Genomic DNA, 57,671 nt, shown 5'->3' on the forward strand with positions numbered 1-57,671 from the left:
AATTGTTCTATTAAAAAACTTCTTTCAGCATTTTCTTTTCTATTTAAATGCGGTTTTTTTATCAACATAAAAATTAAAACCCCATTTAATAAAATAAGTACAACTAATAAAATTGGAAGTAATTTTGATTTCATTTGTTTTAATTTAATATCAAACTTGATTCAGATTGCAATGCATATTCTTGTGCAAAACTCTCTAAAGTTACATTATTACTTTTTTCTTGTGATGTATATACATAAAATAATGCACTAACATTCATTAATAAAACAAAGCCTAAAACTGCGGCTTGCAATTGAGGTGTAAACCAACCTAAAACTTTTGGCTTTACTTCTTTTTCATTTTCTATCTGCTGTAAAACTTTGTGTTTAAAAAAGTGATTTACTTTTACTTCTTCTATATGATCTAATACTTTAAAAGTATCATCTATTTTATTTTCTATTTCTTTTTTAGATTTCATCTTTCTTTTCTGATAAACTATTTTACAATGGTTTAGATGTTATAAATTATAAAAACTTGTGCTCTTTAAAAAATATTTTTAAAATACTTAATATCTAAACTTTAAACATCTATATTTTTATAAAAATCATTTAATTTTTCTTTTAAAGATTTCTTTGCTCTAAACATAATCGATTCTACTGATGACAAACTTTTACCCGTAATTTCTACAATTTCTTGATAACTTTTACCATCTATTTTTGCCAAGGTAAAAACTACTTTTTGCGATTCTGGCAACGTGTTAATGGCTTTAAAAATAATTTTTGATTTTTCTTTATTTTCTAATAAAATACCTGGATGATTAAACTCTGTAAAATAACTTGTTTTATCTATTGGTATTTCGTTTCCTAAAATAGATTTCATAAAAGCGAATCTTTTTTTGGTGTTTTTTTTTCGGATAAACTCTAAACATTTATTGGTAGCAATTCTATAAATCCAAGTAGAGAGTTTAGAATCGCCTTTAAATTTATGAATCGATTTAAATACTTCTAAAAAAACTTCTTGAGCCACATCTTCTGCATCTTCTTTATTAGGCACAAAAGAAATACAAGTGCTAAAAACTTTCTGCTGGTATTGGTCTAAAAGTAGACTAAATGCAGATTGTTTTCCTTGTTTTAGTTGCTCTATAAAATCTTGTTCTTTCAAATTTAATTACAAAAAAAGTAAACATACAAAAAAAGACTGCTCTATAGAACAGTCTTTTTAAATATCTTTTATTTTGATTTATTTTGTCATGGTAACAACCCTTTGTGGTAAAGTAGCCTCGAAACCTGCATTGCCTAAAGCTTCTACAATTTTTTGTCTGGTATCCCAAAAAACATCCCAATAATTATTACAATCTACATAAGGTAAAGCTAAAAGTTCTACACTGTTTTCGCCTAAATTGTTCACTGCTACTCTAGGTGCTATTTTTGCGTCTTTTAACACGTTGCATCTTTTAAAAGAATATCCATTACAATGCTCTTTGCTTTAGAAATATCTGTTCCATAACGAATTGCAAATGGCATATCTATTCTTAAATTTCCGATTTTAGTTAAGTTGGTAATTTTATTTGCGGTTATTGCTGAGTTCGGAATTATTTCTGTTTCGTTCTGAAAAGTTTCTATAACAGTTACAAAAACCGATATTTCTTTTACAAAACCAAAAGCACCATTGGTTTTTATTAAATCGCCCACTTTAAATGGTCTAAAAATTAAAAGCATAACTCCAGAAGCAATATGCCCTAAAGAACCATTAAATGCGGCACCAATTGCCAAACCTACACCCGCTAACAAAGCAGCAAAAGACGCCATTGGTAAACCTACAATACCTGCAATAGAAATAATTAGGAGTAATTAGGAGTAATTAGGAGTAATTTTAAGATAAAACCTAAAGTAGTTAATAAAAAAGGTTGTAGAGTTTCTTCTATTGTTCTTTTTTCAAAGATTTTAGAAATTCCGTTCATTATCATTCTAATAACCCAAAGTCCGATAATTAATAGGTGCAATTGCACCTATTAATTGTAAACCCCAATTACCCAAACCTGCTGAGATTGTATTGTAAAAGTTTTTAAGTGATTCTTTAAATGTTTCCATTTTTGTTTTGATTTTTAATTAGTTACACTTTTTTCGACACTAGAAAGTTTAAAAAATCACGAACACAAAATATTTACAACAGAATTTTTAGCATAAAACTTAGAATATGTATCTTTGCACTACAATTATTATTTATGAAATTATTATTGCTTACTTTAGGATTATTGGCACTTGGTGTTGCAGGAATTGCTATTAAAATTTGGGCAAAAAAAGATGGTGAATTTGCAGGTACTTGTGCTAGCCAAAACCCAATGTTAAATGAAAGTGGAGAAGCTTGTGGATTTTGTGGTAAAACACCAGATCAATTCGATTCTTGTTCAGAGCCTCAGCATAATTAATATTTAAATTACCTATCAATGATTTTATCTGTAGTTTTCTACATTTTTGTAGCATTTACAGTTATACAAATCATTTACTACATTGCTTTTTCAAATTTTCTTTTTACTAAAAAAAGAACTAAAAGCGTTGCTGACCAAGTTCCTGTTTCTGTACTTATTTTTGCAAAAAATAGTGCGAAAGCATTACAAGAAAACTTACCATTTGTCCTTGCTCAAAAATATCCAACATTTGAAATAGTGCTTATCAATAATGCTTCTACAGATAATACTGAAGAAGTTCTAGAAGCGTTTAAACTAGAAAACGAGGCTATTAAAATTTTAGATATTGAAAATAACGAAGCTTTTTGGGCCAATAAAAAATACGCATTAACATTAGGAATTAAAGCGGCTAAATACGAACATTTATTGTTTACAAATGCCAAATCTAAACCTTTGTCCGATTATTGGCTTGCAGCAATGAGCAAACAATTTACCACTAAAAAAAGCATTGTTCTAGGCTACAACAAGTACAAAAGCAAAGGTTCTTTGTTTAACTTCTTTGTTCGTTTCGAAAACTTATTAAGTGCTATTCAGTGTTTTTCTTTTGCAAAATTAGGCTCACCTTATAAGGCTTTTGGTAATAATTTGGCCTACAAAAAAAGTGAGTTTTTTAAAGTAAAAGGGTTTATAAATCATATTAAAATAAAAAATGATCATGGCGATTTATTTATAAAAGATGCAGCCACTAAAAAGAATACTACTATTGCAATAACCAAAGACAGTTTTATAGAATCTGAGGTTCGCTTTTCTTTTGGGCAATGGTTTCATCAACTAAGAATTAAAAACAGCATTAAAAAACATTACAAATTTAAAAACAGGTTTTTATTAAACTTTTTTAATTTTTCTAAGCTCATCTTTTATGTTTTAGCTATTACCTTATTTTTCTTGTATCCTTGGCAAATTATGCTACCCATTGTGCTTACCTACTTTCTTTTTCTGTATTTGGTAATGGGTTTTTCTGCCAAAAAATTAAAAGAACCTTATCTTATTTTTTTACTACCTTTTTTAGAAATCGGTTTATTATTGATTCAAATTAGTATATTTAGTGCTAATTTGATTTCAAAACCAAATCATTGGAAATAAACGATACTAATAAAATTGAAATAAATATTATAAAAGCAAAAAAAGGCAATCAGGCTGCATTTCGTTTTTTGCTAAATACTTTTTGGGGCGATGTTTACAATTATCAACTTAAAAGGACAAAAAGCGAAAATGATGCAGAAGATATTACCATACAAACTTTTTCTAAAGCTTTTGATAAAATAAATACTTTTGATGAGCAATACGCTTTTAAAACTTGGCTAATTACCATCTCTAAAAACGTTCATATTGATTTACTTCGAAAAAAAAAATCTTCTATTTCTACAGAAACCACTTTAGAACAAGAAGAAAAAGCGTATTTAGTTATTGATGAAAATCCTACTCCAGAAGATAAAATAATTAGAGAACAAAATTTAGCAAAACTGTTAAGAGATATTAAACAATTAAAACCTAAATACCAAGAAGTAATACAGTTACGTTATTTTCAAGAATTGAGTTATAAAGAAATTTCTTCTCAAATTAACGAGCCAATGAACAACGTAAAAGTAAAATTATTACGAGCAAAAAAATTATTGGCAGAAATTATTGAAAAGAAATAAAATGAAAAAATCATTCTTACAATCTTTAGGACCAGGTTTATTATTTGCAGGGGCTGCCATTGGTGTATCTCATTTGGTACAATCTACAAAAGCGGGTGCAGAATTTGGTTTTGGTTTGCTTTGGGCTTTGTTGTTAATTCATATTATAAAATATCCATTTTTTCAATTTGGACCACGTTATGCAGCAGCAACTGGCGAAACTTTATTAGATGGTTATCGAAAATTAGGTAAAGGTGTTTTGGCAATTTATTATGTATTAAATTTTGCTACTATGTTTACCATACAAGCAGCAGTATCTATTGTTACAGCAGGTTTGGCTTCTAAAATTTTTGGTGTAACAGACAACCTAGTTATTTGGTCTGCAATTTTAATGGCAATTAGCGTGATTATTTTGCTAATTGGTAAGTATAAATTGCTAGATAATTTAATGAAATACATAATCATTACACTTACTATAAGTACTGTTGCAGCTGTTGCTGTGGCTTTATTTAGTTCTGAAGAGGCTTTTGATGTAATTCAGATTTTACCATCCGGTTCTGTAGAAGTTACCTTTTTAATTGCTTTTTTAGGATGGATGCCAACTTCTTTAGATATTTCTATCTGGCACTCCATTTGGTCTGTAGAAAAAAGTAAAAACACCTTAACAAAAATAAAACCAAAAGATGCCATTTTCGATTTTAATGTAGGTTATCTTGGTACATTAATTTTAGGTGTTTGCTTTGTGCTATTAGGTACTTTGGTTATGTACAATTCTGGTGAAACTTTTTCTGATAAAGGCGTCATATTTGCATCGCAATTAATTAATTTATACACAAAAAATCTTGGTGAATTCTCTTATGTTTTTATTGCTCTTGCAGCTTTTACAACCATGTTTAGTACTACCTTAACTACTTTAGATGCATCACCTAGAGCCATGAATAGAAGCTCTAAATTATTGTTTGATAAAAGTTTTAAATTTGGATATTGGTTTTGGATTTTCTTCTTGTTTATAGGCACCATTATTATTTTAAAATTCTTTTTGGCAAACATGGGTAGTTTAATAAAAATTGCTACAATTTTATCGTTTTTAACAGCTCCTTTTTATGCGATAATGAACTACATGCTAATAACAGGAAAACACACGCCCAAAGAACATCAACCAAAAATATTTATTAGAATTTTAAGTATTGCTGGTATTGTTTTTTTAATAGGTTTTAGTATTTGGTTTTTAAGTAGTATTTCATTTTTCTAAGCTTTTATGAATAGTAAAATCTTATTTTTATTGTTGATGATGATTTTTAATCTAAAATCATATACTCAAAAAGATAATTGGTCTAATTATGATTTAGATGAAATAGTTAGTTTAGAAATGCCTTTTACAGTTTATGAAACAGATACAATTATTGAACAACATAAAAATTATCAAATCTTCTCAAGTGAAGATTCCTCTATATTTATAGCTCAAATATTTTATTTAGACAAACAATATTCTAATACAGATTTGCCAACTTTACCTTATAATTATGAAAGTTTAAAAAGTTTTTACTTAGATATCATTTGGGCTACAGAAGAAGTTTCTAAACATAAATTGCATGATTTTAATATATTTAAACTAAAAAATCTCACTGGCTATACGTTTAATTTTAAGGATAAAAATGATATTTCTGTACACGAAACTTCATTAATTTATGTAAATAAAAAATTATACATGTTTACTTACATCAACGAATTGGGTTTAAATGAAATAGATAATAATACCTTTTTTAATAATATAAATTTTAATGATAAAGTTGAATTAAAACAGTATCCAACAAAATCTTATTTTATCAACAAAAAAATAATCTTAGCTTTATTTTTAATCCTTTTTATTTCTTTTATTTTAAGCATCCTATCTAAAAGAAAAAATCAACAGAATTAATTCTTAAACTTGTATTACCTTCTTAATCTTTTCTTCGTAAATTTGTACTTTAAATTAGATTGATAATGGCGATAGAATCTGTAGTACTTCCTGAAAGACCAAAAAAACCAAAATGGTTACGTGTAAAATTACCTGTAGGTAAAAAATATACTGAGTTAAGAGGTTTAGTTGATAAGTATAAATTAAATACAATTTGTACAAGTGGTAGCTGCCCAAATATGGGTGAATGTTGGGGAGAAGGTACAGCTACTTTTATGATTTTAGGAAATATCTGTACTCGTTCTTGTGGATTTTGTGGAGTAAAAACAGGAAGACCAGAAACTGTTGAATGGGATGAACCTGAAAAAGTGGCACGTTCTATTAAAATTATGAGCATTAAACACGCTGTAATTACTTCTGTAGATAGAGACGATTTAAAAGATGGTGGTTCTATTATTTGGGCAGAAACTGTAGAAGCAATTCGTAGAGCAAATCCGAATACAACTTTAGAGACTTTAATTCCTGATTTTCAAGGAAACAACAAACAAATAGATCGAATTATTGAGGTGCATCCAGAAGTGGTTTCTCATAACATGGAAACTGTTAGAAGATTAACTCGTGAAGTTAGAATACAAGCAAAATACGATAGAAGTTTAGGTGTTTTAAAATACTTAAAAGAAAACGGAATGCGTACCAAAACTGGTTTAATGCTAGGTTTAGGTGAAAAAGAGGACGAAGTTATACAAACCATGAAAGATTTAAGAGCTGTAAATTGTGATATTATTACAATTGGTCAGTACTTACAGCCTACAAAAAAACATTTACCTGTTAAAGAATTTATAACTCCAGAACAATTTAAAAAATACGAAACCATTGGTTTAGAAATGGGCTTTATGTATGTAGAAAGTGGAGCTTTGGTAAGATCATCTTACAAAGCACACAAACATGCTATTTAACTTCGAACGTAGTTTTTATTGAAATTGGTTTTCCTTGTTTGGTAAAACCTTCTAAATTAATTTCATAAAAACCCGTATTATCTGAAGTGTAAAAGTTAAATTGATTCGTTTTTTGAGTTAGATTACAATTTTGTTTCCAAAATAACTGAGTTCTAAAATCTGGAATTCTTTCTTGTTTATCATCATCATAATTTTGAACAAAGTACTTTTTAGGTACTAAAGGCTTAAATAAATCTACATTTTTTTGATAATCTTTACTTACTAAATTTGTGTAATCACCTTTAAAAGTTTCAAGAATAATTACTCCATTATAAAGTTTTGTTCCGTAAACATAGTTGTCTTTTAATACAATTATTTTTTCTACTTGCTTGGTTTTTAAATCAATAATATCATTATGATTTAAAATCTGTAAACCATCAATTAGCAATAATGGTTTGTTATCTCTATAGAAAAAATCTACACCCAACACTTTTATAGCATATTGTCCTCCTTTTTTAGAATAATATAAATGTTCTGTAATTTCTGTTAAGGTTTCTTTTAATGTCGGAAATCTGTTATAATCGTCTAAATAATAGGTATATACATTTGTACCAAAGAACGTCTCTTTATTGCTATATTTTTTTACAGAATCTTGTTTTTTAACATTGTACGCATTTTCTATTTGATTGTAAATACTTCTTTGTTCTATAAAATTCTTTACTTCTTCTGATAAGCTAAAATCTTTAAATTGTAGGTTTTTAAAGTTTACAGTAGCTTCATTATTTACTAGTATTTGATAATTTTCTCGGTTTTCATCATCAATTTCTATGGTGGCTTTAGAGGAATTGTACGTTTTATCAATAATAAAATAAAACTTACCTGTATTGTCTGTTTTAGACACTTTAAAAATATATTCACTTCCCGGAATCGCAATTGAAACGTTTACAGAAGGAATTGCTTTTTGAGAATTTTTATCAATTACTTTACCAGAAATTAACTCTCCTCTAAATTCTGGTATTTCAATTAATTTAGTAGTATTTTTTAATGATGTATTATTTTGATACAAAGACAAATACGTATTACTTTTCTGTTTTTCAGGAACATAAAATTGATCTACTTTACGCACAGAAATTGAATAATTACCAGCAATTTCGTTTGCATTATCTGCATTTACATTTAAAGTAACTTTTTCTCTATTTTTAAATACAGCTTTATTTAAAGCGAGTTTTATAGCATTTGTATTGTTCTTAATTTTAGTTTTAGGTTGATGAATTTCTTTTTCTTTATTCAAAAATTTAGAATTGTCTGCAAACGGATTTAAAATAGCAAGATCTCCTTGAAAAAAGTTATCTTCTCCACCATTTATCATCCATTTTGTATACGCCACTATTTTATAATTACCAGAATTTATGGAAGCTGGAATAAAAAAGTCTCCTTGACCTAAGCCTGAGTTTAATAAAATTTTATGCTTAAAATGAACCTTATAATTCTCATCAACCAAAGCAACATAAGCCACTTTACTTAGGTTTGTAAGTTGATTGGTTTTTGCATTTAAACAATAAACTTTATACAATAATTGTTCTCCAGAAAGTAAAAAACTTGTGTTGTAATGCACAAAAATATTTTCTTGAGGTATATTCTTAAATAACTCAGAATTTTGCTGATTATTTTGAGAATAGCTCTCAGAAAAAAAGCAAACAAAGAATACTAAAAGTGCTAATTTTTTCATTTTATAAATTTAATCTACCCAAAAATCTGGTTTAATATTAGATCCTGACATGGTACAATCTCCACAAACACGTGTAACTACATCATAAGGACCACCATCTTCTCCTATTGGTTTTTCGTATACTAATGTTACTCTATCTAATCTTACCAAGGTTCTTAATTCATTTGCTGGAGGATCGAAAACTGTGCATATCCAAGGATAACCGGATTCTAAAACTTCTGATCTATCAAAAAATATTCTTTTTTCTGAAACAGAAGATACTTCGAAAAAACCTAAAACTTTTTCGTTTTCATTATTTACTGCATAAATATTACTCGATAAAAACCCTGGTTGAATTTGCGATAACACACTTTGTGAACTCGAAAATTCTTCTAAAACTCTTAAGTAATTGTAAGATTCGCTAGATTGTACATATTGTTTTACAGCGATACTATATCTGGTATTTAGCCGAATATCATCACTAGGAATAAAAGTTAATAAGAATTTAGAAACTCTATCTTCTTGTAAAAGATTGGTATCTGTTAGCATTCTACCTTTAGAAGCTATGGTTTGGTAACAGATTTGTTCTTCTTGTGCTCTTGGAACTACAGAAAAACTGCCAGATGAATTTAAAATTAAATCATCTGGTGTCCAAAAAGGGGCTACAATTTTATAGGTTTCTTCAAATTCGTAGCCATAATATTTAGTGCTATTTGTGGCATCAAAACTATCTACGTACAAACCTATTCCTTCTTCTCCATCATCATTAACCGCCAATTCTGCATATACATTATCTATAGCAGTTACATTGGTTAACTGTGTGTTTTGCGATTTATATGCTTTACCATCTTGCGTTTCTATATTCAAAGTATAATCTATATTAGGCTCTGCTTTAAACATTACATTAGAAGTATAAACTCCATAACCAGTCTCTGTAAAATTATAAGTATTGTTATTGGTTGCTTCTATTTTAATAACAGCTCCAGACTCGTAAGTTGGTTCATAATCTTCGAATGTGTATGTTCTAGATAATGTAATTTGATGGTATTTTAATTCGTTTGTAAGTGTAGCTTCTATAACTAATGCGTCTTCAAACTCTTCGGTTGCCGCATCAAATTCTTCTATGCAACTGTTTGTAATTGCTAAAAGAATACCAATGGAAATGAAATAAACTATTTTCTTCATAATTAATACTAGTTTAGAAACTTATGTTATAGGTTATTGTTGGTATTGGAAATGCAAATATTGAGCTTTTGTAAGCTTTAATTTCGCCAGCATCTGTTACAAAAAACACAGAATATGGATTGTTTCTTCCTAATACGTTGTAAACAGAAATATTCCAGAAACCATGACCTGGTTTTTTAATTTTATGATTTCCTTCTACATTAAAACCAATATCTAACCTAAAATAATCTGGAATTCTGAATTTATTTCGATCGCTATATAAAACTCTTTCTTCTCCATTTAATAAAAAACTTCCTATTGGATAGGTGACAGGTCTACCTGTTTGATAAGCAAAATTTGCTGAGAAACTATACCTTTTTGTTATTTTATAATTGGCAATAACATTCAAGTCATGAGGTTTATCGAAGTTTGCAGGAAAGTAATTTCCATAATTGACTCTTTCTTCTCTGAACTGACTATCTAACTGAATAAAAGAACGAGAATAGCTATACCCTAACCAACCATTTAATCGTCCTTTATTTTTCTTTAGTAAAAATTCTACCCCATAAGCTTTACCTTTACCTTGTAAAATATCAGACTCTATATTTTGATTCAATAATAAATTAGCTCCTACTTTATAATCGAGAATATTTTTACTGGTTTTGTAATAACTTTCTAAACTCAACTCATATTCATTTCCATTTAGATTTTTAAAAAGTCCGAAAGAAATTTGATTTGCTTGTTGTGGTTTTATATTTAAATTTGATAACCTCCAAGTATCTGTAGGCGAAGCTGTTGTGTTGTTCGATAAAGTATGAATGTATTGATAAGTGCTATTAAAACCAGCTTTTAAAGAAAAACTTTTAGTTAACGAATATCTTAAAGATGATCTTATTTCTGGTCCTCCATAAGTTTTAATAACTTCATTATCACCAAAATTTTTAACCTCTATAATTGTGTTTTCATTTTTAGGTAAACTAGTATCGTATACATTTTGTGTTGATGGTCCTAAAGCTGTAAATAAAGAGAATCTTAGCCCCAGATTTGCTTGCAGTTTTTTATTAATTTTATAACTATCTGCAAAAAATAAAGCAGATTCTAAACCTCTTTCTTTTGGTGTATTAAAAACCTCTACAATAGATTGTGTGCCTTTTGGTTTTATATTTCCAGGTGAAACATTAAAAAGTTTATTCGATATTCCGTATTCGAATTTATGTTTTTCGTTGGCTAAATATTTCATTTTTAATTTTAGCTCGGTTTCAGTAATTCTATAATCTAACTCAAAATCATTTATAGAATTTTCATCGAACTGTAAATTAAATTTATATTCGCTATTGGCTATAATTAAATCACCACTACTTTTTTCATTAAACTTACGATTCCATTTTAGAGAGAACAATCTGTTAGAATAAGTTTGTAAAGAATCTGAAGTAATGCTAAAAGCATCGTTACTATAATATCCAGACACTTCTAACTTGTCTTTATCGCTTATTTTATGTGTATATTTTAAATTTGTATCGTAAAAAGATGCACTACTATTGCTTAGGTTTTCGTCTTCTATTAATCTTAAAACCCAATTAGAATACGTGGCTCTACCACCAACAATTAAACTTGCTTTTTCTTTTACAATTGGTATTTGTAAGGCTAAATTGCTTGTTATTGGTCCAATTGCAGCTTCTCCTTTAAATTCGTTAAAATCTGAATCTTTGGTTTTAATATTAAATACTGATGATAATCTTCCTCCAAATTCTGGTGGAATAGAACCCTTATAAATATCTACATCACCAGAAGTAAAAGGATTGATACCTGAAAAAATACCGAAAAAATGAGATGGATTATACAATACAGCGTCATCTAAAAGTATTAAGTTTTGATCTTCTTTACCTCCTCTTACACTAAATCCTGCAGAACCTTCTCCTGCTTTTTTTATTCCTGGTAAAGCTGTAGCAACTTTTAAAATATCTCTTTCTCCTAAAATTAATGGAATATTTTTTATATCCTGAATTTTTATGGTGGTAACTCCAGTAATGGCTTCGTTAATATTTTTATCTCTACCTGCTTCAATAATTAATTCATCTAACAACACAGAGCTTTCTTTTAATAAAAAGTTATATTTTCCATTGTTATAAATTACTATCGTTTTTTTGAGTGATGAAAACCCTAAAGAGGTAGCTTCTATAACATTTGCACCTACAGGCAACTGAATTGAATAAAAACCTTTATCGTCTGTAACCGCAGAAATTGAACTGTTTTGTACCAATAACACTAAATTAGGAATGACTTCTCCTGTAGTAACATTTTTTGCATAACCACTAAGTGTATATCTTTTTTCTGTGGCGTTTTTAGATTCTTTACCTATTCTTACCACTTGCGTATTTAAAGATTCGCTTGCAGCAACTTCGCTGTAAAAAATTGGTGCACTTTTTTGGGTATTATTTAATTGCGTATCAACTTCTTTTTCTTTCCAAACTAAATTAGGAAATCGATTGTGAATAACACTATTAAGAGATAATATTACCTTTTGATCTGAATGAATATAATAATTGATGAGTGTATTGTTAAAAAGATCGTTTAGAATTTCTGAGAGTGCTGCATTTACATAATTACCAGAAACTAAATTGTTCTCTTTTAACCAATCATCAACATAATAAAAGCGATACGCAGTTTTTTCTTCTATCTTTTTTAAAACTTCTTTACAAGTTAAATCTGAATAAGATAAAGTAATTTGTTGATTTTGTTGGGCATTAAGTATGTAAACGCAGAAAAATAAAATTAAGAATATATTTTTTTTCATCTTATTTAATTGCAGTTTTTTCTATTGATAATTGGAGGTCGTTGAGCAGGTTTTTATAAAATTCAGTTTCATTTACTTTAAAAAGCTTTCGGTTTCTTCTATAAAAAATTGAAATGTATTTTTTTTGATTTGGAAAAATTCTAATTAAATCTTTTTTAGAATTTATAGGATAATAAGTTTTGTCTTTTAACAAGGCATAATAACTTCTTTCAGAAAATTGTGTATAAGCTAAATTATTATCTATTAGCTCCGATGTTTCTTTGTAATTCTTTTTTAATAAAGTAGCTGTTTTTGATTTAGACAAAATTTGATAAAATCCATCAAAATCTTCATTAACAATTAAAGGTTTTGTTTTGCTGTTAACAAATGAATGTTTTTCTGTAGAACTGTCTATTTTATCGATATTCAATTCAAAAAAGTCAATTTTTTCTTTTATCAATCTTAAAAACAAAAAGTTATCTTGGTAAGGCAGTTTGGCAATTAGCTGATCTTCAAAAACATCATACTTTAAATAGATGTTATAATACGTTTGATTATCGTAAATAAGATTACCCAACTTATACCTATTATCAAGATAAAAACGATGATTATTAGGCTTTGTTTTAAATTGCTCAACAAATATGGTTCCGTTGTAAATTCCAGAATTTCCATGACCAACAACAGCATCAAACCAAACAAAATGGTCTTTAGATTCTAAATCTATTTGAGCACAGACTTTACTTGTAAATAATTGAAATACAAGTATATACGATATAAAAATCAGATCCTTTTTAAACATTTTTTAAATGTAAACGAATTAATTTTTAAAATAATAGCGTTTCTAAACTTTAACAAGCATTTTTTTAAAACTTTAACAAAAACCGACAATTCTTTTAACAATTATTAACTCTTTAAAACATCTTTGGCACAATGCTTGCCATATTAAAAGTGAGAACAAAGTAGTTAATTGTTTTCATTGTGTAAATTATTTGAATTAGTTGATTAAAAAAGCCATCTCTTAATGAGATGGCTTTTATTTTATTTCTAATAAAACTACGAATTACAATTTTTCTGATTGTATTTTTTGAGCAATTTCTGCAACTTCATCTAAAACTCTGAGTAAATTACCATTCCAAAGTTGTGCTATTTCACTTTCTGAATAGCCTCTTTTTACCAATTCTACAGTTACATTTAAAGTTTCTGAAGCGTCATTCCAGCCTTCAACTCCTCCTCCACCATCAAAATCTGAACTGATACCTACATGATCTATTCCTATTTTTTTTACGAGATAATCTATATGATCTACAAAGTCTGCTACATCAACAGGTGGATATTTTTCTACATCAACTTCTAATTTTGCTTTTTTAGACAATTCTCTATACGTTGCTATATAAACTTGTCTTTCTTTAGGTTCCATTTTTCTAACCTCTGCCCAAGATTTTACTTCAAAATTCAATTCTTTTCCTAAGCTAGTAATTACTTCTTTAATTGCAGCTGCATAGGCATCATTTTTTTCTGTGTTTACATAACTTTTAAAGGCTACAGCTTGCACTACACCTCCATTTGTTTTTAGCCACTCTAATTGTTCATCATCTAAATTTCTACTGTGGTTGCATAAAGCTCTTGCTGATGAATGCGAAGCAATAATTGGTGCTTTTGATAATTCAATCATATCTTTCATCGATTTTTTAGAAGGATGAGAAACATCAATCATAATACCCCACTTATTCATTTCTTTGATAACTTCTTTTCCAAAATCGCTAACTCCATTATGCAACCAAACATCATCTGTTTCACCTGTATTAGAATCACAAAGTTGACTGTGCCCATTATGAGATAGACTCATGTATCTTGCTCCTAAATCGTAAAATTCTTTTACTCTTTTTATATCTGTACCTAAAGGATATGCATTTTCTACACCTATCATGGCAACTTTTTTACCAGATGCATAAATCTCTTTTGCCTCTTTAGAGTTTACAGCCAATGCAATTCTGTCTGGTGCAATTTCTTTAGTTAGTTTATGAATGGCATTAAACTTGCTCATTGCATTTTTGTATGCTTTTGCATAACCTTCTTGGTTTAATTCTCCTTGACCAGTATACACAATAAAAAATGCAACATCTAAACCTCCTTTTTCCATATTTGGGAGATTTACTTGATTTTTAAGTTTTTGAGTATAATTAATAGAATCTGTAAAATTTGAGACATTAATATCTACATGCGTGTCTAAAGTCATAACACGTTTGTGAATGTCTTTGGCTTTTTTTAATAAATTTGGTTCGTTTTTTTCTTGTTTACAGGATAAAACAAGCATAAGAATTGGTAGAAATTTTAAAAGTTTCATGTTTTTTGCTTATAAATATACAAACTTCTAAGCAATTGCATTTGGCGTAAACTAAAGAAATCGCTTAGAATACATTCTAAGCGATTTCACATAGTTACATATTATAAATTCCCCAACTTATAATTAGTTTGTATTATATAAATACAATGTAAAAAAACAAAAGATTTAAGTTAATGTAAGTTCTTTTCGATAATTGCATACATATGTTCGTTAAAGTGTAGTTTTAGCAGTTTAAAATTTATAGAATCTTTAAAAAAAGTATCGAAAATTATTTTAGAAATACTATAAGAGGAAAGGAAGAAAAATAAAAAATCGTTCAATATAGAATTGAACGATTTTTTTGAGTCGCATTATCAAACCCCTTAACTTTTAATAACACTTATATAAATCCATCTCAAAGAAACGAAACTTATAAAGGCTGTAAATTCTATTTTAGATGATAAGCATAAAAATCACGATAACAAGTGCATCTACTTCGATTAATGATTTTTAAGTATTTTAAATAGCGCTAATAATATCGTATTTAGTAATGATTTGATAATCTCCATTTTCTAAATCAACCAAAACTGCTTCGTTTTTGTTTGATATCAATTTTGATATTTCATCAATTTTCGCAGATTTTTTTACAATTGGATAAGGTTTACCCATCACTTCTTTAATAGGTTTATTTGCGATATTTTTATCAGAAATAAAATGATGTAATAAATCAGTTTCATCTACAGATCCCACAAAACCAGCTGCGTCTTTAACGGGTATTTGAGATATTTTAAATTCTTTCATTCTTTCTATAGCATGAGAAATCAATTCTTCTGTTTGTGCTGTAATTAATGATTTTGACGTATGGTTTTTAATTAAATCTGCAGCAGTCGTAATTTTTTCTTCTAAAAAACCACGTTCACGCATCCAATCGTCATTAAACATTTTACCCACATATCTACTTCCATGATCGTGAAATAACACCACAACAACATCGTCTTTTGTAAAATGTTCTTTTAATTGCAATACACCTTTAATTGCTGCTCCTGCAGAATTCCCTAAAAACATCCCTTCTTCTTTGGCTAATTTTTGAGTATAAATAGCTGCATCTCTATCAGTTACTTTTGTAAAACCATCAATAATATCAAAGTTTACATTTTTAGGCAAAATATCTTCTCCTATACCTTCTGTAATGTACGGGTAGATTTCATTTTCATCGAAAATTCCAGTTTCATGATACTTTTTAAATACTGATCCATAAGTATCTACACCCCAAACTTTAACAGTTGTACCTGCTTCTTTGGCTTTCATTTTTAAATAAGAACCAACTCCAGAAATTGTACCTCCAGTTCCAACACCCACTACAAAATGAGTTACTTTACCTTTTGTTTGTTCCCAAATTTCTGGCCCTGTGCTTTGAAAATGTGCTTTTGTATTACTTGGATTGTCATATTGATTTACATACCAAGAATTTGGAGTTTCTTCTCCTAATCTTTTAGAAACTGAATAATAAGATCTTGGATCTGAAGGCTCTACATTTGTAGGACACACAACTACTTCTGCACCAACTGCTCTTAAAATATCCATTTTTTCTTTAGACTGCTTATCAGACATCACAAAAATACACTTGTACCCTTTAACAATAGCTGCTAAAGCCAAACCCATACCTGTATTTCCAGAAGTTCCTTCTATAATAGTTCCTCCTGGTTTTAAACGTCCATCTGCTTCTGCATCTAGAATCATTTGCAAAGCCATTCTATCTTTTACAGAGTTTCCTGGATTAAAAGTTTCGTATTTAGAAAGTACTAAACATGGTAATTCTTCTGTAAGTTTATTCAGTTTTACAAGTGGTGTATTTCCAATAGTTTCTAATATATTTTTTGCGTAGTTCATCTTTCTGATTTATATAACAAAGGTAAATTATTTTTTACGCCTTAACGAAATGTGTTAAAATAAAAATTGATTAATCCTTATTTTTAAGGACATATTCACAATTTAAATATGTTTTAATCAAACAATTTACGTATTAATTCCGAAATTAATAATTTGAATTGCAATAAATATTATAGATTTAAAGAACACAAACCAATTATTGAGCACCAAAAACTTATCAACCTTAAATTTTTCAGATAAGTTTGATGGTATCATCATTCTAAAATATTTTACAGAAATTATTGGAACATCACCCTAAAACAATTTAAGATTACTAAACTTTAAGCAAATTTTATAGATTTAGAAGGTTGAATTTTAGTTATAATGTAAGAAGGCACAATCAACATTAAAAAACACAACAACAACGTGCCAATATTTAAGAGAAGAATCGCTGTAAATGATATGTAAACTGGCATTGTAGTTACATAATATGTTTCTGGATTTAACGTAATTACCTTAAAATAATGCTGCACAAAAATAATTGACAAACCAATAATATTCCCCCAAAATAATCCTTTTAAAATAAGGTAAGATGCATTGTATAAAAAGACTTTTCTAATGCTTGTATTATTGCTTCCTAAGGCTTTTAAAATTCCGATCATTTGCACTCGTTCTAAAATTAAAACCAGTAAAGCTGTAATCATATTTATCCCAGCAATAACAATCATAATTGCAATGATAAACCACACATTATTATCAAATAATTTTATCCATTCAAATACATTTTGATAAGTTTCTACAATGGTTTTTGCATTTAAAGTTGCAATGGTTTCTTTATAAATTTGATTGTAAATTAGATCAATATCATCAAAATCATCAATTAAAACTTCAAAACCACCTACTTCATTTTCTGTCCATTTGTTTAGCTTTTGTACTTCTCTAATATCACCAATCATTACACTTTTATCAAACTGTGCAAAACCTGAATTGTAAATACCAGAAACAATATATTTTTTATTAGAGGGTAATTTACTGTTTACTGTTTTTAGAAAAGTTGCCAAAATGGTATCGTTCAAATTTAATTGCAAACGATTTGCAATAGTTTCTGACAATAAAACCTCTCTAGTTCTAGGTTGATTAAAATCTGGAACTTTACCTGCTACCAAATATTCTTTAAAAAAAGACCAATCGTAATCTGTAGAAACGCCTTTAAATATAATACCTTCAAAATTGGTTTTAGTTCTTAGAATTCCGCCTTTATTCGCAAAAACTTGAATGTTTTTAATGCCGGAAATATTTTTAAACTCCGGATAAAATTCTTGATCTTTTTTAACGGGTATTGTAGAAACTTCAGAATTGTTATTATCGTAATTTACAATTTGAATATGCCCTTTAAAACCCGCCATTTTATCGCGAATTTTATATTGCAACCCCAAACCAGTTGCCACAGCAATTAGCATTATAATCATACCCAATGCAATTGCAGTAATTGCAATTTTTATTATTGGAGATGAAATGCTATTTTTATACTTTTTGCCAGCAATAATGCGTTTTGCAATAAATAACTCGTAATTCAAATTGATGACTCTTTTTAATCCACGTAAAAGTACCTATTTATTTTTGTTTTTGTTGATGAATTTTCAGCTGATTTCTTGTGCGAATCAAGTTCAAAATTCAGAGTTTAAAGTTCAGAGTTCTAAAGAAGAACCAATAATTATTAAAACTGGTGCTGAACAAGTAAACTTGTATATTGATTTATTAAAAGGTAAAAATGTTGCTGTTGTTGGCAATCAAACCTCGGTAATTCAAAATTCAACATCTAAAAACCAAAGCTTTACACACTTGGTTGATAGCTTGTTAGCCTTAAACATCAACCTAAAAAAAGTATTTGCGCCTGAACATGGTTTTAGAGGAAAAGCGGATGCTGCAGAAATTGTTAAAGATGGTAAAGACGCTAAAACTGGCTTACCTATTGTTTCTTTATATGGAAAAAACAAAAAACCAAAGCCAGAACAACTAAAAAATATTGATGTTGTTGTTTTTGATATTCAAGATGTGGGCGTTCGTTTTTACACCTATATTTCTACATTACATTTTGTGATGGAAGCTTGTTCAGAAGCCGGAATTCCTGTATTAATTTTAGACAGACCCAACCCAAATGGACATTATATTGATGGTCCTGTTTTAGAAATGAAACATACTAGTTTTGTAGGTAAACATCCTGTTCCTGTGGTTTACGGAATGACCATTGGCGAATATGGACAAATGATAAATGGAGAAAAATGGCTCGAAAACGGAATTCAGTGCGATTTAAAAGTGATTCCTTTAAAAAATTATACACACACTTCTGAATATAGCTTAGCCATTAGACCTTCACCTAATTTACCAAATGATAAATCCATAAACCTTTACCCAAGTTTAGGTTTTTTTGAAGGGACAACTATTAATGCTGGTAGAGGAACCGAATTTCAGTTTCAAAGATATGGAGCTCCATTTTTCCCAAAGAGTGATTTTAGTTATACGCCAATTTCGAATTTTGGTGCAAAATATCCAAAGCATAAAGAAAAACTTTGTTATGGCGTAGATCTAAGCAATGAAAAAAAATTAAACGCTATACATTTAGAATGGTTGATTGACGCTTACAATAAAACTCCAAAAACAGAAAAATTCTTTGGAGAAACATTTACAATACACGCAGGTACAGAAAAATTACAAAAACAAATTGAACAAGGTTTGTCTGCCAAAGAAATTCAAAATACTTGGAAAAATGAATTGCAAAAGTTTCAAAAAATTAGAAGTAAATATTTAATTTATAATTAAAATCTACCTTCTCAAAACAGTTGCTACTTTTTTATCAAAAACTTTAGAATACACACTATCTACTTTATATTTCTTATAAAGTGCATCTGCACCTTTTAGTTTTAAATCGTCTTTAATATAGTTTAGCCAATTTAAATTATCAACCACTGCACTATCTAAAATTGCATTTGTAAAATTAGCTTTATTTAACTTTGTTTTTAATAAAATAGCGTTAGAAAGGTTGCTGTATTTTAAATCAGCATTATTTAAATTCGCATATCCTAAATCTGCATTTTTTAAATTGGCACTTTCAAAAATTGCTCTTCTAGCATCTATATTTACCAAAATTGCATCAGATAAATCTGCATCTTTTAAATTTATTCCTCTTAAAATAACGTTATATAAATTTGCGCCTTTTAGTTCTGCCTGAGTAAAATCGCTTTCTTGTAAAATTTGATCTTCAAAAAAAGCAGGATTTAAATCGCTTTTGCACAAAGTAATTAACAACTGACCTCTTTCTGGGCTTATTGAATGTGCTATTAAAACATCATCTACCAAATACCTGTAAGGTTTCATCGCTCTACTTAAACCCACAATTCTACTCACCAAAGTTTTTGATAGTTTCTTATTTTTTTTGGTTTCTAATTCAGTATTAATATCACTTAAAATATCACCCATAATAAACATTTGAGCCGATCTTCTAGAAGCTTCTGCCAAATGAGTTTGCTCTTGAATTTTTCTGTTTTGTTTTTTTAATAAACTATTTTGATAAATCATTAAAGTAGTAGGTAACAATGCAAATAACAACGCCACTACTCCAATTCTTGTTAACCTTCTAATAATACTAGCTATTAAATCTGACGTAGTTTGTAAAGAAATTCTTTTCTGTTCATTAAATTCTTGAATGGAATTGTAAATACTAGTTTTCAGTTTTTTACCAGCAATAAAAGTAGCTGTAAATTTTACAAAAAATAGCCATCGTTTCTTTTTTAATGGTTTCGATTTTTCTAGTTTAGCCAAACGTTCTTTTAAGATTAAATTCTCTTTTTCTAATTCTTTAATTTTATCAGACATCTTTACCTTATTAAAGCATTTTATAGGTTATTTCCTTTTCTTTTTCTCATTGTATTCGTAAGGCAAACGCTCTTTTAAAGCCTCAACAATATTATAAGTGGCAGGACAAATAAATGTATTTGCAATGGTTAAATCTGTAATTTGAATAAATTTACGTCTATCTGTATGCGGGTATTCTGCACAAGCTTTTGGCCTAACATCATAAATAAAACAAGTATTATCAGACCCATCTAAAAAAGAACAAGGTGCTGTTTTTAACACCATAAAATCATCAGAATCTCTTTCTAAATACGTGCTTATAAAATCGGCAACTTTCATTTTTAAATGTTTAGAAATTCGCTCAATATCTTTACCTGTAAAAATAGGACTTGTTGTTTTACAGCAATTTCCACAATCTAAACAATCTGTTTTTTCGAATTCTTTATCATGCAAATCTTGCATAACAACATCTAAATTTTTAGGTGTTCTTTTTCTTAAATTTCTAAAATATTTTTTGTTTTCTTGTAAGGCTTGTTCTGCCAAATTTGGTAATTGTTCTAAACGTTTTTGCATACTCGAAAAATACAATTATTTCTATAAAAGTATATGCTAAAATTATGTAAATTTGCATTTCAATTTTTTAGCCAAAATGAACATACAAAACACTATAGAAACCAAAGTAAAAGAAGGTTTTTTAGCATTATATCAAATAGAAATACCAACTGTAGAATTCCAAGCAACTCGTAAAGAGTTCGAAGGCGATATTACAGTTGTTGTTTTCCCTTTATTACGTTACAAAAAGGGTAATCCTGTTCAGATTGGCGAAGATTTAGGTAAATATATTGTAGAAAATGTAACTGAAATTACAAACTACAATGTGGTAAAAGGTTTTTTAAATTTGGTGATAGACGACAGCTATTACACAAATTTTTTCAATACAATTTACGATAATTCAACTTATGGTTTTGTATCGCCAAAGGCGGATGAAAAAGCAGTAATGGTAGAATATTCATCGCCAAACACCAACAAACCTTTACATTTAGGTCACGTTCGTAATAATTTATTAGGATATTCTGTTGCAGAAATTATTAAAGCTGCAGGTAAAAAAGTATATAAAACTCAGATTATAAACGATAGAGGAATACACATTTGTAAATCGATGTTGGCTTGGCAAAAATTCGGAGAAGGAGAAACTCCAGAATCTACAGGTTTAAAAGGCGATAAATTGGTTGGTAATTATTACGTAAAATTCGACCAAGAATACAAAAAAGAAATTGCTGATTTAATAGCAACTGGTGTATCTGAAGAAGAAGCTAAAAAACAAGCCCCACTTTTATTAGAAGCACAACAAATGCTTTTAAAATGGGAAGCTGGAGATGAAGATGTAGTAAAACTTTGGCAAACTATGAATTCTTGGGTTTACAATGGTTTTGATACTACTTACAAAAACTTAGGCGTAGATTTTGACAATCTTTACTACGAAAGCAACACTTATTTATTAGGTAAAGATGTTGTTGCAGAAGGTTTAGAAAAAGGTGTTTTTTACAGAAAAGAAGATGGTTCTGTTTGGTGCGATTTAACTGAGGATGGTTTAGATGAAAAAATCGTTTTAAGATCTGATGGAACTGCTGTTTATATGACTCAAGATATTGGTACTGCCATACAACGTGTAAAAGATTACACAGATGTAGGTGGTATGGTTTATACAGTTGGTAATGAGCAAGATTATCATTTTCAGGTTTTGTTTTTAATCCTTAAAAAACTAGGTTTTGATTGGGCTAAGCAATTGCATCATTTGAGTTATGGAATGGTCGATTTACCATCAGGAAAAATGAAATCTAGAGAAGGAACAGTTGTAGATGCAGATGATTTAATGGTAGAAATGACAACAACTGCCAAAGATATTTCAGAAGAATTAGGTAAATTAGATGGGTATTCTGATGATGAAAAAAATGAATTGTATAAAACCATTGGTTTAGGTGCATTAAAATATTTTATTTTAAAAGTAGACCCTAAAAAAAGAATTTTATTCGACCCAAAATCTTCTGTAGATTTTCAAGGAAACACAGGCCCTTTTATACAATATACTTACGCTAGAATTCAATCAATAATTAGAAAAGCAAACTTTGATTATTCAAAACCAGTTGCTAGTGATTTGCACGAAAAAGAGAAAGAACTATTAAAACAATTAGAATTATTTCCTGAAACTGTACAGCAAGCTGCTGCTAATTATTCACCAGCAGTTATTGCAAACTATACGTATGATTTGGTTAAGGAATTTAACTCTTTTTATCAAAATGTTTCTATCCTTGGAGAAGAGCATCAAGATAAAAAAATATTCAGAGTTCAGTTGGCAAAAAAAGTAGCAGACACTATAAAACAATCATTTTCATTATTAGGAATTAAAGTACCTAATAGAATGTAAATTGTTAAAAAAATACTTCAAATAAATTAAATTCATTATTTTTAAAATATATAAACTAATTATTTGAACAGATTTGGAATTATAACTAAATTTGAGCTAATTTTTTAATTTATATTAACGCTAAATTTAATTTTAAAAAATTAAAATAAATAACATTTTATGAAATACGACATCATTATTATCGGGAGTGGCCCTGGAGGTTATGTAACAGGAATTAGAGCATCTCAATTAGGCTTTAAAGTTGCAATTGTAGAAAAAGAATCTTTGGGTGGTATTTGTTTAAACTGGGGATGTATCCCTACAAAAGCATTATTAAAATCTGCTCAAGTTTATGATTATTTAAAACATGTAGATCAATATGGATTAAAAGTAGAAGCTTTTGATAAAGATTTTGATGCCGTAATTAAACGTAGTAGAGGTGTTGCAGAAGGAATGAGCAAAGGTGTTCAGTTCTTAATGAAAAAAAATAAAATTGATGTAATTAACGGTTTTGGTAAAATTAAAAACGGTAAAAAAGTAGATGTTACTGCAGAAGATGGTACGGTTACAGAATATGCTGCAGATCATATTATAATTGCAACTGGTGCTCGCTCTAGAGAATTACCAAGCTTACCACAAGATGGTAAAAAAGTTATTGGTTATAGACAAGCCATGACGTTACCAGAACAACCAAAATCTATGATTGTTGTAGGTTCTGGAGCTATTGGAGTAGAATTTGCACATTTTTATAATGCAATGGGTACAGAAGTTACTATTGTAGAATATATGCCCAACATAGTGCCTGTAGAAGATATCGATATTTCTAAACAATTCGAACGCTCTATTAAAAAAGCAGGTATTAAAGTAATGACAAATTCTTCTGTAGAATCTGTAGACACTTCTGGTGATGGAGTTGTTGCTACTGTAAAAACTAAAAAAGGAGAAGAAACTTTAGAAGCTGATATTTTATTATCTGCTGTGGGTATTAAATCGAACATCGAAAACATTGGTTTAGAAGATGTAGGTATTATTGTTGATAGAGATAAAATTTTAGTTAACGATTATTACCAAACAAACATACCTGGTTATTATGCTATTGGTGATGTTGTTCCTGGCCAAGCTTTAGCACACGTTGCTTCTGCAGAAGGAATAACTTGTGTAGAAAAAATAGCGGGTTTACATACAGAACCAATCGATTATGGTAATGTACCTGGTTGTACTTATGCTACCCCAGAAATTGCATCTGTAGGTTTAACTGAAGCCAAAGCAAAAGAAGCTGGTTACGAATTAAAAGTTGGTAAATTTCCATTCTCAGCTTCTGGTAAAGCAAAAGCAGCTGGTACACCAGATGGTTTTGTAAAAGTAATTTTTGATGCCAAATATGGCGAGTGGTTAGGTTGCCATATGATTGGTGCTGGAGTTACAGATATGATTGCTGAAGCAGTTTTAGGTCGTAAGTTAGAAACTACAGGTCATGAAGTACTAAAAACAATACATCCACACCCAACAATGAGCGAAGCAGTTATGGAAGCTGTCGCAGATGCCTACGATGAAGTTATTCACCTATAAAATTTGTTAATTCATAGAATAAATAATTAAAAGCTATATTTTTACTTATTTTTGTACCAGTTACATTTATTAAATCCCTCGCTTTAACGATTAATTAATATTACAATATAAATGGGTTTCGTTGAGTGGTTACTTTCTTTTATCTATAAGATAAAAACTTTTCCTCTGATTATACAGATTACTATTGTTTTAACAATGGTTTTTATAATAGCTACACTAGCTCTTATGATTACAATCTATACAATTAGAAGAAGACACAATAGACTGCAAAAAACACTTAAAAATAGTGTTCCAGAAATTGTAAAATTATTTGATGATATTCTATTTACAGAAAAGAGCTATTCAGAACAAGAAATCTTTACAAAATTCGAAGATATTGTAGATGAAGTTAATCGAGAATCTTTAGATATTGGTGTTGGCGTTTTAGTAGATTTTAAAAACGACAACAGAGAATCAGAAAAATATCCTCTAATTATAAGTGCTCTAGGTATTGTAGAGCACTTAGAGGCAAAATTCGATTCAAGATCTAACAGCGAAAAAATTGATGCATTTCAAGAAGCATTTGTATTAGATTTAAACAAATTTGATTCAAAAGTATTAAGATACGCCTACAGTAAAAACAAATTGATTCGTAGTGAAGCTAGAAACTCCTATTTAGCACTGAGCACCAACGACCCTTATCGTTTTTTCGACGAATTTGATCGTGACTTAAGTAAATGGGATCAAATTGAATTAATGCAATACCTCGAACTACAAAAAGAAAGAGGAAACTTAGAGGGGTTAGGGAAATGGATCAACTACTCTAAAAATGACTCACTAGTTGTTTTCTTAATTAAAATGGTAGGCTTTTTTAAACAAAAAGGTATCAACGAAATTTTAATAGAAAAATTAGAAGACGATAACGAATACGTAAGAGCAGAAGCAATTAACACGCTAGGAGAATTAAACATTTCTGAAACAGAGCAAAATTTAATTGATAGATATTATACTGAGCCAGAAATTTGTCAAGTTGCTATCGTAAAAACAATTAGAAAATTTAACACAGGTAAATCGCTTAAGTTTTTGCAAGAAATCTTTTCGGATTCTAACAATACAGATACCAAAAAGATTATTGCAGAAGCAATTTTAAATTATAGTTACGAAGGTAAAATTGCTTTTCAAAACTTAAAAAATACATTAAAAGGATTTGATTTAACGATATTAAAACACGTTGAAACACCTTTAATAAAATACAAGTAAATGTTTGAAATTTTTGTAAAAATTTATGAGTACTTTATATTTTTCTATGCAACTTCCCTAATTCTAAGTTACATAGTATTAGCTATATTCTCTTTTATAGCCATTAATAAATACAAAAGTTATAATACTGATATTGATGACGAAGAGTTATTAAGCTCACATTTAGCTCCTGGTATTTCCGTAATTGCACCAGCATATAACGAAGAGAAAACAATTATTGTAAACGTAAAATCTTTACTTACATTAAACTACCCACTTTTCGAAGTAATTATTGTAAATGATGGTAGTAAAGATGATACGCTTAAATTACTTATCGAAGAATTCGATTTAATTGAAGCTCCTTTTGCCTACGTAGAAAAAATTAAAACCAAACCTTACAAAAGAACATTTAAATCTCAAAATCCTAAATACGATATCTTAACAGTTATCGATAAAGAAAATGGGGGTACAAAGGCTGATGCCTTTAACGCAGGATTAAATGCATCCGTATTTCCATATTATTTAAATACAGACGTAGATTGTATTTTGGCAAGAAATACATTAACAAAAATGATTAAGCCAATCTTAAGTTCTAAAACAACTGTTATTGCTGTTGGTGCAACATTAAGAATGTCTAATAACTGTGAAATTGAAGAAGGAATTATTACCAGAGTAAGACCTCCAAAAGCATTAATACCTCGTTTTCAAGAGCTAGAATATATTAGATCGTATTTATTAGGAAAAATGGGTTGGGAATTAATTAACTCTGTACCAAACGTTTCTGGCGGATTAGGTATGTTTGATAAAGATATAGCCATTAAAGCCGGTGGTTATGGAGCAGATTCTCATGCAGAAGATATGGATATGATGACAAGGATGGCTGCACACATGATGAACAACAGACTTGATTATAAAATTGGATATATCCCTCTTTCTTGTTGTTGGACAGAAGGACCACCAAATATTCAAATTTTAGGTAGACAGCGTACTAGATGGGCCAGTGGATTATTTCAAATGTTTAGTGAACACAGAAAAATTCTATTCAATCCAAACTATAAAAGATTGGGTTTAATAACATTTCCATACATTTTTATTTTTGAGTTTTTAGCGCCAATTATAGAAGCCTTTGGTATTTTATTCTCAATATTTCTATTATTTTATGGATATGTAAACTGGAATTTTGCACCATTAATCTTATTGTATTCTTATACTTTTGCCATAATGATTTCATCAATTGTAATTATTTGGGATCAAATGACGTTTAAGTATTACAATACCACAAGAGAGGTACTAACGCTATTTTTAACTGCATTTATAGAGCCATTTATTTATCACCCAATGATTATGTTTTTCTCTTTAAAAGGATATTTCAGTTACGTTACATCTAGAGAACTTGCTTGGGGAACAATGACAAGAAAAGGATTTGACAATGAAGATGAAAAAAAGAAAAAGTCTGATAGTGGCAATAATAATGATGGTGGAGATAACTCTGGAAATGCTGGAGGTAAAAAACAAAGTATTTTTGAAAAATTAAAAAAAGGAAAAAGTACAGACTCAGATTTTGAGCCTATAAAAACATAAATTACCATATAATTATTATGAAAATTAATAAGTTAACTTTACTTTTAATTGCGGTTATTCTATCACAATTAAATATATATTCTCAAGATGTTTACGATTCTTCCGATTTATATTTTGAAGAAGCTAAAAGAGATATTGCAGAACAAAACTTTACAAGAGCTGCAAAAATGAGTTGGAGAGGGCTACAATTAGCGCCAGACGACTTAGATTTAAAAACCTTATTGGGTAAAGCCAATTTACAATTAGGTAGATATGATACTGCTAGATATGTTTTAAAACAAGTATACGAGAGAAGAAGAAAAGATATCGATGTTTTAGGTTTTTTAGTAACTATAGAACACACTACAAAAAGATATTCTGATGCTATTTGTTTTGTAAATGAACTTTTAGAAATTACACCTTACAGTAGAGGCTGGTGGAGAAGAAAAATTTTGATTTATAAAGAAATGGGTAATTTAGAAGAAGCTGAAAGAGCTTTAAAAAGATTATACCAAATCTATCCAGATGACACTGAAATACAGAACGACTATAATTACATAATGCTTAATGATGGTAATAGTGCTGTTGAAAACCGAAGATATGATGATGCCAATCAAGTATACAAAACCGTAATCGACAATGATCCATCTAATAAACAATAGGTATTATTAGAAACGAATTGCTAAAAGGAGATCCTGAAATTGCTTTACAGTATACAAATAGAGCGTTATTAGAATTAAGATATGACCAAGAGTTAATAGAAAAGAAAATAGGTTTATTAGAGGAATTAGGCAGGCATGAAGAAGCAATTGTTTACATAAAAACCAAAGTAGATAAAGATAAATTCCCAACGATACATTCTGAAACTTTACCCTATTTAATGCAGCAATCTGCAAATTTTAATGTATATAATGATTCTTATGAAATTCAAAAAAAGTTATTAGATCTTAATGGTAATTCAGAATCACAAACCTATGTAATTAACAATGCATTAGGTAAGGGTTATGATGTTGATGCTGAATATTTCCTTAAAAAAGGGATTAAAAGAAGTCCGAATAATAAAAAGCTTTTAGTACAATTAAAAGAATTATACAGACCAATTAAAGATAAAGAAAGGTTTGAAAAAGAAGTTTTAAAACTACACGAAAAATTCCCAAATGATGCTGATATTACATACGATTATAATTTAGTAATGTATGGTAGAGCAAAAACTTTAGTAGAAAACAGACAATTCGATGAAGCCTTGCCAATTTTTGAAGACTTAGTATCATCACCAGATTTTCAAAAAGAATCAGAGCTTCAAATTTTCGGAATTTATTTAGCCTTACAAAAGTATGATGAAGCTACAGATCAAATTGATAAATTGATTGGTTTAGAACCAGATAATCCAGATTATTTGGTAAAAAAATCTACTTTATATCAAGAAATGGAATTGTTTGAAGACGCTCTAGAAATTACAAGAGGTTTAGAACAACAATATCCTTTAGAAGATAAATATCCCAGAATTTACGTTTCTCAAACAGAAGCCTATGCTACTTATTTAATGAGAGAACAAAGATATCGTGCAGTTTTACCAGTTGTAGAAGATGGCCTTACAAGAGAAAACAATAACAAAAGATTGTTAGAAATTGCCATAAATGCATCCTCTGCAATTCCTGATTACGAACAAGGCGTAAATTATAGTAAAAGTGCTTTAAGTTTTTATCCAAATAACAAAAACTTTAAACTAAAGTTATCTAATTTATTAGCTCAAAACAAACAATATGATGATGCTATAAGTGTTTTAGATTCTTTAAAAACAGTTTATAAATACGATAGAAAAATAAAAAATTCTTTAGCAGAAGTACTTTGGTTTAGAGGTAAAAATAAAGAAGAAGAAGGTTTAATTGATGAAGCCATAGAAGATTATCGAATTTCTGATTCGTTAAACTCAACAGAGGGTTATGCTTTACAAAGAATGATAAATTTATATATTGAAAAAAAACCTAATGATGAGGCTTTAGAAATTGTAAATGAAAAATTAGAAGAATATCCAAATGACAATTTCTTAAAATACAAAAAAGGAATCGTTTTTGAGTTAATGGAGCAATATGATTCTGCTTATTATTACCAAAGTTTTAGAGAAATAGAAGATCCTTTTGAAAGAAATAGCTGGAACAACGCTTTAGAAGTTTTAAAAGCGGCTAAACTTAAAAACAAATTAGCAGCCACTTACACACAAGCTTCATCAGATTCAATAGCTTTTAGTACATCTTTGGCAAGTTTAGGATATAGCCACAGATATGATGAAAAAAACACCTTTGGTGCAGATTTAAATTATGCAGCTAGAAGATCTGGTGTTGGTGTTCAAGGAGGTTTAAATTATTCAAGAGTTTTTTCTCCTACACTTTATGCTGATGTTGGTGTATTGCTTGGTTCTAAGTTTTTTCCTAAATTTATTTTATATGGTAATGCCTATAAGGGTTTAAAAAATGGTTATGAAGCTAATGCTGGTTTAAAATTTACACGTTTTTCAATTACAGAAGTAAACACATCAGTTACACCTAATGAAACCACGATTGTTGATAAAAACTTTATTACTTTAAACCTTGGTGCATCTAAAACTTGGGAAGATATATGGTTAAATGCTAAGGTTCAATTAATGAGGGATGATCTGTACAACTATTTTAACTTTGCTACACAAACACGTATAAATATAAATACTAGGATGGATTATGTGAGCTTTATTGTCTCCTTTGGTAGTGCACCTTTTAACGATCAATTAGCAGAGGGTGAAACTGCTTTCTTAGATTTTTCTAATGTTTTAGTTGGTGCTGGGTATGGTTACAACATATCTCCAAAAACGTTGTTATTAGTAAACGGTTCTTGGATTAATTTTAAAAGTCCTATAACAGATAGTACAGCTTTAGCATTTATAAATCAATATAATTTATCTGTATCAATAATAACAAGATTCTAAGGAATCTATCTTAATTCCCCAAAAACACTATGTTTAAAAAATACATATTCTTATTTATATTTTTTTTAAGCTTGACATCTTGTGCACAAAATAAAATAACACTGTATTCTAAAGAAGCTAAAATATCGCCTAAAATAAATATTCCATTTGCTGCAGGTATTTTAGTGAGTAAGGCTGCTGAAGATTTTAATAAAAAATTTAAAACAGTTACAGGCGAAATTTTAAAAATAGAAAGAAGTAATAGTTTAAATAAAAATTATAATTACATATTACTTAGAATTAATCCTACTCAAAAAGATAATTTTTGTATTTACAAAAAAGATAAAAACATAACCATACAAGGTTCTAATGCGCAACATTTAATGTATGGCATTAGCGATTTTTTTAAAAGATATACCAATCTAACTTTTAACGATTTAAACACTGTTAGCGATAACTATATTTCAGAAATTAATATTCCTGAGCAGTTTAGCATTTGTTCTTCTCCTGAATTCGAATATAGAGAACCGTATTATGCTTCTAACCTAAATCCAGAATTTAGAGCTTGGCACAAAACCAGTTCTTTAGAGTTAGAATGGGGAATTTGGGGCCATAATTTGCCTAAGTTACTTAAAGATTACAATCTACCAGAATCTGTTTATGCAAAAGTGGGTAGTGCAAGAACTAAAAAACAGTTCTGTTTTACAAGCGATAGTTTGTACAAATATGTAAATGAAAATGTAAAAAGAATTTTTGATAGCGATCATGCTTTTAACAAATACATGATTTTACCAAATGATAACAATATTGTCTGTACTTGTAATACTTGTAAAGCTGTGGGTAATACTTCTCAAGATGCAGCACCTGCTGTGTTTACATTTTTAAATAAATTGGCAAAAGACAATATAAGATCTACTTTTTTTACAACAGCTTACATCACCGTAAAAAATGTTCCGAAATTTAAAGCAGAAAGCAATACAGGAATTTTTTACAGTACAATTGATGTACAAAAAGGAATTCCTTTAGAAAATACCAAAAAATTTAAAAACTTTGAAAGGGACATCAAAAAATGGAGCAATTATTTAAACAACGTTTACGTTTGGGATTATACTGTAAATTATGATAATTATTTTGATGTTTATCCAACATTAAAAGTTACACAACAGAATTTAAAACTGTACAAAAAGTTAGGCATTAATGGCGTTTTTTTGCATGGAAGCGAATATGATTACAGCACTTTTCAAGAGTTAAAATCCACAATTTTTGCCAAACTTTTATGGAGTCCAAATATTGATGTTGATCAAGAAATAAAAAATTATTTCAACGAAAAATACTCCAATAAATTAGCGAGTATTTTAACAAATTATTACACACATATAGACAACTCTTTTTACACAAGTAATAAAGAATTAAGCATTTACAGTGGTATAGATAAAACTGTAAAAAAATATTTAGACCCTAAAGTGTTTTTTGATTTTTATGATGAATTCAACACACACACTCAAAGTAATAAATACGATAAAGAATATTTAAAATTGGCTACTGCCCTTACTTTTCTTAAATTAGAAATTATGAGAGATTATGGTTTGGGAATTTATGGTTTTGGTACTTTAAATAACGATCGAGAAATTATTGTTAAAAACGAAGCAGGCATTCTTTTAGATAATTTAGCCGCTTATAGCAGATCTGCAAATCTAAAAACATATAACGAAAGAAAATATAATATTAGTGATTATATTAATAGTTGGCGAAAAACGATTTACAAATATCACAAAAGAAAACATTATTTTTACAAGAAAAATTTTGAGGTTTTATCTAAGTTAGATGAAGATTATACCAATATAAAAATGCTTAATGATGGTGCTTTTGGTTTAAATGATTATAACACAAATTGGCACATTTCTTCTGTGGATAATCTGGTTTTAAAAATTGATAAAGCTGGTATTTCTAAATCTAAAAAAATTACTTTTTCTTTTTTGCAAGATGTAAAACACCATATTTATTATCCTGGAGTGATAGAAATTTTAGATACCAATAACAACATCATTAAAAAATTAAAAGTAAAAAAAGACGATTCTAATTTAGATATAAAAGAAGTTTCTATAGAACTTCCTACAAAATTCGATGATGAGCAACTATCAGACAGTTTTATAATTAAAGTAAAAAAACAAAATATTGGAGGTAAAAATGCTTTGGCTTGTGATGAAATTATATTTAATTAAAAAATATTAAATTTACAACAATGAAAAAATTACTCATACTTTTTATTTTAACATTAACTATTAGCGCTTGCGATTTTAGAAAGCCTGATATTAATAACGTTAGAAAAACAAAAATGGAAATTGAAAATCCAGATAGACATTACTATCCAATATTACGTGGATCTGAACTAACAGCAGAATACAAGTTTTATAATAGAGGTAATGAGCCATTAATCATTTACGATGTACAAGCTTCTTGTGGTTGTATAGATATCGATTATCCATCAACATCGATTGGTAAAGATGATTTTGGTTATATAACATTAGATTATGATAGTGCTAAAAATATTGGCTATGTTGAGTTTTATGTAACTATAGTTGCCAATACAGAAAAAGACATTTTTACAACTATTAAATTCGATTTAAATGTGGTTACTTCTCCACATTATACGCAAGATTACGAAGAAATCTATTTACAAAGAAGAAAAGAAAAATTAGCAGGAGAAGTTGATGGTGACCTTACACAACAAGGCTACTATGTAGATGAAGAAAGAACAATTAGATAACAGAAACAATTTAAAAATCAAAAATAAATGAAAGCAAAATATCAAAGTGTACTAGACTTAGGCGAACAATTAAACATTCAAGATGGAGAGGTTAAAGAAGAAAATGGTAAATTAATTGTTAAAGGAACAGCTAAAAACCAGTACGAAAAAAACATTCTTTGGGATGAAATAAAAAAGATTGGTGGAGAAAATCCTACAGATATTATGGCAGACATTAGAGTTGCTGATACTTCTATTTACGCAACGCATACTGTAGAAAAAGGAGAAACTTTAGGAAAAATAGCAAAGCATTATTATGGAAAACCAATGAAATATGTTGCTATTTTTGAAGCAAATAAAGATATTTTAAGCAACCCAGATGTAATTCATCCAGGTCAAGAATTGGTGATTCCTAATTTGTAAGAATCCATAAATTAGAAAATAAAAAAGCCGAAGTTTAAAAACTTCGGCTTTACTTTTTCTAAAAAACTATAACAACGATTTTTGCAAACCATTCTCAATACTTATCCATAAATAATTCCAAAAAGATTTAGTTTTATTTCTTTCTACTTCTTTAACATCTACTTTTACCATTCCGTTTTTAGAAGAATCTTTTACAAAAAGATTAATAACCCAACTTATAATTGTTTTCTTCTTTTTTTCATCGTCTAAAACTTGAATATCAAAATTTTTGAAATCCATTTCCATTTTTCCGTTAGAAAAATTCTTGTCCCCTTCAAAATCAAAATACATTTTATTAATTTGCCCTTTAATTTTTACATTTGTTGTAGGCTGAATAAACGCACTCATATTTTTAGAACTTACATTCAATAAACTTCCAGTTATTCTAAAATCATCATTTTTATTATTAATATCAAACGTCCAAATAATATCTAAAGCAGACGTTTTCATAAATTTAGATTGAATATTAACCGTTGTTAATTTTTCTATTTTATTTTCTTTATTATTAATATTTTGAATTTGCGCTTTCAAATCATCAAACACCAAAATACCAGCATCATTACCTTTTTTGGTATATTCTTCATAAACAATCTCTGAGTTTATAATATCAATATTTTTTACATCAATATCAAAAGGTAGTTCTCTTAAACTTTTGCTGTATAAATTTTTAATTCTGGTTCTCTCCTTTAGATGTGTTGCATCCAAATATAAATTAAAGAAAATACCATCTAATAAAATGTTATCTATAGAAAAACTCAATTTTTTCTTTTGAGTAAGCAAAATATTATCAACTTTAATTTCTTTTGCAAGTAACGTTAATAATTCTTTTTCTTTTTTAAGATGATAAATATAATCCTCTGTTGATTTTAGCGGAACAATTTCTAAACTATCTACAGTAATTTCATCAGTTTCAAAAAGTAATTTTTTAAACTTTACTTTCTGAACTTTAGAAAATTGAGATTCAAAACCAATTACAGAAGTTTTAATATCTGAGTATTTAAAAGGAATAGAATTCTTTAAAATAGTATCTAGTTCAAAATCATTAATTTCAATTGCAATATTTTTTACAGTTAAAGGATACTTATCTTTTTTTAAAACATTTATTTCGATAGTATTTAAATCAATTTCCTTTATTTTAATTTTTGGTAATTTTTTAGTCTTCGTATTTTTTTCAACCTTAATTGTATCCTTTTTTTTTGATTGATGTAAAAAATTTCCAGAGATCTTTAAATGATCTGTCTCTAAATCAGAAAATATAATTTCCTTATTTTGAAAATAAGTAAAATAAGAAAAACCATCTAAGGCAATTTTAGTTGCTTTAAAATTCAAGCTATCTTTTTGGTAATTTACATCTTTAAGAGAAAGATTACCTAATAAAAAATTTACAGAAACCTCTTTGTAAGCAATGTTTTTAGATTTTAAAAAACTGTCTATTTTATTAGTTCCATAAACATCTGCAATTTTATAGAGTATTATAATAGATGCTATAATAAGTGCTATGTTAATATATCTTTTCTTGTTCATAAGCTTAAATCTTCTATACAAATTTAAGTTTCAAATTTAATTTTTATTAAACCATATAGAATAATCTTTAACTGATTCAGTTTTTTTATATTTGAAAAAAAGTATGGATCCAAATAATTATATGGATAAAAGGAATCAAAAATTCCTGAAATATTGGGAAGAAAAGAGGAAAAACAAAAAAGAGTATACCATAAAAAATAGTGCCGTATTTAGCTTTATTTTTAGTGCATTGTATTGTGTTATTAAATATGGTTTTACCACAGAAGCTTTTAAAGTATTTCCTATTTGTTTTCTAATGATTTCTGTTATTTACGGACTCTATGTGTATTTTATCGAATTTAATTTACACGAAAAGAAATATCAAAAATTAAAAAAAGAGCGCTAAAATTTGATTACAAATAAAAAGAAATTCTACACAGAAATTTTAAAAGCACTTCTAAAACTTGTTATAGCAGGTGTTTTAATTGGTATTTTAAAGCAATACGATTTGGCAATTGCCATTCTTTTAATCCTAAAAATTATTCATAATATTTATAAAGAAATACTAAAACCTAAAACCGATAAAAATTGGTTATTGTTAGCAGGTATGTTATTAACGGGATTTGGAGGCGTAGTTGGCGAAACTTGGGGAGTTGCCAATGGTTATTGGGAATATCATCAAGTATCTAGAGAAATCCCTTTATGGGTGCCTTTTGCTTGGATGTTGGCTTTTCATTATTTATACAAATTAGAACGAAATATAATTCCGTATTTACAACATCCAACGCAAAAAAATAAAATTATTTTAGCCATTATATTAGCGCTAATTCTACCTGCTTTTGGAGAAGTAATTACCATTCTTTTAGGTGTTTGGACCTATTATTGGCCTTATCAAATTTTTGGAGTGCCTTTGTACGCCTTTTTATGCTTACTTTTTGTACACATGCTAGTTTACAGCATATTACATTATGCGTGTAAAAAATATAAAATTGATGATATTGTGTACAACTAAAAAATATTGATTAATGAATCAACAAAATCATCAATTTAAAATTGCCAACAAACAATTCTAGTTACTTTATTCCCTTGATGTAAAGGAATAATTTTAAACTCTTTTACCCCCAATTTTTTGGCTGATTTTTGCAAACTTTCTACGTTTTCTTTTTTAGAAACCAAGCTTGTAAACCATTCACTCTTATCTTTATAAAGTGAACTTTCGTATAAATAATTATGTAAAAATGCTTTTTCACCTCCTACATACCACAATTCATTATTGTTTCCAGAAAAATTACGAACAGCATTATTGCCCAAATTTCTTGACTTTCTTCTATTAGCTCCTCTAGCCTCTTCTGCAGATTTGTAAAAAGGCGGATTGCACATTGTTGCAAAAAAAGCATCATCTTCCTCTAAAATATCTTTTAAAATATGTTGCTCATCAAACTGTTGTCTTAACTCAATTTTTGCATCTAAATCATTATCATCAATAATATCTTGTGCTGAATCTAAAGAATCTAAATCGATATCTGTAGCTACAAAATTCCAATTGTATTCTGCAACACCCAAAAGCGGATAAATACAAGTTGCCCCAGTTCCAATATCTAAAACTGTTTTGTTTTCTTTGGATGAATTTAAGTCTGATAAATGATGAATATAATCTAATCGTCCAGGAATTGGAGGACATAAATTTTCATCAGGAAAATCCCAAACAGAAATTTTATCATAAGTAAATAATAGTGCTTTATTAAGCTCTTTTACAGCTTTCGGATTCGAAAAATCAATCGAAATTTTATCGAATTTATTCTGAGTTACAAACTTAGATAAATTTGGATTTTGTTTTACCAATTCATCAAAATTATACCCTTGGTTGAATTTATTTTTTGGGTGAAGTCCTTTGTCTTTCATTATAATTCGAGAATTGTAAATTCTAATGTCAATGGTTTTAATGTTTGTTTTAAAGCCGTAATAAATCCAGCACCATATTCTAAATAATACTCAGAAAAATTACGCTGACGCTCTTCTAAAGATTGATTTGGTAAAATTTCATTTTGTAATAAAGTAATTCGTTCTACTAAATCTTTCTGTCTTCTTTTTTCAGCTTTTAACAAACGTTTTTCTAAATTTTCTAAACCTTTAATTTGTTTTCTTTCTTGTGCATTTACTGCATTTAAGAACGTAACATCAGTTTTTAAAGCGACTTCTTTTAAATCTGAAAATTGATTTTTTAAAAATTCTATTTTCTCAGAAAAATTGGTTTCAATAGCCGTATTTTCAGTTACTTTTTTACTGATTAAATCATATTGATTTAAAAACATTTCTTCTAAAGAAATATCTAATTTAGATAGTTTCTTAGCTTGTTTTTCTGATACTACTTGAACAGAATTACGCAACAATAAAATAGGAAAAGGAACATTTACTGTATTAAAATAATCTTTTAGTTCTAACCAATAAGCCATCTCTCCTCCTCCACCAAGATAACATAGATTTGGTAAAATTACTTCTTGATACAAAGGTCTCATAATTACATTTGGCGAAAAAGCCAAAGGATTTTTATCTATTTCTTTTAAAATTTCATCCTTAGAAAAACGAATAGCTGTATTATTTACTTTGTAACAATTATCCTCATAAATAATTCGTTCTCTAAAATCATCACCCAAATAAAAAAGGTTAATTTCTCTAGGATTTACTTGAATTTTATAGTTTTTCTCTAACTCAATAATCGTTTTAGAAACCACATGAAAGGAAGTTTCATTTTCTAATTCATCTTTTACAAATGGCGCAAATAATTCTTTAAGCGATTTATCATCGCCATCAACAATAAGTAAACCAAATTCTTTAAACAACTCATTAGCAATAAAACGAGTTGCATCTGCTAAATTATTATGTTTAATATAGGCATCAGAAAAAAGATTTTTTAAATATTTTGCATTGTTAGAATTGCCTAAATGTTCAGAAAAAACTTCGAAAACTTCGTCTAAACCTTCTGTAGAAAAACGACCAACTGCACCACCATCATTTCTGTTCCAAGTTACTTTTTTACCATCAAAATTAAAATAATTGATTTCATCAAAATCATGATCTTCAGTTGCCATCCAATAAATGGGTACAAAATTCTGTTCAGGAAATTTCTCTGACAATTCTTCAGCTAAATTAATCGTAGAAATAATTTTATACAAAAAATAAAGTGGCCCTGTAAATAAGTTTAGTTGATGACCTGTAGTTATACTAAATGTATTTTCTTGCTTTAACAAGTCAATATTTGCAGCAGTTTTATCTGAGATATCAAAAGATTGATATTGCTTTTTTAAAGCATCAGCCAACACCAACCTTGTTTCTAAAGCAAACGATTTTTGTTTTTCTTCAATTTGTTTTTGGAATCCATTGATATCTGGAAAATTGTTATAAAATGGATGTATAGTATTCTTTTGCTCTAAATAATCTAGCATTGTTTTAGAGAAAAAACCTGTCTTTTTAAATGGAATTTGTGTTACTTTCATCATTAAAGTACACATTTTAAACAACAATCAGTATCTGATGTAGAATTCATAAAATTTACTAAATTTCGATAAAAATACAACTATTTTAAATTCTGTAAAGAATAGAAAATCATACTAACAAATTTTTAACGTGTCTAAAACAAATCAGCTTTAAATAGTGGGTTTTATTCCTTACTTTTGATAAAATTCAAATTCTTATCAATGAAAATTAAAGCACTTCTCATTATTTCCATTTTCTCATTTTGTTCCTTAATCTCTCAAGAAATTCAATCTCCTCAAGAATTTTTAGGCTACGAAATTGGCACACGTTTTACAAGACATCATAAAGTTGTTGATTATTTTAAATATGTAAGCAACACTTTAACAAATGTACAATTAGAAAAATATGGAGAAACTAACGAACACAGACCTCTTTATGTAACCTATATTTCATCGCAAGAAAATATAGATAATTTAGAAGAAATTAGAAAAGCAAACCTTTCTCAAGCAGGTATTTTAACAACAAATACAGAGAATAACAAAGCCATTGTTTGGTTAAGTTATAACGTACATGGTAATGAAGCCTCTAGTACAGAAGCCTCTATGTTAACACTTTATGATTTGGTAACTAACAAAAAAGATTGGTTAAAAAACACGGTGGTTATTATAGATCCGTGTATCAATCCTGATGGTAGAGACAGGTATGTAAACTGGTACAATCAAGTTCAAAATTCACCATATAATAGCTCACAAGATTCTAAAGAACACCATGAACCTTGGCCTGGAGGAAGACCAAACCATTATTTATTCGATTTAAATAGAGATTGGGCTTGGGCAACACAAGTAGAAACCCAGCAACGTTTAAAGGTTTACAACAAATGGTTGCCTCATGTACATGTAGATTTTCATGAACAAGGCATAAATAGTCCTTATTATTTTGCACCTGCAGCTAAACCTTTTCATGAAGATATTACTGATTGGCAAATTGATTTTCAAACACAAATAGGTAAAAATCACGCTTCTTATTTCGATAAAAACAATTGGATGTATTTTACCAAAGAATCTTTCGATTTATTATACCCAAGTTATGGTGACACTTACCCAACTTTTATGGGAGCAATTGGTATGACATACGAACAAGCAGGTCATGGAAGAGCTGGTTTAGGTATTGATAATGATGAAGGTATTGAATTAACTTTAATAGATAGAGCACAACATCATTATACAACTGGTTTATCTACAGTAGAAATATCATCTAAAAATGCAGAAAAACTAAATACAGAGTTTAAAAAATTCTTTGCTGATAAAAATTACAAATACAAAAGTTATGTGTTAAAGAACGAAAATTCTGATAAAACACAACGTTTAATTAATTTACTTGATAAGCATGAAATTGCGTATGAATTTGCAAATTCTGGAAAAGTAAAAGGATACAATTATGCTACCTTAAAAGAAGAAAGCCTAAATGTAACTTCAAGCGATTTGGTTGTACACACCAATCAACCAAAAGGAAGAATGGTAAAAGTTTTGTTTGAGCCACAAACTAAAATCTTAGATTCTTTAACTTATGATAGTACTGCTTGGGCTTTACCTTATGCACATGGTTTTAATGCAGTAGCTTCTGAAAATACAGTAAGTTCATCAAAAAAAGAAATGAATAATAGTGTTTTAAATTCAGAAAATACTTCTTCTTACGCATATATTTCTAAATGGAATAGTATAGACGATGCTACTTTTTTAGCTCAATTATTAAACGCAGGTATTAAAGTTCGTTTTTCTGAAAAAGATTTTTCTTTAGAAGGTAAAAATTACCAAAAAGGTTCTTTAATTATTTTAAGACACGATAACCTAAAAAATAAAAAATTTGATACAAAAGTAGTTGCAATTGCCAACAAATTGGGCAGAAAAGTTACACCTGTTTCTACTGGTTTTGTAGATTCTGGTAAAGATTTTGGTTCTGGTAATGTAAAACCAATTTTTAAACAAAGAGTTGCATTGCTCTCTGGCTCTGGAACTTCTTCTTTGTCATTTGGTCAAATTTGGCATTATTTTGAAACCGAATTAAAGTACCCTGTTTCTATTTTAGATACTGATTATTTTAGTAGAGTCGATTTTTCTAATTATGATGTAATTATTTTACCTGACGGATATTACAGTAGGGTTTTAAACAAAAGCACTTTAGACAAACTAAAAAGCTGGGTTAGATCTGGTGGAACATTAATAGCCATTAAAAACGCATTAAATAGTTTTGCAGACAAAGAAGGCTTTTCTTTAAAATCGAAAAAGAGTGATGATAAAGATAAAGCTGACAAAGCCAACCTAATACCTTACGAAGATTTAGAAAGAGAAAGAACAAATAATATAATTATAGGCGCCATTTTTAATAGTAAAGTAGATGCTAGCCATCCTTTAGCATTTGGTTATGCTGATAGTTATTTCTCTTTAAAATCTAGTAGTAGAAGTTACGAATACTTAAAAAATGGTGGAAATGTGGCTTACTTTACCAAAGATGCAAAAAACGTAGCTGGTTTTGCAGGAGTAAAAGCTTTAGAAAATGTACCAGAATCTTTACTTTTTGGTGAAGACCAAATGGGAAGAGGAAGTATTATTTATATGGTTGATAACCCATTATTTAGAGCATTTTGGGAAAATGGTAAACTATTTTTTGCCAATGCAATTTTCTTAAGAAATTCGAGTCATTTTTAATTAATTTTAAAACTTATTTAAGAATTACTGCTATGATTATAAATATTTTAAGTAATAATAAAATTTTAAAAGAAAAACTAGGGCTAACCCTACCCGATTTCACAATTTTAACAGGAGGAAATGGTTCTGGAAAAACACAACTATTAGAATCTTTAAGATTCCCAAATGAATATCGCATAAAAGTTGAGAGGTATGAAAAGCAACAATCAGAAAGTGATTATAAGATAGTATTTCCTATTACTGATAATGGAGAAAATAGGTTAAATAATATAGTTTATTCTTCGCCTGGATTATTAGATAACGAAAATAGAGTTTCAAGTAATAATACTTTGATAAATCAAATTCGAGATAAATGGAATAACTTAAATTATTTAGCTAGGTCATATAATTCTTTGAAATATAAAACATTTGAAAGTGAACAATTAGAATTAGAAGCATTAAATAAAGAGATTATAAACTTAGCTATGGGTTTAAATAATCGTAGTAATTTTTCCTCTAATAACACAAAGAAGGCTAGTATTTCCCAACTAAGACAATTAAAAGAAATTAGTACAAAATCAAATAAGACAATTGATGATATCTACTTTTTAGATTTTTTAATATTCTTTGAAGCTCCATCTCAGTTGTTTTCTTCAGCTTTAGATTTATTATTTCATCAATTTCATTTAAAAACAATATACTATCCAAATTTAACTAAAGATGTAACACCACCTTGGGAAGTTTTTAATCAGATACTTGAAAATGCTAATTATAGATACAGAACTAGATATACACCTTCAAAAAATAATGAAACTCCACCTCCTGTTAGACTAATTGATAAGGAAACAGGAATTGAAAATGTTACTTTTAAAAGTTTGTCATCGGGCGAAAAAACTATTATGTCCTTGATTTTCGTTTTATATCACGCATCAAATTACGGTAAATTTCCTGAAGTTGTGTTATTTGACGAACCCGATGCTCATTTACACCCTCAATTAACAGACCTATTTCTCTCAGTAATTCAGGAAGTTTTAGTTAAAGAACACAACGTTAAAGTAATTTTAACTACACATTCACCTTCAACTGTGGCTCTCGCTCCTGAAAATTCAATTTTTAGAATGGATAGGACTTTAGGATATCCAATAAAAGAATCTAAAAGTAAAGCATTAAAAAGTTTAACAACAGGTGTTCCATATTTGAATATAAATTATGAAGATAGAAGACAAGTTTTTGTTGAGAGTGATTATGATGTCGAATTCTATGAAAAAATTTATTTAATATTACAACCTTTTCTAAACTCAGAAATAACTTTAAATTTCATTTCTTCTGGCGATTCCAAATTACATCATAATGGAAGTTGTAATCAAGTTGAAATTATAACTGATGTTTTAAGAAAATCTGGAAATAATACTGTTTGGGGTATTATTGATTATGATGGTAAAAACCCCTCAAATGAATATATTAAGGTTTTAGGTGTTGATGAAAGATATAGTATTGAAAATTTTATCTTAGATCCATTATTAATTTCTGCCCTGTTAATTAGAGAAAAAATCATAGAAAAGGAATATTTCAATTTAACATCAAAAGAAAATTACTATGATTTTAAATCTTTTGATAACGAAAAATTACAACAAATCATAGATAGATACTTTTTAAAATTTTGGGAAAATAAAAATCTCGAAATCAAAGAAGTTACATTATTGAATGATAAAATTATTAAAATCCCTGAGTGGTATTTAAATCATCAAGGTCATAACTTAGAAGATAAAATTTTACAAGTATTTCCTGAATTAAACTCTATAAAAAGACAAAAAGAAAAAGCTTTAAAGGTTGCAATTATAGAAAAAGTTATGGATGATGTTCCAGAAATTATGCCGAAAGCATTTTTCAATATTTTCAAAATTTTGCAAGAATAAAATTACTTACTTTCTTTTCTGATTTAAAGAAGTAGGTTTTTCTAATTTTTTAACAGGTGTTCCATATAAATCGTAATCTCCAGCTTCGTGAATTTCTATATCAATAAATTCACCAATTTTTATGTAATGTTCTCTAGCATCTACTAAAACATCATTATCTACATCTGGTGAATCGAATTCTGTACGTCCATAGAAATACTCGCCATCTTTTCTATCAAACAAACAACGAAAAGTTTTTCCTATTTTTTGTTGATTTAATTCCCAAGAAATTTGAGATTGTACTTCCATAATTTCGTTAACTCTTTTAAACTTAACCTCATCAGGAACATCATCTTCTAAAACATAAGCACCCGTATTTTCTTCGTGCGAATATTCGAAAGCACCTAATCTTTCAAAACGCATTTCTTCTACCCAATCTTTTAATTCTTGAAACATCTCTTCAGTTTCTCCTGGATAACCAACAATTAAAGTAGTTCTGATTGCCATTTCTGGCACAACTTCTCTAAATTTACGGATTAACGCTGTTGTTTTTTCGTGAGTTGTTCCTCTTTTCATCGATTTTAACAACTCAGAATTGATATGTTGCAAAGGAATATCTAAATAATTACACACTTTTGGCTCACGTTTCATCACCTCTAAAACATCCATAGGAAAACCAGTAGGAAAAGCATAATGCATTCTAATCCATTCTATTCCATCTACTTTTGCAAGTGCTTCTAATAATTGTGCTAATGCTCTTTTTTTATAAATATCTAAACCATAATAGGTTAAATCTTGTGCAATTAACATAATTTCTTTGATGCCTTTTTCTGCTAACTTTTCTGCTTCAGTAACAATATCTTCTATTGGAGTTGAAACATGTTTTCCTCTCATTAAAGGTATTGCACAGAAAGAACAAGGTCTATCACAACCTTCTGCAATTTTTAAATACGCATAATGTTTTGGTGTGGTTGTTAAGCGTTCCCCTATTAATTCGTGTTTATAATCTGCTTCTAAAACTTTTAATAAATTTGGTAAATCGTGAGTACCAAAATATTGATCTACATTGGTAATTTCTTTTTCTAGATCTGGTTTATAACGCTCGCTTAAACATCCAGAAACAAAAACTTTATCAATTTCACCAGCTTCTTTTCTTTGCGCATAATGTAAAATAGTATCAATAGATTCTTCTTTGGCTTTACCAATAAATCCACAAGTATTAATTACAACAATATTACCATCGTCATTTTCATCTTCATGTACTACATTTTTACCATTAGCTTTTAACTGCCCCATTAAAACTTCACTATCGTAAATGTTTTTAGAGCAACCTAAAGTAACAACGTTAATCTTATTTTGTTTGATGGATTTTGTACGCATAACTTTTTAAATTCGATTTGCAAATATAAGTCTTAATTATATGTTTTTTTAAGTTGATTGTGTTTATTTATAACAACTTCTTAAAATAGCAAATTTATTTTTACTCTGTAAAATAGATTGTATCTTTAAAATATTTCAACAATTTAAAAATTACTTTATGGAATGGATTTATAGCCCAAAAGACCCACTTTTAGAAACCTTAATTGGCAGTATAATTATTTTCTTTTTAATTATAATACTAACAAGAATTATTGGTCTTAGAAGTTTTGCAAAATTTACAGCGTATGATTTTGCTTTTACAATTGCAATTGGTAGCATTTTAGCAGCTATACTAACTTCTAGTACAAGTATTGTACATGGTAGTATTGCAATTTCTAGCTTACTTGCTTTAACGTTTACATTTTCTTATTTGCAAAAAAAATATCCAAAATTAGATGCAGCAATAGCTAATAAACCTCTATTGTTAATGGATGAAGATAAAATTTTATATGAAAATTTAAAATCTGCTAGAATTCAGAAAAGTCAATTAATAGCTAAACTAAGAGAAGCCAATGTTTTGGATTACAAGCAAGTAAAAGCTGTGGTTTTAGAAACTACTGGAGATATTTCTGTGCTTCATTCTTCTGATAAAAACAGCAAATTAAATGATGAAATATTAGAAGGCGTTTTAAGAAAACCCTTTTAAACAGTTTTATATTTTTTAATTTTTACTTAAAAAAAGAATCTACAAACTCAACTTTGTTAAAAACTTGTAAGTCGTCTATACCTTCTCCTACTCCAATGTATTTTACAGGGATTTGAAACTGATCTGATATACCAATTACAACTCCGCCTTTTGCTGTACCATCTAATTTAGTTACTGCCAACGATGTTACTTCTGTTGCTTTTGTAAATTGTTTGGCTTGTTCAAAAGCATTTTGACCTGTTGAACCGTCTAAAACAAGTAAGACATCATGAGGAGCGTCATCTACCACTTTTTGCATTACACGTTTAATTTTAGTCAACTCATTCATTAAGTTAACTTTATTGTGTAAACGACCAGCAGTATCTATAATTACCACATCTGCATCTTGATTTACTGCAGATTTCAACGTATCAAAAGCTACAGAAGCAGGATCAGAACCCATTTCTTGACGAATAATTGGCACATCTGTTCTGTCTGCCCAAACTTGTAATTGATCTATAGCAGCTGCTCTAAATGTATCTGCTGCACCTAAAACAACTTTTAAACCTTGGTTTTTAAATTGGCTTGCTAATTTACCAATGGTTGTCGTTTTACCTACTCCATTTACACCAACTACCATTAAGACATAAGGCATTTTTTGACCTTCTTTTTTTGGTATTTCTGGAATTGTAAATTCGGTTTCGTTACCAATATTGGTTTCTGACAATAAACCAGCAATTTCTTCGCGAAGAATTTTGTTTAACTCGTCTGTACCTACATATTTATCTTTGGCAACTCGTTCTTCTATTCTATCAATAATTTTTAAAGTGGTATTTACACCAACATCAGATGCTACTAAAACCTCTTCTAAATTATCTAAAACATCTTCATCTACTTTAGATTTACCAGCAACAGCTTTGGTTAGTTTACCAAAAAAACTTTCTTTAGATTTCTCTAAACCTTTATCTAATGTTTCCTTTTTTTCTTTCGAAAAAATCTTTTTAAAAAAACTCATATTTTTGAGTTGTTAATTTTTAGTTCCTATTATTTGGTTGTCTAAAATTATACCAAATTAAAATTTTGTCAAATTGGCTGATTATCAATTAAAATGGCAGACAAGTTGCGTTAGGGATTGAAGCGATATCCTTTTTTTGTAAAGTAATAGCGCCAGCAGTTACTTTATAAAAAAAGATTTAGCGTAAAGCCCGACCTTTAGGTAACGCCCATCTTAAAAAATAAGCTTTAAATGACTCAAATGTAAAGATATAAAAAAAGCTACTCTCTAAAAGAAAGTAGCTTTAAAATATTGTTTAGTAGTTTATTACTTTTTAGATAAAAAAGCGTCTACTTTAGATGGATCCATAATTGCTTCTACAAACATATAAGCTCCTGTTTTTGGAGATTTAACCATTTTGATTGCTTTACTTAATCTTTTTGATCCTGTTTGTAACGATGCTACTGATTTTTTTGCCATTTTGTAAATGTTTTATATCTATGTGCTCTATTCTGAGTTCTAGATAGTTGTATTATTTAATTTCTTTGTGAACAGTCATTTTCTTTAAGATAGGATTGAATTTTTTAATTTCCATTCTATCTGGAGTGTTCTTTTTGTTCTTGGTAGTAATGTATCTAGAAGTACCTGGTTGACCACTAGCTTTGTGCTCTGTGCACTCTAAAATTACTTGAACTCTGTTTCCTTTTTTTGCCATCTCTATATAAAATTTTAGTTAGCCTAAGCTTATTTAGTTAAAAAACCGTTAGCTCTAGCTTCTTTTATAACTGCAGAAATTCCTTTCTTGTTAATATTTTTTAAAGCAGATGCAGATACTTTTAAAGTAATCCATTTATCTTCCTCTGGAATGTAAAAACGCTTTGTCATTAAATTAGCGTCAAACTTTCTTTTAGTTTTATTCATAGCGTGAGAAACGTTGTTCCCAACCATTGCTTTTTTTCCTGTTAATTCACAAACTCTAGACATCTTCTTGACAGTTTTATAGTGTTATCTCTAAACGAGGTGCAAATCTACAAATAATTCTAGATCTGAACAAAAGAAATTTACTAATTTTTTAATATTTCTTTTTGAAGTAATTCTAAGGATTTGCTTACAGTTCTATTAATAACCTTTTCACGTGGTTGACCAAAATTAAATTCGCCCACAAACTCATTATTATCAGAAACAATTGCAATATATACCAAACCTACACTTTTGTCATTATGATCTGTTGTTGGCCCTGCGTTACCAGTAACTGAAATAGCGTAATTAGTGTTTAGCTTTTCTTTAGCTCCTTTAGCCATTTCTAAAGCAACTTCTTTGCTTACCACTGTGTATTTTTCTATAGTTTGTGGCAAAACACCTAATAAATCGATCTTGGTTGCTGCTGAATACGTTACAAAACTCCCTTTATAATAGCCAGATGAACCTGCAACTGAAACTAAATTGGATGCTATTTTACCACCAGTTACACTTTCTGCTGTACATATTGTTTGATTATTTTGTTGCAACAACAAGCCCACTCTTTTTTCTAAAGAACTATCATCATCTAAACCTGTTATAATACCCGGAATTAATTTATAAACTTCAGCAACTTTGTCATTAAGTTCTTTTTCTAATTTTATTTTGTTTTTGCCTATAGCAGACAAACGCAAACGAACTTTACCAAAAGAGGGTAAATAGGCTAATTTAATATGCTTTGGCAAACTGTCTTCAAAATCTTCTATAATTTCTGCAATGGTACTTTCTCCCTGTCCATATGTCATAATTGTTTTATGGATGATGAAAGGTAGTTTAAACTGTTTTTGAATTTTAGGCAACACCTTATTTATGATTAAGCCTTTCATTTCATAAGGTACTCCTGGAAGTGATACAAACACAGTTTCGTTTTCATAAAACCACATGCCTGGTGCTGTTCCAAAATTATTCATTAACAAGGTTGCTTTTGATGGCAATTGCGCTTGATAAAGTTGCACTTCTTTAAAAGGATGATTTATTTTTTTAAATAGTTCTTTTATGTGTGCAATTACCTCTGGATATTCTACAACTTCATCATCATTAAAAAATTGTGCAATTGTTTTTTTGGTGATGTCGTCTTTGGTTGGTCCTAAACCACCTGTTATGATTACAATATCTACTCGATTTTGTGCTTCTTCTAAAGCATTTAAAATATGTTGCTGATCGTCTTGAATAGAAGTAATCTGATATACAGAAACTCCGATTTTATTTAATTGTTGCCCAATAAACTGCGAATTGGTATCTACAATTTGCCCGATTAAAATTTCATCTCCTATCGTTATTATTTCTGCCTTCATTATTTATTTAACAACTTTGCTTAAAGTTAATGTATGTAGGTTATAAAACTATTTTTTATTCTTTTCCTATTTCGTTAATATTGGGAGTTTCTGAATTATTATCCTGCAATGCACTTCGCAATAATCGAAACAAAACATAAGCAACAATAATACTTAATACGATTGACAAGTTTTTATGATGATTTAAATCTTGATCTACTTTAAAATCTGTAATAACTCCATAAAAAAACAGATATCCAATTCTAAATATCAAACAAATAAAAAAGCCGATACAAAAATAAATGATTTTACTTTTTTTATATTTCTGTGCTAAATATACATAGCTCCAACCTATAAAAACAGCTACAATTATTTGAATTAAAAAATTGATCATTAACTGTAAAACAATTGAATAGAAATTATTTGTTATAACTATTTCACTCTAATTTGAAACGCCTCTTTACCTTCTATAACCCCTTTTAAAGTATCATTTTCTACAACTTTACCTACACCTGCAGGTGTTCCTGTAAAAATAATATCTCCTTTTTTTAAGGTAAAGTATTGAGATACATAAGCGATTAATTCATCAGTTTTCCACAACATTGCATTTGTATTTCCATCTTGTACTAGCTCATCATTTTTGTACAATTGAAATTTTAAATTCTCTAAATCGAATTCTTCTTTTGGATAAAATTCACCCACTACAGCACTACCATCAAAAGCTTTTGCTTTTTCCCAAGGCAAACCTTTTGCTTTGCATTTTGCTTGTACATCTCTGGCTGTAAAATCGATTCCTAATCCGATTTCATCATAATATTTGTAAGCAAATTTTGGGTCTATATATTTACCCACTTTATTTATTTTGACTAAAACCTCTACTTCGTAATGAATATCATCAGAAAAAGGAGGTGTAAAAAACGGATTTTTTCGTGGTAAAATAGCAGAATCTGGTTTTAAAAAAACAACAGGATTTTCTGGTTTTTCGTTTGCCAATTCTTCTATATGCTTTGCGTAATTGCGCCCAATACAGATTATTTTCATTACAAAATCCCATCCTAGCCTTCCCAAAAAGAAGGAACTCCAATCTGGGTGAAATTTGAGTTTTTAAATTACTATTACGTTTTATTTTTTCCCCTTTAGGGAAATTAAAAGAGTTATTACTCTCCAGCTTCTGGAAAAACAATGGCTCTATTTCCAGAAACAATAATTTGATTGTTTAAATGGCATTTAACTGCTCTTGCTAAAACTAATTTTTCGATATCTGCCCCAATTCTTTTTAAAGTCTGAGTAGTACTTTCGTGAGTAACTGGTTTAACATCTTGCTCAATTATTGGCCCTTCATCTAAGTCTTCTGTAGCATAATGTGCAGTTGCTCCAATTAACTTCACTCCTCTTTCGTAAGCTCTTTTGTATGGATTTGCTCCTTGAAAAGCTGGTAAAAATGAATGATGAATATTAATGATTCTATCTTTATAATAATTGATAAAATCTGATGATAAAATCTGCATATACCTTGCCATTACAACCAAATCAATGTCATTTACTTCTAACAATTCTTTTACTTGTGCTTCTTGATCTGATTTAGTCTCTTTTGTTACTGGTAAGTGATAATAGGGAACATTAAACATTTCTGCTATATGTCTTAATTTATCATGATTACTGATAATCATTTTTACATTACAATTTAAACTGCCTTCTTTATAACGCTCTAATAAATCGTATAAATTATGACTTGTATGCGACACCATAATTGCCACATTCTGCTTTTCATCTCCATAATTTACAGACCAATTGAATTGTAAAGGTGCTGCTAATTCTAAAAAACTGCTTTCCAATTCCACTTTAGAGATATTTGTACCTTCTGCATTTAAACGAATACGCATAAAATACATGTCTTCTACTGAATTTACGTATTGCTGACAACTTAAAATATTGAAGCCCTTTTCATAAAAAAAACTGGTAATTTTTGCAACCAATCCTTTTTGATCTGGACATTTTATTAAAAAAGTTACTACTTGTGATTTCATTCTATTTAATTATGAATTATTAATTTTAAATTACGAATTCAATATTCGTAATTCATAATTCTAAAATTTACAATTGTCTATGGTATCCATTTTTTAGGAAAATTTGGTTTTCTTTTTTCAAGAAAAGCATCTCTACCTTCTTTGGCTTCGTCTGTCATATAGGCTAAACGTGTGGCTTCACCTGCAAAAACTTGCTGCCCAACCATTCCATCATCAGTTAAATTCATTGCAAATTTTAGCATTTTTATAGAAGTAGGACTTTTTGCTAAAATTTCTTGTGCCCATTCATAAGCAGTGTCTTCTAACTCATCATGAGGAATTACAGCATTTACCATTCCCATTTCATAGGCTTCTTGCGCAGAATAATTTCTACCCAAAAAGAAGATTTCTCGTGCTTTTTTCTGACCTACCATTTTTGCCAAATATGCAGATCCATAACCACCATCAAAAGAAGTTACATCTGCATCAGTTTGTTTAAAAATAGCATGTTCTTTTGATGCTAAAGTTAAATCGCAAACTACATGTAAACTATGGCCACCACCAACTGCCCAACCAGGAACCACAGCAATAACTGCTTTAGGCATAAATCTGATTAAACGTTGAACTTCTAAAATATTTAATCTGTGATAACCATCATCACCCACATAACCTTGATGACCTCTTGCTTTTTGATCGCCTCCAGAACAAAAAGAATACACACCATCTTTGGTACTTGGGCCTTCTGCAGAAAGTAAAACTACGCCAATAGAAGTATCTTCGCCTGCATCATAAAAAGCATCATACAATTCTATGGTAGTTTTTGGCCTAAAAGCATTTCTAACATTGGGTCTGTTAAAAGCAATTCTGGCTACTCCATTACATTTTTTATACGTTATATCTTCGTAAACTTTGGCAGTTTCCCATTCAGGTTGTATCATATTTTTGTATTTTGTACGTTCTTATAAAGAATAAAAATCATCATCAGCAAAAATAAACATTCTAACTTATGATTAAGAAAACACTCTCATTATTATTTTTACTTTTTTCTGTTTTAGGTTTTTCGCAAAAAACAATAGAAACTAGTTTAGAGTCTGATATTTTAGAAACCACTAGAAATATTAAAATTTATTTACCACAAGGTTATGAGAGCGACAGTATTAAAAACTATCCTTTAACCATTGTTTTTGATGAAGAGTATATGTTTGATGCTTATGTAGGCACTTCTAAATTATTTGCAAAAAGGGACAAAGCTCCTAAACAAATTGTGGTGGGTATTGCTATGGAAGAAACCAAACAAGAAGACATTTCTTTTAATAGATCTAATGGATCACTTACAGCTAAAGCCAATTATTTTTACGAATTTATAAGAGATGAAGTTATTTTGCATATGGAAAGTAATTACAGAACCTCTCCTTACATTTCTTTAGTTGGCCAAGGTTATTCTGCAAATATGGTGTCTCATTTTCTTAAAGAAGACACTGCTTTTATCAACTCATTTATTTGTATAAATCCTAGTTTTTCTGATTTTGTAATTGGCGAATTACAAACTTATAATTTACCAAAGTTCGCAAAAGAAGACAATACCTTTTATTTTTACACTAATAATTCTAATTCATTTTCTAAAAACAAAGAAGAAAAAATTAGTAAAGTTCAGCAGGCTTTGTCAGAATTAGAGATTAAAAACTTTAATGTTATTAATGATGTAATCAACACAGATAGTGCAATTTCTGCTACGCACGAAGCAATACCAAGAGCAATGACAAAAATGTTTGAAGTATATTCTGCCATTTCTAAAGAAGAATATGATGAAAACATTAAAGATTTATCGCCAAAAGATGCCATTTTTTATTTAGAAAATAAATATTTAGAAATTGAATTTTTATTTGGCACCAATTTGGGTATTAGAGAAAAAGACATTTATGCCATAGAAAACATTATTATCGAAAAGGAAAATGGCGATAAACTAAGAGATTTTGGTAAAATGATTTTAAAATTATTTCCTACTTCTCCTTTAGGTGAATATTATATTGGTCGTTATTACGAATCTAGACAAATGACAAAACAAGCAATAAAATATTATAAAATTGGGTATGGAAAAATGGATCCTGCAGATCCTAATTCTGATGCTTATTACGAAAATATTTTAAGACTTGGTGGTCAATAATAAAAGTTGGCAGTACTAATTTTATTCAAAAAAAATAACTGCCAACTTTAAACTGTATTCTGATTACTGATTTATAAGCTCTATTCTATCTTCTTTAATAAGAATCAGTTTTTGTCTGTATAAATTACCAACAGCCTTTTTAAATGCTTTTTTACTCATTTTCATATGAAAACGAATAGAATCTGGAGAACTTTTATCAGTTAACAACAAAAAACCTTCTTTACTATTTTTAAGTTTTTCTAAAACCTGTTCTACATCAGAACCAATTACATTTCTAAAACCTTGTGGACGGAGAGAAACATCGATTTTACCATCTTCACGAATTTGTTTGATGTATCCATCAACTTCCATTTCTTCTTCTAAATCCTGAAAAACTTCGCTTCTAAAAAGCAAACCTTCGTATTCTTCATTTATTAAAACAGTATACCCTAAGCCCGTTTCTTTTTCTATAATTAACTGAACTTTTTCTCCTTCTTTTAAATTGATATCTCCTTCTTGATACTCTTCTTGTAAATCCATTATTTTATATATTTAAAATATGCTTTTAAAATTAAATCATTTTCTGCACTTGGCGTAAAAATTTCTAAAATTTTTGGTTTGTCTGATTCTGCATAAAAACCATTTAATGCTTTTGTAACTGTTTCTTTAGATGATGCTTGCAAATAATCGAAACCATGCATTTTACACAAATATTCTGCTGTTAAACAATGTGGGGTTTCAAAATATTTTGATGCATTTGTTGTAGATGGTCCAGGAATAATTTTAAAAATTCCTCCACCTGAATTATTTATTAAAACTATTCTAAAATTATTAGGAATATTTTTATTCCATAGCGCATTAGAATCGTAAAAAAAACTTAAATCGCCTGTAATAAAAATAGTTTGATTTTTACTTGCAAAAGCGGCTCCAATTGCTGTTGATGTGCTACCATCAATTCCGCTTGTACCTCGATTACAAAAAACACGTAGGGTATTTTTTATTTGAAATAACTGTGCATATCTAATAATTGCACTATTACTAATTTGTAAATCTGAATTATGAGGAATACTCTCTAAAACCTGCTCAAAAACTTTAAAATCTGAATGTTTTATTTCTGATAAATATTCTGAGTGCTTTTCTCTTCTATAATCCCTGATTTTTAACCATTTAGACTGATAATCGCTTTCTTTTTTTGTGATGATTTTATTAAAATTCGAGAAAAAATCAACAGGTTTCGTTTGTATAAATTCACTTAAACAGAAAAAAGTATTGGTTGCTTTTTTCTCATCAATATTCCAATGATGTTTTGGTTGATATTCTCTTAGAAATTTCTTAATTCTTTTCGAAACAATCATACCACCAAACGTGATTAATATATCTGGTTGTAATTCTTGAAATTGAGCATCATCTAAAGAAAAAATTAACTGATCTATAGAATTCACTGCCTTTTTATGATATAAGTTTGATGTTGTTTCTGTAAAAATCATTACAGACTCATCATCAGAATATAAATCCATTAAATTGTGCAATTCTTCATCAGGATAATTAACACCAATTACTAACATTTTTTTATCAGAAGTATTCCAAATTTTTGCTAATTTTTTATAGTTGATATTGGCATTATCTAAAGAACTTGTAGAAATATTAGGAAAATGAAACGTTTTTAATTCAGATACAGTTTCATACAAAGGTTCATCAAAAGGAACATTAATGTGAACAGGACCTTTTTGCGCTGTTGCTATTTGTAAAGCTTCACCAATTAATTGCGAATTTCTTGCAATAAATTTGGGGTTTTCTATGAGATTTGCTGAAAATAATATATGGTTTTCAAACACATTTTCTTGACGAATGGTTTGTCCATCTCCGATATCTATTAAATGTTTTGGTCTGTCTGCAGAGATTACCACAAGTGGGATATTACTGTAAAAAGCCTCTGCAATTGCAGGATAATAATTTAACAAAGCAGAACCAGAAGTGCATAAAACTGCCACTGGTTTTTGTTTTTGCTGAGCAATCCCTAACGCAAAAAAAGCAGCACATCTTTCATCTACAACACTTAAGGTTTCTATTTCTGAATGATTAGAAAAACCAATAGTTAATGGGGCATTTCTAGAACCAGGAGAAATAACAATAGTATCAATATTAAATTGATGACAGGCAGATATTACAAGTTGTGCGAGTTCTTTTTTTGGAAAAACGGCCTCTGCTAACCTCTCCAAAGGAGAGGAACTGTTACTAGATAAAATTTGCTGTTCTATTTGTTTCATTTAGAAATATTTTATTTCTAACTTATATATTTTGGTAAAAAAGAAACTCCAAATTACATTAATTTAGAGTTTCTGTATCTTTTAAATGAGCTATTAATTAGCAAACAACTTTAGCCCTGATTGAAACGACATCCTTTTTGTTTTTTGGGCAAAAAGATATCGTGGAAAGCAGGAAATAGCTTCAAACAAACATTTTCCACACTCAATTCCCACAACAGTTTCTTCCCTTTGGCAAGGCTAGGATGAGCTTCTAGTTTCCTTTTTGGTAATCTGCTAAAAATTTAGCTAAACCACTATCTGTTAAAGGGTGTTTTAACAATCCTTCTATTGCACTTAAAGGTCCAGTCATTACATCTGATCCTAATTTTGCACAATTAACAATATGCATAGTATTTCTTACTGAAGCTGCTAAAATTTCAGTATCAAAGTTATAGTTATCATAAACCAATCTAATTTCAGAAATTAAGTTCATTCCGTCTGTAGAAATATCATCTAAACGTCCTAAAAAAGGAGAAACATAAGTAGCACCTGCTTTTGCAGCCAATAATGCTTGCCCAACAGAAAAAACTAAAGTTACGTTGGTTTTAATCCCTTTTGATGAAAAATATTTACATGCTTTTACACCATCTTTTATCATTGGTAATTTTACCACAATCTGCGGATTTAAAGCAGCTAAAGCCTCGCCTTCTCTTACCATTCCATCAAAATCTGTAGAGATAACTTCTGCAGAAACATCACCTTCAACTACATCACAAATTGCTTTGTAATGATTTATTATATTTTCTTGACCAGTAATACCTTCTTTAGCCATTAAAGACGGGTTTGTAGTTACACCATCTAAAACACCTAAGTCTTGTGCTTCTTTTATTTGTTCTAAATTTGCAGTATCAATAAAAAATTTCATTCTTTTTAAAAATTTATAATTAATTTGTAGCAAAGATAGTTACAATCATTTCTTTAAGAGAAAAAATAATTATAAGTTTTACAATTAATTGGTTAAAAACATAACAAATATGACCTTTTTTAGATTTAAATTTAAACTTTGTTGTTTTTTATGTGTCTAACTTTATCAAATACCTTTTTTTGAGTCTAAAAAACAATTTTATAAATGAAAATAAATTATTTAGCATTCCTTTTCTTTTTATCAACTTTAATTTCTTGCGATTCTGTAAACACAGAAGAAGGTATAGAAGGCACCATTTTATGTGATTTATCAGATATTGGTGTTACAACATCAGACAATATAATTATTCTAGACAACTCAGCATCTGCTGTCTGGCAAGGCAGTTATTCTGATAATTCTGTTAGCATAAGTTACACCAAAGATTTAAATGATAACAACACTACAGAAACTCTAAATTTTGTTTTTAATAAGATAAACGATTGCTTACAGATAGATCGAGGTTACGAATTTTACGATGGTAGCACTGCAGATATTAGTGCCATAACTCAAGTTTATGTGTTAGAAGTTACGATACAAGATTGGGAAATGGACAAAAAATTTTCTGGACAAATTATTTATAGAGATCATCATGATAAATTAATTAAAACGATTACTTTTTGGGTAGAATTTACCGTTGATGACTATATAGCAGAAGACACAAATTACACTTATTTTTCTACTTGTTTTGCAGATAAACTACCTATAGAAATAGATTTAGATAAAGACGGAACAACAGATTACACCTTACTTGCTGATGAAGTTGTAGACTTTGCAAACACACCAAATTTTGTGGCGTATAACATAAAGCTGGTTTCTACAGACGAAGAAATTAATGAAATTCTTTCTCCTAAAGGAGTTAGCATTCCTTTTCCTGTAATTTTTGAACCTCCTTTTTCTACAGAAAATACAAGAAGTTATGCTGCAAATAAATTTGATTCTGCTGATGTTAGAAACTCTCTAGATGTTTTTTATGAATTTGATGCACCTTATGAAAACTACAACTTTTTTCTTCAGAATAATTTAACTTACAAAAAGGAATTTGCAAACGAAAAAGATGATTATTACGCACTAAGACTCATTAGAAATGATGAAAATTTCTATGGTTATATAAAATTAGATTTTGATTCCTTAAATTGCGAAATAAACATTTTAGAAACTTATTTAAGCGAAACTGCAGAAGAACATATTAGTATAGAAGACTAGAGCTTATAATGATTCATTAATAATTTCTGATACATTTTATCTGGTAAAATACGTTTTAAAACAATAGAAAATTTCTGCATAAAATCGCCCACTTTATAGTGAATTTTAGGATTCTTATTGTTGATAATTTTGTAAACTGTTTTTGCCATTTCTATAGGATCCATTCCATGATCTACATGAGCGTCCATTAAATCTAGACACGCTTGATATTTTTCTTTGTAAGCAGAATTGTCAAAAACTGGTGTGTGGTATCTGCCAGCTGCAATGTTTGTTGCAAAATCTCCAGGAGCTACATTTACAACGTTAATTCCGAAGTTTTTAACCTCCATACTTGTTGCTTCTGTAACTAATTCTAAAGCACCTTTAGAGGCAGAATATGCCGCTCTAAAAGGCAAACCCATATAACCTGCGATCGAGGTTACATTTATAATAGTCCCTGAGTTTTGCTTACGCATTTGTGGTAAAACTGCTTTCATAACATCAATTGCACCAAAAAGATTGGTGTTAAAAACTGCGCGCATTTCATCTGTAGGAGTGTCTTCTACAGGACCAGTAATCCCCATTCCTGCATTATTTACTAAAACATCTAATCTGCCTTCTTTTTCTATAATTAAATCTACTGCACTATTAATAGTTGCTGTATTTAAAACATCTAAAGCAATTAATTGAAAAGAAAAACTCTCTATGTTTTTTGGATTTCTACTTGTACCGTAAACAGTAAAGCCTTTTTTGCTTAAAAAA

The 57,671-nt window shown here is 28.8% G+C and carries 55 protein-coding genes (2 of these 55 cut by a window edge); 23 read left to right on the forward strand and 32 right to left on the reverse strand.

All coding sequences use genetic code 11. The features are described from left to right. The 6 genes from ACWYN7_RS06150 to ACWYN7_RS06175 all read right to left on the reverse strand — a co-directional run. Positions 1–134: the start of a Spy/CpxP family protein refolding chaperone gene (locus ACWYN7_RS06150; RefSeq protein ID WP_462858980.1), read on the reverse strand. It extends 355 nt beyond the left edge of the window; only the first 134 of its 489 coding nucleotides appear in the window; it begins with the start codon at positions 132–134; its stop codon lies beyond the left edge, outside the window. Positions 135–139: 5 nt separating this feature from the next. After that, positions 140–457 (reverse strand): hypothetical protein, encoded by a 318-nt coding sequence (locus ACWYN7_RS06155; protein WP_462858981.1) that lies wholly within the window; start codon positions 455–457, stop codon positions 140–142. A 101-nt stretch (positions 458–558) separates the two neighbouring features. Beyond that, a complete protein-coding gene (locus tag ACWYN7_RS06160) occupies positions 559–1,140 on the reverse strand; it encodes an RNA polymerase sigma factor (RefSeq protein ID WP_462858982.1) in 582 nt (193 codons plus the stop codon). Between the two features lie 78 nt (positions 1,141–1,218). After that, positions 1,219–1,422, reverse strand: a complete 204-nt coding sequence (locus ACWYN7_RS06165) for a hypothetical protein (RefSeq protein ID WP_462858983.1) — start codon at positions 1,420–1,422, stop codon at positions 1,219–1,221. After that, positions 1,416–1,787, reverse strand: a complete 372-nt coding sequence (locus ACWYN7_RS06170) for a mechanosensitive ion channel family protein (RefSeq protein WP_462858984.1) — start codon at positions 1,785–1,787, stop codon at positions 1,416–1,418. Before ACWYN7_RS06170 ends, ACWYN7_RS06165 begins: the two co-directional genes overlap by 7 nt. A gap of 159 nt (positions 1,788–1,946) precedes the next feature. Next, positions 1,947–2,069, reverse strand: coding sequence for a hypothetical protein (locus tag ACWYN7_RS06175; protein WP_462858985.1), 123 nt, complete (start codon positions 2,067–2,069; stop codon positions 1,947–1,949). A 134-nt stretch (positions 2,070–2,203) separates the two neighbouring features. On the opposite strand from ACWYN7_RS06175, the gene ACWYN7_RS06180 reads away from it, so the two are divergent. From ACWYN7_RS06180 to lipA, 6 genes are all read left to right on the forward strand, one after another. After that, a complete protein-coding gene (locus ACWYN7_RS06180; protein ID WP_462858986.1) occupies positions 2,204–2,407 on the forward strand; it encodes a membrane or secreted protein in 204 nt (67 codons plus the stop codon). An 18-nt stretch (positions 2,408–2,425) separates the two neighbouring features. Then, positions 2,426–3,529: a glycosyltransferase gene (locus tag ACWYN7_RS06185; RefSeq protein WP_462858987.1), complete on the forward strand. Its 1,104-nt coding sequence runs from the start codon at positions 2,426–2,428 to the stop codon at positions 3,527–3,529. After that, positions 3,520–4,086, forward strand: a complete 567-nt coding sequence (locus tag ACWYN7_RS06190) for an RNA polymerase sigma factor (RefSeq protein ID WP_462858988.1) — start codon at positions 3,520–3,522, stop codon at positions 4,084–4,086. Before ACWYN7_RS06185 ends, ACWYN7_RS06190 begins: the two co-directional genes overlap by 10 nt. A 1-nt stretch (position 4,087) precedes the next feature. Beyond that, a complete protein-coding gene (locus ACWYN7_RS06195; protein ID WP_462858989.1) occupies positions 4,088–5,317 on the forward strand; it encodes an NRAMP family divalent metal transporter in 1,230 nt (409 codons plus the stop codon). A 6-nt stretch (positions 5,318–5,323) separates the two neighbouring features. After that, entirely contained in the window at positions 5,324–5,983 is a 660-nt protein-coding gene (locus ACWYN7_RS06200) for a hypothetical protein (protein ID WP_462858990.1), read from the forward strand. Positions 5,984–6,048: 65 nt separating this feature from the next. Then, a complete protein-coding gene (gene lipA / locus ACWYN7_RS06205; RefSeq protein ID WP_462858991.1) occupies positions 6,049–6,918 on the forward strand; it encodes a lipoyl synthase in 870 nt (289 codons plus the stop codon). Here lipA and ACWYN7_RS06210 read toward each other — a convergent pair. The 7 genes from ACWYN7_RS06210 to ACWYN7_RS06240 form a co-directional block, all read right to left on the reverse strand. Then, on the reverse strand, positions 6,911–8,626 hold the full coding sequence (locus ACWYN7_RS06210) for a hypothetical protein (protein WP_462858992.1): 1,716 nt from the start codon (positions 8,624–8,626) through the stop codon (positions 6,911–6,913). The genes lipA and ACWYN7_RS06210 overlap by 8 nt on opposite strands. 9 nt (positions 8,627–8,635) lie before the next feature. Further along, positions 8,636–9,790, reverse strand: a complete 1,155-nt coding sequence (locus tag ACWYN7_RS06215; RefSeq protein ID WP_462858993.1) for a DUF4249 domain-containing protein — start codon at positions 9,788–9,790, stop codon at positions 8,636–8,638. A 13-nt stretch (positions 9,791–9,803) separates the two neighbouring features. Next, positions 9,804–12,563 (reverse strand): TonB-dependent receptor, encoded by a 2,760-nt coding sequence (locus ACWYN7_RS06220; protein ID WP_462858994.1) that lies wholly within the window; start codon positions 12,561–12,563, stop codon positions 9,804–9,806. 1 nt (position 12,564) lies between these two features. Next, complete coding sequence (locus ACWYN7_RS06225; RefSeq protein WP_462858995.1) at positions 12,565–13,341, reverse strand: hypothetical protein; 777 nt, start codon at positions 13,339–13,341, stop codon at positions 12,565–12,567. A 261-nt stretch (positions 13,342–13,602) separates the two neighbouring features. Next, positions 13,603–14,886: a dipeptidase gene (locus ACWYN7_RS06230; protein ID WP_462858996.1), complete on the reverse strand. Its 1,284-nt coding sequence runs from the start codon at positions 14,884–14,886 to the stop codon at positions 13,603–13,605. Between the two features lie 498 nt (positions 14,887–15,384). Beyond that, positions 15,385–16,755 carry a pyridoxal-phosphate dependent enzyme gene (locus ACWYN7_RS06235; RefSeq protein WP_462858997.1) on the reverse strand — a complete coding sequence of 457 codons (1,371 nt, stop codon included), beginning with the start codon at positions 16,753–16,755 and terminating at the stop codon, positions 15,385–15,387. Between the two features lie 320 nt (positions 16,756–17,075). Beyond that, complete coding sequence (locus ACWYN7_RS06240) at positions 17,076–18,311, reverse strand: ABC transporter permease (RefSeq protein ID WP_462858998.1); 1,236 nt, start codon at positions 18,309–18,311, stop codon at positions 17,076–17,078. 4 nt (positions 18,312–18,315) lie between these two features. Here ACWYN7_RS06240 and ACWYN7_RS06245 point away from each other — a divergent pair, with 4 nt between their 5' ends. Continuing rightward, positions 18,316–19,554 carry an exo-beta-N-acetylmuramidase NamZ family protein gene (locus ACWYN7_RS06245; RefSeq protein WP_462859000.1) on the forward strand — a complete coding sequence of 413 codons (1,239 nt, stop codon included), beginning with the start codon at positions 18,316–18,318 and terminating at the stop codon, positions 19,552–19,554. A gap of 3 nt (positions 19,555–19,557) precedes the next feature. Here ACWYN7_RS06245 and ACWYN7_RS06250 read toward each other — a convergent pair whose 3' ends face one another. Then, positions 19,558–20,607 carry a pentapeptide repeat-containing protein gene (locus tag ACWYN7_RS06250; protein ID WP_462859001.1) on the reverse strand — a complete coding sequence of 350 codons (1,050 nt, stop codon included), beginning with the start codon at positions 20,605–20,607 and terminating at the stop codon, positions 19,558–19,560. A 27-nt stretch (positions 20,608–20,634) separates the two neighbouring features. Then, positions 20,635–21,159 (reverse strand): YkgJ family cysteine cluster protein, encoded by a 525-nt coding sequence (locus tag ACWYN7_RS06255; protein ID WP_462859002.1) that lies wholly within the window; start codon positions 21,157–21,159, stop codon positions 20,635–20,637. A gap of 76 nt (positions 21,160–21,235) precedes the next feature. On the opposite strand from ACWYN7_RS06255, the gene argS reads away from it, so the two are divergent. From argS to ACWYN7_RS06300, 9 genes are all read left to right on the forward strand, one after another. After that, entirely contained in the window at positions 21,236–23,011 is a 1,776-nt protein-coding gene (gene argS / locus ACWYN7_RS06260; protein WP_462859003.1) for an arginine--tRNA ligase, read from the forward strand. A 159-nt stretch (positions 23,012–23,170) separates the two neighbouring features. Then, positions 23,171–24,559 (forward strand): dihydrolipoyl dehydrogenase, encoded by a 1,389-nt coding sequence (gene lpdA, locus ACWYN7_RS06265; RefSeq protein WP_462859005.1) that lies wholly within the window; start codon positions 23,171–23,173, stop codon positions 24,557–24,559. A 225-nt stretch (positions 24,560–24,784) separates the two neighbouring features. Next, positions 24,785–25,798, forward strand: a complete 1,014-nt coding sequence (locus tag ACWYN7_RS06270; RefSeq protein WP_462859006.1) for a HEAT repeat domain-containing protein — start codon at positions 24,785–24,787, stop codon at positions 25,796–25,798. Further along, entirely contained in the window at positions 25,799–27,358 is a 1,560-nt protein-coding gene (locus ACWYN7_RS06275) for a glycosyltransferase family 2 protein (protein WP_462859007.1), read from the forward strand. A gap of 17 nt (positions 27,359–27,375) precedes the next feature. Then, the gene (locus ACWYN7_RS06280; protein WP_462859008.1) at positions 27,376–27,999 is read left to right on the forward strand and encodes a tetratricopeptide repeat protein; all 624 of its coding nucleotides are present in this window, start codon (positions 27,376–27,378) and stop codon (positions 27,997–27,999) included. 17 nt (positions 28,000–28,016) lie between these two features. After that, entirely contained in the window at positions 28,017–30,296 is a 2,280-nt protein-coding gene (locus ACWYN7_RS06285; protein ID WP_462859009.1) for a YaiO family outer membrane beta-barrel protein, read from the forward strand. 71 nt (positions 30,297–30,367) lie between these two features. After that, positions 30,368–32,497, forward strand: a complete 2,130-nt coding sequence (locus ACWYN7_RS06290) for a DUF4838 domain-containing protein (protein WP_462859010.1) — start codon at positions 30,368–30,370, stop codon at positions 32,495–32,497. 20 nt (positions 32,498–32,517) lie between these two features. Then, the gene (locus ACWYN7_RS06295) at positions 32,518–33,042 is read left to right on the forward strand and encodes a DUF1573 domain-containing protein (protein WP_462859011.1); all 525 of its coding nucleotides are present in this window, start codon (positions 32,518–32,520) and stop codon (positions 33,040–33,042) included. A 27-nt stretch (positions 33,043–33,069) separates the two neighbouring features. After that, positions 33,070–33,444: a LysM peptidoglycan-binding domain-containing protein gene (locus tag ACWYN7_RS06300; protein WP_462859012.1), complete on the forward strand. Its 375-nt coding sequence runs from the start codon at positions 33,070–33,072 to the stop codon at positions 33,442–33,444. A gap of 66 nt (positions 33,445–33,510) precedes the next feature. Here ACWYN7_RS06300 and ACWYN7_RS06305 read toward each other — a convergent pair whose 3' ends face one another. After that, entirely contained in the window at positions 33,511–35,007 is a 1,497-nt protein-coding gene (locus ACWYN7_RS06305; protein ID WP_462859013.1) for a hypothetical protein, read from the reverse strand. Positions 35,008–35,110: 103 nt separating this feature from the next. On the opposite strand from ACWYN7_RS06305, the gene ACWYN7_RS06310 reads away from it, so the two are divergent. Both ACWYN7_RS06310 and ACWYN7_RS06315 read left to right on the forward strand, forming a co-directional pair. Further along, the gene (locus tag ACWYN7_RS06310; RefSeq protein ID WP_462859014.1) at positions 35,111–35,392 is read left to right on the forward strand and encodes a hypothetical protein; all 282 of its coding nucleotides are present in this window, start codon (positions 35,111–35,113) and stop codon (positions 35,390–35,392) included. A 3-nt stretch (positions 35,393–35,395) separates the two neighbouring features. Beyond that, entirely contained in the window at positions 35,396–35,998 is a 603-nt protein-coding gene (locus tag ACWYN7_RS06315; protein WP_462859015.1) for a hypothetical protein, read from the forward strand. 35 nt (positions 35,999–36,033) lie between these two features. Here ACWYN7_RS06315 and rlmF read toward each other — a convergent pair whose 3' ends face one another. Next, entirely contained in the window at positions 36,034–36,888 is an 855-nt protein-coding gene (rlmF, locus tag ACWYN7_RS06320; protein WP_462859016.1) for a 23S rRNA (adenine(1618)-N(6))-methyltransferase RlmF, read from the reverse strand. Beyond that, a complete protein-coding gene (gene bshC, locus ACWYN7_RS06325; protein ID WP_462859017.1) occupies positions 36,888–38,480 on the reverse strand; it encodes a bacillithiol biosynthesis cysteine-adding enzyme BshC in 1,593 nt (530 codons plus the stop codon). The genes rlmF and bshC overlap by 1 nt, the downstream gene beginning before the upstream one ends. 201 nt (positions 38,481–38,681) lie before the next feature. Here bshC and ACWYN7_RS06330 point away from each other — a divergent pair, with 201 nt between their 5' ends. Both ACWYN7_RS06330 and ACWYN7_RS06335 read left to right on the forward strand, forming a co-directional pair. After that, entirely contained in the window at positions 38,682–41,165 is a 2,484-nt protein-coding gene (locus tag ACWYN7_RS06330; protein WP_462859018.1) for a M14 family metallopeptidase, read from the forward strand. 32 nt (positions 41,166–41,197) lie between these two features. Further along, the gene (locus ACWYN7_RS06335; protein ID WP_462859019.1) at positions 41,198–43,060 is read left to right on the forward strand and encodes an AAA family ATPase; all 1,863 of its coding nucleotides are present in this window, start codon (positions 41,198–41,200) and stop codon (positions 43,058–43,060) included. 6 nt (positions 43,061–43,066) lie between these two features. Here the strand turns inward: ACWYN7_RS06335 and rimO are convergent, their stop codons facing one another. Next, entirely contained in the window at positions 43,067–44,419 is a 1,353-nt protein-coding gene (rimO, locus tag ACWYN7_RS06340) for a 30S ribosomal protein S12 methylthiotransferase RimO (RefSeq protein WP_462859020.1), read from the reverse strand. 157 nt (positions 44,420–44,576) lie between these two features. On the opposite strand from rimO, the gene ACWYN7_RS06345 reads away from it, so the two are divergent. Further along, a complete protein-coding gene (locus tag ACWYN7_RS06345) occupies positions 44,577–45,104 on the forward strand; it encodes a DUF421 domain-containing protein (protein WP_462859021.1) in 528 nt (175 codons plus the stop codon). 22 nt (positions 45,105–45,126) lie between these two features. Here the strand turns inward: ACWYN7_RS06345 and ftsY are convergent, their stop codons facing one another. The 9 genes from ftsY to ACWYN7_RS06390 form a co-directional block, all read right to left on the reverse strand. Next, entirely contained in the window at positions 45,127–46,098 is a 972-nt protein-coding gene (gene ftsY / locus ACWYN7_RS06350) for a signal recognition particle-docking protein FtsY (RefSeq protein ID WP_462859022.1), read from the reverse strand. 306 nt (positions 46,099–46,404) lie between these two features. After that, positions 46,405–46,557, reverse strand: a complete 153-nt coding sequence (locus ACWYN7_RS06355; protein ID WP_068364889.1) for a DUF4295 domain-containing protein — start codon at positions 46,555–46,557, stop codon at positions 46,405–46,407. 52 nt (positions 46,558–46,609) lie between these two features. Beyond that, positions 46,610–46,792: a 50S ribosomal protein L33 gene (gene rpmG, locus ACWYN7_RS06360; protein ID WP_013868805.1), complete on the reverse strand. Its 183-nt coding sequence runs from the start codon at positions 46,790–46,792 to the stop codon at positions 46,610–46,612. Positions 46,793–46,821: 29 nt separating this feature from the next. Continuing rightward, positions 46,822–47,061: a 50S ribosomal protein L28 gene (rpmB, locus tag ACWYN7_RS06365; RefSeq protein ID WP_462859023.1), complete on the reverse strand. Its 240-nt coding sequence runs from the start codon at positions 47,059–47,061 to the stop codon at positions 46,822–46,824. 80 nt (positions 47,062–47,141) lie between these two features. After that, the gene (locus ACWYN7_RS06370) at positions 47,142–48,389 is read right to left on the reverse strand and encodes a competence/damage-inducible protein A (RefSeq protein ID WP_462859024.1); all 1,248 of its coding nucleotides are present in this window, start codon (positions 48,387–48,389) and stop codon (positions 47,142–47,144) included. A 55-nt stretch (positions 48,390–48,444) separates the two neighbouring features. Continuing rightward, positions 48,445–48,762, reverse strand: coding sequence for a hypothetical protein (locus ACWYN7_RS06375; protein ID WP_462859025.1), 318 nt, complete (start codon positions 48,760–48,762; stop codon positions 48,445–48,447). A gap of 38 nt (positions 48,763–48,800) precedes the next feature. After that, the gene (locus ACWYN7_RS06380) at positions 48,801–49,409 is read right to left on the reverse strand and encodes a fumarylacetoacetate hydrolase family protein (protein ID WP_462859026.1); all 609 of its coding nucleotides are present in this window, start codon (positions 49,407–49,409) and stop codon (positions 48,801–48,803) included. 116 nt (positions 49,410–49,525) lie between these two features. Beyond that, a complete protein-coding gene (gene purU, locus ACWYN7_RS06385) occupies positions 49,526–50,395 on the reverse strand; it encodes a formyltetrahydrofolate deformylase (protein ID WP_459487000.1) in 870 nt (289 codons plus the stop codon). A gap of 77 nt (positions 50,396–50,472) precedes the next feature. Then, positions 50,473–51,312, reverse strand: coding sequence for a 1,4-dihydroxy-2-naphthoyl-CoA synthase (locus ACWYN7_RS06390; protein ID WP_462859027.1), 840 nt, complete (start codon positions 51,310–51,312; stop codon positions 50,473–50,475). A 68-nt stretch (positions 51,313–51,380) separates the two neighbouring features. Between ACWYN7_RS06390 and ACWYN7_RS06395 the strand changes: the two genes are divergently transcribed. Further along, entirely contained in the window at positions 51,381–52,538 is a 1,158-nt protein-coding gene (locus tag ACWYN7_RS06395; RefSeq protein ID WP_462859028.1) for an alpha/beta hydrolase-fold protein, read from the forward strand. Positions 52,539–52,601: 63 nt separating this feature from the next. On the opposite strand, the gene ACWYN7_RS06400 is transcribed toward ACWYN7_RS06395, so the two are convergent. The 3 genes from ACWYN7_RS06400 to fsa all read right to left on the reverse strand — a co-directional run bounded on the left by ACWYN7_RS06400 (position 52,602) and on the right by fsa (position 55,688). Continuing rightward, positions 52,602–53,057: a S1 RNA-binding domain-containing protein gene (locus ACWYN7_RS06400; RefSeq protein WP_462859029.1), complete on the reverse strand. Its 456-nt coding sequence runs from the start codon at positions 53,055–53,057 to the stop codon at positions 52,602–52,604. Next, positions 53,057–54,784, reverse strand: coding sequence for a 2-succinyl-5-enolpyruvyl-6-hydroxy-3-cyclohexene-1-carboxylic-acid synthase (gene menD / locus ACWYN7_RS06405; RefSeq protein WP_462859030.1), 1,728 nt, complete (start codon positions 54,782–54,784; stop codon positions 53,057–53,059). The genes ACWYN7_RS06400 and menD overlap by 1 nt, the downstream gene beginning before the upstream one ends. Before the next feature lie 250 nt (positions 54,785–55,034). Next, on the reverse strand, positions 55,035–55,688 hold the full coding sequence (gene fsa / locus ACWYN7_RS06410) for a fructose-6-phosphate aldolase (RefSeq protein ID WP_462859031.1): 654 nt from the start codon (positions 55,686–55,688) through the stop codon (positions 55,035–55,037). A 204-nt stretch (positions 55,689–55,892) separates the two neighbouring features. Between fsa and ACWYN7_RS06415 the strand changes: the two genes are divergently transcribed. Beyond that, the gene (locus tag ACWYN7_RS06415; RefSeq protein ID WP_462859032.1) at positions 55,893–56,930 is read left to right on the forward strand and encodes a hypothetical protein; all 1,038 of its coding nucleotides are present in this window, start codon (positions 55,893–55,895) and stop codon (positions 56,928–56,930) included. On the opposite strand, the gene ACWYN7_RS06420 is transcribed toward ACWYN7_RS06415, so the two are convergent. Then, positions 56,927–57,671, reverse strand: partial view of an SDR family oxidoreductase gene (locus tag ACWYN7_RS06420; protein WP_462859033.1) — the 3' portion only. Its footprint extends 59 nt past the window's final position; 745 of the gene's 804 nt are visible here — the last part of the coding sequence; its start codon lies beyond the right edge, outside the window — the gene reads right to left on this strand; its stop codon occupies positions 56,927–56,929. The genes ACWYN7_RS06415 and ACWYN7_RS06420 overlap by 4 nt on opposite strands.

The organism is Polaribacter sp. M10 (genome assembly GCF_054968445.1).

Excerpts from the sequence above, each read along its gene's own strand:
- ACWYN7_RS06390 (WP_462859027.1), bottom strand. The coding sequence starts at position 51,312 with ATGATACAACCTGAATGGGAAACTGCCAAAGTTTACGAAGATATAACG.
- ACWYN7_RS06330 (WP_462859018.1), top strand. The coding sequence starts at position 38,682 with ATGAAAATTAAAGCACTTCTCATTATTTCCATTTTCTCATTTTGTTCC.
- ACWYN7_RS06235 (WP_462858997.1), bottom strand. The coding sequence starts at position 16,755 with ATGAACTACGCAAAAAATATATTAGAAACTATTGGAAATACACCACTT.
- rimO (WP_462859020.1), bottom strand. The coding sequence starts at position 44,419 with ATGCGTACAAAATCCATCAAACAAAATAAGATTAACGTTGTTACTTTA.
- ACWYN7_RS06220 (WP_462858994.1), bottom strand. The coding sequence starts at position 12,563 with ATGAAAAAAAATATATTCTTAATTTTATTTTTCTGCGTTTACATACTT.
- ACWYN7_RS06295 (WP_462859011.1), top strand. The coding sequence starts at position 32,518 with ATGAAAAAATTACTCATACTTTTTATTTTAACATTAACTATTAGCGCT.
- ACWYN7_RS06180 (WP_462858986.1), top strand. The coding sequence starts at position 2,204 with ATGAAATTATTATTGCTTACTTTAGGATTATTGGCACTTGGTGTTGCA.
- ACWYN7_RS06245 (WP_462859000.1), top strand. The coding sequence starts at position 18,316 with ATGACTCTTTTTAATCCACGTAAAAGTACCTATTTATTTTTGTTTTTG.
- ACWYN7_RS06200 (WP_462858990.1), top strand. The coding sequence starts at position 5,324 with ATGAATAGTAAAATCTTATTTTTATTGTTGATGATGATTTTTAATCTA.
- ACWYN7_RS06280 (WP_462859008.1), top strand. The coding sequence starts at position 27,376 with ATGAAAATTAATAAGTTAACTTTACTTTTAATTGCGGTTATTCTATCA.
- ACWYN7_RS06310 (WP_462859014.1), top strand. The coding sequence starts at position 35,111 with ATGGATCCAAATAATTATATGGATAAAAGGAATCAAAAATTCCTGAAA.
- fsa (WP_462859031.1), bottom strand. The coding sequence starts at position 55,688 with ATGAAATTTTTTATTGATACTGCAAATTTAGAACAAATAAAAGAAGCA.
- bshC (WP_462859017.1), bottom strand. The coding sequence starts at position 38,480 with ATGAAAGTAACACAAATTCCATTTAAAAAGACAGGTTTTTTCTCTAAA.
- ACWYN7_RS06170 (WP_462858984.1), bottom strand. The coding sequence starts at position 1,787 with ATGGCGTCTTTTGCTGCTTTGTTAGCGGGTGTAGGTTTGGCAATTGGT.
- ACWYN7_RS06225 (WP_462858995.1), bottom strand. The coding sequence starts at position 13,341 with ATGTTTAAAAAGGATCTGATTTTTATATCGTATATACTTGTATTTCAA.
- rlmF (WP_462859016.1), bottom strand. The coding sequence starts at position 36,888 with ATGAAAGACAAAGGACTTCACCCAAAAAATAAATTCAACCAAGGGTAT.
- ACWYN7_RS06185 (WP_462858987.1), top strand. The coding sequence starts at position 2,426 with ATGATTTTATCTGTAGTTTTCTACATTTTTGTAGCATTTACAGTTATA.
- ACWYN7_RS06335 (WP_462859019.1), top strand. The coding sequence starts at position 41,198 with ATGATTATAAATATTTTAAGTAATAATAAAATTTTAAAAGAAAAACTA.
- purU (WP_459487000.1), bottom strand. The coding sequence starts at position 50,395 with ATGAAATCACAAGTAGTAACTTTTTTAATAAAATGTCCAGATCAAAAA.
- menD (WP_462859030.1), bottom strand. The coding sequence starts at position 54,784 with ATGAAACAAATAGAACAGCAAATTTTATCTAGTAACAGTTCCTCTCCT.
- ACWYN7_RS06355 (WP_068364889.1), bottom strand. The coding sequence starts at position 46,557 with ATGGCAAAAAAATCAGTAGCATCGTTACAAACAGGATCAAAAAGATTA.
- ACWYN7_RS06300 (WP_462859012.1), top strand. The coding sequence starts at position 33,070 with ATGAAAGCAAAATATCAAAGTGTACTAGACTTAGGCGAACAATTAAAC.
- ACWYN7_RS06415 (WP_462859032.1), top strand. The coding sequence starts at position 55,893 with ATGAAAATAAATTATTTAGCATTCCTTTTCTTTTTATCAACTTTAATT.
- ACWYN7_RS06255 (WP_462859002.1), bottom strand. The coding sequence starts at position 21,159 with ATGCAAAAACGTTTAGAACAATTACCAAATTTGGCAGAACAAGCCTTA.
- rpmG (WP_013868805.1), bottom strand. The coding sequence starts at position 46,792 with ATGGCAAAAAAAGGAAACAGAGTTCAAGTAATTTTAGAGTGCACAGAG.
- rpmB (WP_462859023.1), bottom strand. The coding sequence starts at position 47,061 with ATGTCTAGAGTTTGTGAATTAACAGGAAAAAAAGCAATGGTTGGGAAC.
- ACWYN7_RS06275 (WP_462859007.1), top strand. The coding sequence starts at position 25,799 with ATGTTTGAAATTTTTGTAAAAATTTATGAGTACTTTATATTTTTCTAT.
- ACWYN7_RS06210 (WP_462858992.1), bottom strand. The coding sequence starts at position 8,626 with ATGAAAAAATTAGCACTTTTAGTATTCTTTGTTTGCTTTTTTTCTGAG.
- lpdA (WP_462859005.1), top strand. The coding sequence starts at position 23,171 with ATGAAATACGACATCATTATTATCGGGAGTGGCCCTGGAGGTTATGTA.
- ACWYN7_RS06155 (WP_462858981.1), bottom strand. The coding sequence starts at position 457 with ATGAAATCTAAAAAAGAAATAGAAAATAAAATAGATGATACTTTTAAA.
- ftsY (WP_462859022.1), bottom strand. The coding sequence starts at position 46,098 with ATGAGTTTTTTTAAAAAGATTTTTTCGAAAGAAAAAAAGGAAACATTA.
- ACWYN7_RS06345 (WP_462859021.1), top strand. The coding sequence starts at position 44,577 with ATGGAATGGATTTATAGCCCAAAAGACCCACTTTTAGAAACCTTAATT.
- ACWYN7_RS06175 (WP_462858985.1), bottom strand. The coding sequence starts at position 2,069 with ATGGAAACATTTAAAGAATCACTTAAAAACTTTTACAATACAATCTCA.
- ACWYN7_RS06305 (WP_462859013.1), bottom strand. The coding sequence starts at position 35,007 with ATGAACAAGAAAAGATATATTAACATAGCACTTATTATAGCATCTATT.
- ACWYN7_RS06370 (WP_462859024.1), bottom strand. The coding sequence starts at position 48,389 with ATGAAGGCAGAAATAATAACGATAGGAGATGAAATTTTAATCGGGCAA.
- ACWYN7_RS06195 (WP_462858989.1), top strand. The coding sequence starts at position 4,088 with ATGAAAAAATCATTCTTACAATCTTTAGGACCAGGTTTATTATTTGCA.
- lipA (WP_462858991.1), top strand. The coding sequence starts at position 6,049 with ATGGCGATAGAATCTGTAGTACTTCCTGAAAGACCAAAAAAACCAAAA.
- argS (WP_462859003.1), top strand. The coding sequence starts at position 21,236 with ATGAACATACAAAACACTATAGAAACCAAAGTAAAAGAAGGTTTTTTA.
- ACWYN7_RS06215 (WP_462858993.1), bottom strand. The coding sequence starts at position 9,790 with ATGAAGAAAATAGTTTATTTCATTTCCATTGGTATTCTTTTAGCAATT.
- ACWYN7_RS06230 (WP_462858996.1), bottom strand. The coding sequence starts at position 14,886 with ATGAAACTTTTAAAATTTCTACCAATTCTTATGCTTGTTTTATCCTGT.
- ACWYN7_RS06400 (WP_462859029.1), bottom strand. The coding sequence starts at position 53,057 with ATGGATTTACAAGAAGAGTATCAAGAAGGAGATATCAATTTAAAAGAA.
- ACWYN7_RS06270 (WP_462859006.1), top strand. The coding sequence starts at position 24,785 with ATGATTACAATCTATACAATTAGAAGAAGACACAATAGACTGCAAAAA.
- ACWYN7_RS06380 (WP_462859026.1), bottom strand. The coding sequence starts at position 49,409 with ATGAAAATAATCTGTATTGGGCGCAATTACGCAAAGCATATAGAAGAA.
- ACWYN7_RS06395 (WP_462859028.1), top strand. The coding sequence starts at position 51,381 with ATGATTAAGAAAACACTCTCATTATTATTTTTACTTTTTTCTGTTTTA.
- ACWYN7_RS06375 (WP_462859025.1), bottom strand. The coding sequence starts at position 48,762 with ATGATCAATTTTTTAATTCAAATAATTGTAGCTGTTTTTATAGGTTGG.
- ACWYN7_RS06250 (WP_462859001.1), bottom strand. The coding sequence starts at position 20,607 with ATGTCTGATAAAATTAAAGAATTAGAAAAAGAGAATTTAATCTTAAAA.